Origin of the sequence: Segatella copri (assembly GCF_019249795.2) — a bacterium.
GTDB lineage: Bacteria > Bacteroidota > Bacteroidia > Bacteroidales > Bacteroidaceae > Prevotella > Prevotella copri_B.
Genome location: NZ_CP156891.1, coordinates 950,686 through 1,008,356, shown reverse-complemented (window position 1 = coordinate 1,008,356; position 57,671 = coordinate 950,686). Strand labels below are relative to the sequence as shown.

The 57,671-nt window shown below is 47.0% G+C and carries 42 protein-coding genes and 1 tRNA gene (2 of these 43 only partly in view); 25 read left to right on the top strand and 18 right to left on the bottom strand.

Annotation, left to right across the window (positions count from 1 at the left end; translation table 11 throughout):
* Positions 1 to 255, top strand: the final stretch of a protein-coding gene (locus tag KUA48_RS04645; RefSeq protein ID WP_215651530.1) for a DUF5715 family protein. 621 nt of this gene lie to the left of the window's left edge; the window shows 255 of its 876 coding nt (coding positions 622–876); its start codon lies beyond the left edge, outside the window; the stop codon is at positions 253 to 255.
* A gap of 139 nt (positions 256 to 394) precedes the next feature.
* On the opposite strand, the gene KUA48_RS04640 is transcribed toward KUA48_RS04645, so the two are convergent.
* The 3 genes from KUA48_RS04640 to KUA48_RS04630 form a co-directional block, all read right to left on the bottom strand.
* Positions 395 to 2,656: a cation:proton antiporter gene (locus tag KUA48_RS04640; protein WP_218433465.1), complete on the bottom strand. Its 2,262-nt coding sequence runs from the start codon at positions 2,654 to 2,656 to the stop codon at positions 395 to 397.
* 57 nt (positions 2,657 to 2,713) lie between these two features.
* Positions 2,714 to 3,937 (bottom strand): peptidase T, encoded by a 1,224-nt coding sequence (pepT, locus tag KUA48_RS04635; protein ID WP_153080823.1) that lies wholly within the window; start codon positions 3,935 to 3,937, stop codon positions 2,714 to 2,716.
* A gap of 34 nt (positions 3,938 to 3,971) precedes the next feature.
* Positions 3,972 to 4,045: transfer RNA gene (locus KUA48_RS04630), tRNA-Arg, on the bottom strand.
* A gap of 257 nt (positions 4,046 to 4,302) precedes the next feature.
* Between KUA48_RS04630 and asnA the strand changes: the two genes are divergently transcribed.
* Positions 4,303 to 5,340 (top strand): aspartate--ammonia ligase, encoded by a 1,038-nt coding sequence (gene asnA, locus KUA48_RS04625; RefSeq protein ID WP_218433464.1) that lies wholly within the window; start codon positions 4,303 to 4,305, stop codon positions 5,338 to 5,340.
* A 788-nt stretch (positions 5,341 to 6,128) separates the two neighbouring features.
* On the opposite strand, the gene KUA48_RS04620 is transcribed toward asnA, so the two are convergent.
* The gene (locus KUA48_RS04620) at positions 6,129 to 8,057 is read right to left on the bottom strand and encodes a DNA polymerase III subunit gamma/tau (RefSeq protein ID WP_153089250.1); all 1,929 of its coding nucleotides are present in this window, start codon (positions 8,055 to 8,057) and stop codon (positions 6,129 to 6,131) included.
* A gap of 68 nt (positions 8,058 to 8,125) precedes the next feature.
* On the opposite strand from KUA48_RS04620, the gene KUA48_RS04615 reads away from it, so the two are divergent.
* From KUA48_RS04615 to KUA48_RS04570, 10 genes are all read left to right on the top strand, one after another.
* Positions 8,126 to 8,473: a septum formation initiator family protein gene (locus KUA48_RS04615; protein WP_118253942.1), complete on the top strand. Its 348-nt coding sequence runs from the start codon at positions 8,126 to 8,128 to the stop codon at positions 8,471 to 8,473.
* Positions 8,457 to 8,882: a hypothetical protein gene (locus KUA48_RS04610; protein ID WP_006847247.1), complete on the top strand. Its 426-nt coding sequence runs from the start codon at positions 8,457 to 8,459 to the stop codon at positions 8,880 to 8,882. The genes KUA48_RS04615 and KUA48_RS04610 overlap by 17 nt, the downstream gene beginning before the upstream one ends.
* Before the next feature lie 149 nt (positions 8,883 to 9,031).
* Positions 9,032 to 9,856: a DUF4369 domain-containing protein gene (locus tag KUA48_RS04605; RefSeq protein ID WP_118253943.1), complete on the top strand. Its 825-nt coding sequence runs from the start codon at positions 9,032 to 9,034 to the stop codon at positions 9,854 to 9,856.
* 69 nt (positions 9,857 to 9,925) lie between these two features.
* A complete protein-coding gene (locus KUA48_RS04600; RefSeq protein WP_218433462.1) occupies positions 9,926 to 11,260 on the top strand; it encodes a dihydroorotase in 1,335 nt (444 codons plus the stop codon).
* A 45-nt stretch (positions 11,261 to 11,305) separates the two neighbouring features.
* Positions 11,306 to 12,127 carry a vitamin B12 dependent-methionine synthase activation domain-containing protein gene (locus tag KUA48_RS04595; RefSeq protein ID WP_153089252.1) on the top strand — a complete coding sequence of 274 codons (822 nt, stop codon included), beginning with the start codon at positions 11,306 to 11,308 and terminating at the stop codon, positions 12,125 to 12,127.
* Positions 12,124 to 13,341: a metallophosphoesterase gene (locus tag KUA48_RS04590; protein ID WP_218433461.1), complete on the top strand. Its 1,218-nt coding sequence runs from the start codon at positions 12,124 to 12,126 to the stop codon at positions 13,339 to 13,341. The genes KUA48_RS04595 and KUA48_RS04590 overlap by 4 nt, the downstream gene beginning before the upstream one ends.
* 53 nt (positions 13,342 to 13,394) lie before the next feature.
* Positions 13,395 to 14,153 (top strand): 1-acyl-sn-glycerol-3-phosphate acyltransferase, encoded by a 759-nt coding sequence (locus KUA48_RS04585; RefSeq protein ID WP_118085475.1) that lies wholly within the window; start codon positions 13,395 to 13,397, stop codon positions 14,151 to 14,153.
* Positions 14,154 to 14,247: 94 nt separating this feature from the next.
* Positions 14,248 to 14,988 (top strand): polyprenol monophosphomannose synthase, encoded by a 741-nt coding sequence (locus tag KUA48_RS04580; protein ID WP_118253950.1) that lies wholly within the window; start codon positions 14,248 to 14,250, stop codon positions 14,986 to 14,988.
* A gap of 28 nt (positions 14,989 to 15,016) precedes the next feature.
* The gene (gene mfd, locus KUA48_RS04575) at positions 15,017 to 18,430 is read left to right on the top strand and encodes a transcription-repair coupling factor (RefSeq protein ID WP_218433460.1); all 3,414 of its coding nucleotides are present in this window, start codon (positions 15,017 to 15,019) and stop codon (positions 18,428 to 18,430) included.
* Positions 18,431 to 18,936: 506 nt separating this feature from the next.
* Complete coding sequence (locus tag KUA48_RS04570; protein ID WP_118253953.1) at positions 18,937 to 20,298, top strand: TrpB-like pyridoxal phosphate-dependent enzyme; 1,362 nt, start codon at positions 18,937 to 18,939, stop codon at positions 20,296 to 20,298.
* Between the two features lie 176 nt (positions 20,299 to 20,474).
* Here KUA48_RS04570 and KUA48_RS04565 read toward each other — a convergent pair whose 3' ends face one another.
* The 3 genes from KUA48_RS04565 to KUA48_RS04555 form a co-directional block, all read right to left on the bottom strand.
* Positions 20,475 to 21,029: a glutathione peroxidase gene (locus KUA48_RS04565; protein ID WP_006847257.1), complete on the bottom strand. Its 555-nt coding sequence runs from the start codon at positions 21,027 to 21,029 to the stop codon at positions 20,475 to 20,477.
* Between the two features lie 725 nt (positions 21,030 to 21,754).
* A complete protein-coding gene (locus KUA48_RS04560) occupies positions 21,755 to 25,756 on the bottom strand; it encodes a response regulator (RefSeq protein WP_218433459.1) in 4,002 nt (1,333 codons plus the stop codon).
* 233 nt (positions 25,757 to 25,989) lie between these two features.
* Positions 25,990 to 27,198, bottom strand: a complete 1,209-nt coding sequence (locus KUA48_RS04555) for a hypothetical protein (RefSeq protein WP_218433469.1) — start codon at positions 27,196 to 27,198, stop codon at positions 25,990 to 25,992.
* A 368-nt stretch (positions 27,199 to 27,566) separates the two neighbouring features.
* Between KUA48_RS04555 and KUA48_RS04550 the strand changes: the two genes are divergently transcribed.
* The 4 genes from KUA48_RS04550 (at position 27,567) to KUA48_RS04535 (ending at position 30,102) form a co-directional block, all read left to right on the top strand.
* On the top strand, positions 27,567 to 28,178 hold the full coding sequence (locus KUA48_RS04550; protein ID WP_218433458.1) for a hepatitis A virus cellular receptor 1: 612 nt from the start codon (positions 27,567 to 27,569) through the stop codon (positions 28,176 to 28,178).
* Positions 28,179 to 28,216: 38 nt separating this feature from the next.
* A complete protein-coding gene (locus KUA48_RS04545) occupies positions 28,217 to 28,774 on the top strand; it encodes a hypothetical protein (RefSeq protein WP_218433457.1) in 558 nt (185 codons plus the stop codon).
* Positions 28,775 to 28,859: 85 nt separating this feature from the next.
* The gene (locus tag KUA48_RS04540) at positions 28,860 to 29,777 is read left to right on the top strand and encodes an IS982 family transposase (RefSeq protein WP_118142112.1); all 918 of its coding nucleotides are present in this window, start codon (positions 28,860 to 28,862) and stop codon (positions 29,775 to 29,777) included.
* Positions 29,778 to 29,922: 145 nt separating this feature from the next.
* Positions 29,923 to 30,102, top strand: coding sequence for a hypothetical protein (locus KUA48_RS04535; protein ID WP_218433799.1), 180 nt, complete (start codon positions 29,923 to 29,925; stop codon positions 30,100 to 30,102).
* A gap of 72 nt (positions 30,103 to 30,174) precedes the next feature.
* Here KUA48_RS04535 and KUA48_RS04530 read toward each other — a convergent pair whose 3' ends face one another.
* The 6 genes from KUA48_RS04530 to KUA48_RS04505 form a co-directional block, all read right to left on the bottom strand.
* Positions 30,175 to 31,227 carry a DNA/RNA non-specific endonuclease gene (locus KUA48_RS04530; protein WP_218433800.1) on the bottom strand — a complete coding sequence of 351 codons (1,053 nt, stop codon included), beginning with the start codon at positions 31,225 to 31,227 and terminating at the stop codon, positions 30,175 to 30,177.
* A 184-nt stretch (positions 31,228 to 31,411) separates the two neighbouring features.
* Positions 31,412 to 32,329, bottom strand: coding sequence for an IS982 family transposase (locus KUA48_RS04525; protein ID WP_118142112.1), 918 nt, complete (start codon positions 32,327 to 32,329; stop codon positions 31,412 to 31,414).
* A gap of 244 nt (positions 32,330 to 32,573) precedes the next feature.
* Positions 32,574 to 32,825, bottom strand: coding sequence for a type B 50S ribosomal protein L31 (locus KUA48_RS04520; RefSeq protein WP_006847266.1), 252 nt, complete (start codon positions 32,823 to 32,825; stop codon positions 32,574 to 32,576).
* Between the two features lie 322 nt (positions 32,826 to 33,147).
* The gene (locus tag KUA48_RS04515) at positions 33,148 to 34,602 is read right to left on the bottom strand and encodes a DUF6359 domain-containing protein (protein ID WP_218433471.1); all 1,455 of its coding nucleotides are present in this window, start codon (positions 34,600 to 34,602) and stop codon (positions 33,148 to 33,150) included.
* Positions 34,603 to 34,646: 44 nt separating this feature from the next.
* Positions 34,647 to 35,867: a DUF5689 domain-containing protein gene (locus KUA48_RS04510; protein ID WP_218433473.1), complete on the bottom strand. Its 1,221-nt coding sequence runs from the start codon at positions 35,865 to 35,867 to the stop codon at positions 34,647 to 34,649.
* A 71-nt stretch (positions 35,868 to 35,938) separates the two neighbouring features.
* Positions 35,939 to 38,539, bottom strand: a complete 2,601-nt coding sequence (locus KUA48_RS04505; RefSeq protein WP_153073990.1) for a TonB-dependent receptor — start codon at positions 38,537 to 38,539, stop codon at positions 35,939 to 35,941.
* Positions 38,540 to 38,870: 331 nt separating this feature from the next.
* Between KUA48_RS04505 and KUA48_RS04500 the strand changes: the two genes are divergently transcribed.
* Genes KUA48_RS04500 through udk form a run of 3 tightly spaced genes read left to right on the top strand, consistent with a single transcriptional unit; the run spans position 38,871 to position 41,145 of the window.
* Positions 38,871 to 39,941, top strand: coding sequence for an endonuclease/exonuclease/phosphatase family protein (locus KUA48_RS04500; RefSeq protein ID WP_153073989.1), 1,071 nt, complete (start codon positions 38,871 to 38,873; stop codon positions 39,939 to 39,941).
* A 3-nt stretch (positions 39,942 to 39,944) separates the two neighbouring features.
* Positions 39,945 to 40,514 (top strand): uracil-DNA glycosylase family protein, encoded by a 570-nt coding sequence (locus tag KUA48_RS04495; protein ID WP_119229566.1) that lies wholly within the window; start codon positions 39,945 to 39,947, stop codon positions 40,512 to 40,514.
* A gap of 7 nt (positions 40,515 to 40,521) precedes the next feature.
* Positions 40,522 to 41,145 carry a uridine kinase gene (udk, locus tag KUA48_RS04490; RefSeq protein ID WP_118253974.1) on the top strand — a complete coding sequence of 208 codons (624 nt, stop codon included), beginning with the start codon at positions 40,522 to 40,524 and terminating at the stop codon, positions 41,143 to 41,145.
* A 567-nt stretch (positions 41,146 to 41,712) separates the two neighbouring features.
* Here udk and KUA48_RS04485 read toward each other — a convergent pair.
* Positions 41,713 to 42,987, bottom strand: a complete 1,275-nt coding sequence (locus KUA48_RS04485) for a hypothetical protein (RefSeq protein ID WP_118253976.1) — start codon at positions 42,985 to 42,987, stop codon at positions 41,713 to 41,715.
* A gap of 224 nt (positions 42,988 to 43,211) precedes the next feature.
* On the opposite strand from KUA48_RS04485, the gene KUA48_RS04480 reads away from it, so the two are divergent.
* The 4 genes from KUA48_RS04480 to KUA48_RS04465 all read left to right on the top strand — a co-directional run bounded on the left by KUA48_RS04480 (position 43,212) and on the right by KUA48_RS04465 (position 49,378).
* Positions 43,212 to 44,060 (top strand): hypothetical protein, encoded by an 849-nt coding sequence (locus tag KUA48_RS04480; protein WP_215652339.1) that lies wholly within the window; start codon positions 43,212 to 43,214, stop codon positions 44,058 to 44,060.
* Between the two features lie 116 nt (positions 44,061 to 44,176).
* A complete protein-coding gene (locus KUA48_RS04475) occupies positions 44,177 to 45,952 on the top strand; it encodes a biotin/lipoyl-binding protein (RefSeq protein WP_118153152.1) in 1,776 nt (591 codons plus the stop codon).
* An 11-nt stretch (positions 45,953 to 45,963) separates the two neighbouring features.
* Positions 45,964 to 46,500 (top strand): HDIG domain-containing metalloprotein, encoded by a 537-nt coding sequence (locus tag KUA48_RS04470; RefSeq protein WP_006847274.1) that lies wholly within the window; start codon positions 45,964 to 45,966, stop codon positions 46,498 to 46,500.
* A 16-nt stretch (positions 46,501 to 46,516) separates the two neighbouring features.
* Complete coding sequence (locus KUA48_RS04465) at positions 46,517 to 49,378, top strand: putative LPS assembly protein LptD (protein WP_218433475.1); 2,862 nt, start codon at positions 46,517 to 46,519, stop codon at positions 49,376 to 49,378.
* A 112-nt stretch (positions 49,379 to 49,490) separates the two neighbouring features.
* Here the strand turns inward: KUA48_RS04465 and KUA48_RS04460 are convergent, their stop codons facing one another.
* The 3 genes from KUA48_RS04460 to KUA48_RS04450 form a co-directional block, all read right to left on the bottom strand.
* Positions 49,491 to 51,227 carry an AAA family ATPase gene (locus tag KUA48_RS04460; protein ID WP_153138597.1) on the bottom strand — a complete coding sequence of 579 codons (1,737 nt, stop codon included), beginning with the start codon at positions 51,225 to 51,227 and terminating at the stop codon, positions 49,491 to 49,493.
* A gap of 107 nt (positions 51,228 to 51,334) precedes the next feature.
* Positions 51,335 to 53,884 (bottom strand): transglycosylase domain-containing protein, encoded by a 2,550-nt coding sequence (locus KUA48_RS04455; RefSeq protein ID WP_218433476.1) that lies wholly within the window; start codon positions 53,882 to 53,884, stop codon positions 51,335 to 51,337.
* Between the two features lie 74 nt (positions 53,885 to 53,958).
* A complete protein-coding gene (locus KUA48_RS04450; protein ID WP_118201250.1) occupies positions 53,959 to 54,609 on the bottom strand; it encodes a DUF308 domain-containing protein in 651 nt (216 codons plus the stop codon).
* 282 nt (positions 54,610 to 54,891) lie between these two features.
* On the opposite strand from KUA48_RS04450, the gene KUA48_RS04445 reads away from it, so the two are divergent.
* Together KUA48_RS04445 and KUA48_RS04440 are read left to right on the top strand one after the other, a co-directional pair.
* Positions 54,892 to 55,398: a histidine phosphatase family protein gene (locus tag KUA48_RS04445; RefSeq protein WP_118064606.1), complete on the top strand. Its 507-nt coding sequence runs from the start codon at positions 54,892 to 54,894 to the stop codon at positions 55,396 to 55,398.
* An 87-nt stretch (positions 55,399 to 55,485) separates the two neighbouring features.
* Positions 55,486 to 56,241: an SDR family oxidoreductase gene (locus KUA48_RS04440; protein ID WP_153087088.1), complete on the top strand. Its 756-nt coding sequence runs from the start codon at positions 55,486 to 55,488 to the stop codon at positions 56,239 to 56,241.
* Positions 56,242 to 56,325: 84 nt separating this feature from the next.
* On the opposite strand, the gene KUA48_RS04435 is transcribed toward KUA48_RS04440, so the two are convergent.
* A protein-coding gene (locus KUA48_RS04435) for a DUF6377 domain-containing protein (protein WP_218433477.1) crosses the window boundary here: on the bottom strand, positions 56,326 to 57,671 show its 3' portion. Its footprint extends 301 nt past the window's final position; the window shows 1,346 of its 1,647 coding nt (coding positions 302–1,647); its start codon lies off the right edge, out of view; its stop codon occupies positions 56,326 to 56,328.

Genomic DNA, 57,671 nt, shown 5'->3' with positions numbered 1-57,671 from the left:
AAGGATGATGTGGCGAAACTGCGTACCCGAAACGGCAATGCTACCGAGAATTCGTGTCATCTCTATGGTACTACCTTCGATATCTGCTACAACCGCTACAAGCAGATTCAGACCCGTGAACAGCCTCGCCGACAGGTGCAGAATGATACCCTGAAATGGGTGTTCTCCGAGGTGCTCCGCGATTTCCGCAACAAGAACCGCTGCTATATCAAATATGAGGTGAAGCAGGGGTGCTTCCATATCACCGTGAGATAAATCCTTGGAAAATGTCCCCACACGCCCAGGGGTATAAATAAGGCATGGATTACACGGATTTTTTATGAGATGGTAAATCGCTTAATTTACATGAGCGCTATAAATCCGTGTAATCCGTGCCTAAAAAAACTCAAGTTTATTAGCTCTTTTCCTGAATCTTCTGAAGGTCAGCCTCTTCGCCTACCAGCCAGATGATATCGCCTTTTTCGAATACTCGGGTAGGCAGAACACGGGTCAGGTTCTCCCGGCCCTCTTCCAGTCCTACCACCATACAGTTGTATTTATCCCTTATTCCGCTTTCTATCAGTGTCTTTCCCAGGAATTCGCTGCCGCCGCTGATGATGAGCTGGCTAAGTTTCATCTCGCGCTTTTCTATTTCAGCCTCCTCAGGCAGCAGGTCGCTCTGCAGGGCGGTGTTGAATTTCTGCAGCTGGTCGTCGTTGCCGATTACCTGCAGTTTGTCGCCCGGGAAGATGATCATGTTGCCGTTCGGGATGTTCAGCCGGTGAGAGCCGCGGTGAATGCTGCTCAGGTCTACACCGAACCGCTGGCGCAGATGCAGTTCTCGCAGCGATTTGCCAGTCCAACTGCTATCTTCAGGCACTTCAAATTCGCTGATGTGGATATCCCGGTCTAGCAGTCTGCCCTCATAGAGCGGCCGCTTTTCGCCATTCACCTGAGCCGCAATATCGCGCGAGCGGAGGTTGTGAACGAAGACGCGCTCCATCACGATGCTACGCTTCTTGATGCGGCGGGAGGTTATCATCAGCATCACTACTGCTGCACCGATGCAGACAATCAGAGCATTGGTAAAGCGCGAGAGGAAATTGATGATGTAGAAGATGAAAGCCAGTGCTATCATAAAGCGCACGAACACCGTAAAGAGCAGCGGCACGCGGTTGATGCTGCTCTCCACCCAGAGGCGTTTCCACTCGGCACTGTGGTTCTTCTTCATCACGATGGCGCGCAGGAACGGCGAGATGAATAGGACGGTGAGCAGGCCGGTGATGGCGTTGGCATACCAGTGGAGATGCCAGCCTGGCAGCAGATTGCGCATCAGCGGCAGCACGAAGGTGAACATCAGGGCGATGACGGCTGCCGAAAGGATGGAGTAGGCGGTGGTGTTGACCAGCATCTGTCGGATCAGCGATTTCCACTTGCTCTGCTGCTGTGTCTGGGGATGACTCATCGCGAAATGGTTCAGAATATGGATGAGCTTGTCTGGCAGATGTTTCTCCATCACCTGATAGGTAGGTGTGGCAAGACGGATCATATAAGGTGTAAGGAAGGTGGTGATGACGCTCACTGCTACCACTACCGGATAGAGGAACTTGCTGATGACGCCGAGCGACAGACCCAGCGAGGCGATGATGAAAGAAAACTCACCAATCTGAGCCATCGAGAAACCGCAGCGCATCGCCGACTTCAGCGACTCGCCTCCGAGCATGAAGCCGAAGGTGCCGAATATCGCCTGACCTACCAGTATCGTACCGACCAGGGCGAGGATAGGAACGGCATATTCTACCAGAATCTTCGGGTCTACCAGCATACCTACCGATACGAAGAAGATGGCTCCGAAGAGATTCTTTACCGGTTCTACAAGCTTGATAATCTTCTCTGCCTCAATGGTTTCTGCCAGGATGCTGCCCATAACGAAGGCTCCGAAGGCGCTGCTGAACCCCACCTTGGTGCTCAGTACCGCCATGCCGCAGCACAGACCCAGCGAAACGATGAGCAGGGTTTCGGCATTGATAAGTTTCCTCACCGAACGCAGGAACCACGGAATGGCGAAGATGCCCACGATAAACCATACGCCCAGGAAGAAGCCTATCTTCACGATAGAGGCAAGCATCTGCCCGCCGTCAGGACTGCTTCCGCTCGCTATCGCCGACAGCATCACCATCATCACGATAGCCAGGATATCTTCCAGTATCAGCACGCTCATCACCATCGAGGCAAACTTCTGGGTGCGCAGCCGCATATCATCGAATGCCTTATATATAATAGTGGTGGAGCTCATGGCGAGCATACCGCCCAGGAAGATGCAGTCCATCTTGCCCCAGCCGAAGCCGTGGCCTACGCTGATGCCCAGCATCATCATGCAGAACACGATAACCACGGTGGCGATGATGGGAGAGGCACCCATCTTCACGATTTTCTTGAACGAGAAGTCGAGACCGAGCGAGAAGAGGGTGAAGATGACACCGATGTCGGCCCAGGTCTGGATATCCGTCTCGTCGACTACCGACATGGTGTAGGGCATATGTGGCGAAACCAGGAATCCCGCCATGATGTATCCCAGCACCAGCGGCTGCTTGAGCCTCTTGAAGATGAGGGTTACGATGCCTGCCACCATCAGGATGAGGGCAAGGTCTTTTATTAAGAATGGAATTTCAGCCATATTTTTCTGTTTATGAAAAAGGGGAATTTAGATGTGTCTAAATTCCCCATATCTGTATTAGTCGTTGTATTCTTCTGTGATTTCCGCTATCTTCACGATGGTCTTCACTACCTTCTCCATTACCTGGATGCTCACAAACTCGTGAGGGCCGTGGAAGTTGACACCGCCGGCGAAGATGTTAGGACAAGGCAGACCCTTGAAGCTCAGCTGGGCTCCGTCGGTACCGCCGCGGATAGGTTCTACGCGAGGTGGAACGCCGCTCTCCTGCATCGCTCTGAGCACGATGTCGATGACGTGCATGTTAGGATCAATCTTCTCCTTCATGTTATAGTACTGGTCGTAGATAACCGCCTTTACGGTTCCGTCGCCATACTTCTCGTTCATCTTGTTCACGCAGTCCTCGATGAAATCCTTGCGGTTTTCAAACCTGTTGCGGTCGTGATCGCGGATGATGTAGCTGAGCTTTGCCTCCTCGCAGCGGCTCTCGATGCCGATGAGGTGGTAGAAACCCTGGTAGCCTTCAGTCTGCTCAGGAGTCTCGTTCTCAGGAATCATGTTCTGGAATTCCACAGCCAGTCGGCTTGCATTCACCATCTTTCCCTTGGCATAGCCTGTATGAACGCTCACACCCTTGATGACGATCTTGGCTCCGGCAGCATTGAAGTTCTCGTATTCCAGGTCGCCCAGGTCGCCGCCATCTACGGTGTAAGCCCAGTCGCAGCCAAACTTCTCTACGTCGAAATGATGTGCGCCCATACCGATTTCCTCGTCAGGATTGAAACCTACTCGGATGTCGCCGTGCTTGATTTCGTCGTGGTCGCGCAGATAGCACATAGCCTGTACGATTTCAGCGATGCCCGCCTTGTCGTCGGCACCCAGCAGGGTAGTACCGTCTGTCACGATGATATCCTCTCCCTTGTGAGCCTTCAGCTCTGGGAAAGTCTCAACGCTTGAGATGATGCCCGGGCTCAGCTCGATGTCGTTGCCGTCATAGTTCTTGATGACGCGCGCCTTTACATCCTTTCCGCTGGCATCAGGTGATGTATCCATGTGTGAAATAAATCCGATGGTAGGAGTCTTTTTCTTGGTATTGCTCTTCAGAGTGGCATAGATATAGCCCATGTCATCCATTTCGACATCGCTCAGTCCTTCGTTCTCAAGTTCCTTCTTCAGGTACTTGGCAAATTCGAGCTGTTTTGCCGTACTAGGCACGCTGGTCGATTCTTCGCTCGACTGTGTGTCGAATTTCGTATAGTTTATAAATCGTTCTACTAAATCCATGTTTTCAATTATTAATCATTTCTGTTGTTTCGGGTGATCTCGGTGGGATTCAAACCCACGACCTTCAGAACCGGAATCTGACGCTCTATTCAGCTAAGCTACGAGACCCTCTTTTCTGCCGCCCGTTTCTCCGGTTGTATGACATCGAAACGGAAGTCGACTGCAAAATTACTGCTTTTATTTGAAATAACCAAATATTTGGGGCAGATTTTTTTATATATATAATGTGTATTTGCAAATTGTTCTACAAAATGCTACTAAAAAACTTAAAAATGCTATCATTTTGCGAAAAAATACGGAAAAATGCTTGCAGATTAATTATTATTTTGTACCTTTGCAGCGCAAATACTAAATATGAAATAAAAATGAGCAATTTGATAAAACCTGAAGGGTACAAGGCGCTGCTGGATATGCGCCAGACCGAAATGGGTATTAAAATGATAAAAGAATTCTTCCAGCAAAACCTGAGCACCGAGCTCCGTCTGCGTCGCGTTACCGCTCCGCTCTTCGTATTGAAGGGTCTTGGTATCAATGATGACCTGAACGGCGTAGAGCGCCCTGTAAGTTTCCCTATCAAGGATTTGGGCGAAGCCCAGGCTGAGGTGGTTCATTCTCTTGCCAAGTGGAAGCGACTGACGCTTGCCGAGTATGAGATTGAGCCTGCTTATGGCGTATATACAGATATGAACGCCATCCGTGCTGACGAGGAACTGGATAATCTTCATTCGCTCTATGTTGACCAGTGGGACTGGGAGGCTGTGATTACCAAGGAAGACCGTACCATCGCCTTCCTCGAGAATATCGTGCGCCGCATCTATGGTGCCATCTTGCGTACCGAGTTCCTGGCTTGCGAGCATTATCCTCAGCTGAAGCCTTTCCTGCCTAAGGAGATTCATTTTATTCATGCGCAGGATTTGCTCGATATGTATCCAGACCTTTCTCCTAAGGAGCGTGAGGATGCTATCTGCAAGAAGTATGGCGCTGTATTTGTAGAGGGCATCGGCGGCAAGTTGAGCGATGGCAAGAAGCATGATGGCCGAGCTCCTGACTATGATGACTGGAGCACCGTGGCAGAGAACGGCAAGATGGGACTGAATGGTGATATCCTCATCTGGTATCCTGTTCTGGGTCGCAGTTTCGAGCTCAGTTCTATGGGTATCCGTGTCGACAAGGAGAGTCTGCTGCGTCAGCTTAAGCTGGAGGGCAAGGAGGATAGAGAGAAGCTTTACTTTCATCAGCAGCTTCTGAACGACAAGTTGCCTCTGAGCATTGGTGGCGGTATCGGTCAGAGCCGTCTGTGTATGGTATTGCTTCATAAGGCTCACATTGGTGAGATCCAAGCTAGCATCTGGCCTGAGGAGATGCGCAAGGAGGCTGAGAAAGCGGGCATGAACCTCATCTAAGCCTTTCTGTCGGTGCGTCATGGTGTATACTGTGATGTGCTGCATATTCAATTGATCTTTTTTAAGATAATAATAATTTGCTTACGAAGGCTCCCGGTGCTTTTCTGCATCGGGGGCTTTTTTTTGTTTTATACCTTGAGGCTGTGTTTTACAGCGTCAACCCTTGCATTTCATTTGGTGTAAAACCTTGGTATCGCGTTTCGCGATATCAAGGTCTGCGCTTCATGGGAATCTTTTAACGATGGTGCAAAAGTACAACAAATCTTCTGAACCGCCAAATTTCACCATGCAGAGTTATGTTAAACCGATTTTAACATTCCGGCTTCCGTAGTTAAACAAAAAAAGTCGTAGAGTTGCTGGAGAGAAAACTATATTTTGTAAAATGTTTCTCTGTGTGTTTTGAGCAAGAAAACAATGAGATGCTATGAAAAAAGTCATTTCTTCTGACTACTTCCTTTTTGCCCAGAAAGCGTTACAGTGTGACAGTTGTGACAGTTTTCAGCGCCTACCCCTCCTTCCCTTTCTTTAGAGGTAAATTATTATATATAATTATATATAATTATATATAATAATTTAAATATATATACTTATAATTTGATAGCTGCAAACTCGCAATATACCCCCTCCGCTGAAAACTGTCACAACTGTCACGCTGTAACGCCCTTTGCTCTTTCACTCTTATGTATCTCTTATAGCACCAAGTTTCGATATTTGTAAAAACAATTTTCTCCACTCCGTATAGGTTGTCCTACATGGAGTGGAGAATTTCGTATCGTGTGGAGTATCTTCTATGTCATGACCAGATCCAGGTCCTTTGTGAGCTTTTTCATCGCAGGGTTCTTCTCCATAAGAAGTTCCAGAACTTCATTCTTGGTCAGAACCTTGCCTACCTCTTCCTGGTCGGCAAGGCGGTAGCTGATGCTCAGTTCGCTGTTGTGAAGACCTAAGACGAAAGTCTTGAGAATGCGGTTCTTGATGTTCAAAACGTCGTCTAGTAAGAGCTGGTTGTTGATGATAACCTCTATCTGCGGATAGTTGGTTATCTTCGGTACAATACTCTTCATGCGGTTGGCTAATCCTATGAAATCCAGCTTGTTCTGCATTCTCATGCACATACTGAACCATGTTGCTTCCACCTGCTCCTGGGTGAACTCGTTCTGGTCGCCCGTGATGGTCGCTTTTTCCTCATTGGTATCATCATACGGACTGTGCAGGCGGCGCTGGTTCTCCTCCCTCTTCTTCAGGTTAGAGAAAGTCATGCCTATGCCGCCCAGCTTGATATTCTTGAGTCGTGGCTTGTGAGGCGATGCTGCATCAGTAACAGCTCCGGCAGCGGCTGAGCCTTCTGGAGAGGCAGATGCGGCTGCGGTGGCAGATGCAGGATAATATGCAGAATAAGATGCAGCATTGGAGGCTGCAGAAGCGGCTGCCGGTGCCCCTGACGAAGGCACAGCAGTAGCTGTAGCAGCAGACGTTCCCGGCTGTGATGACCGGTTTTCGCTGCTGCCAGAAGGCTCAGAACCTGCACCCTGAGAGGCAAGCTTAGACTGAGCCAGGAGTTTCTGAAACAGGGATTTTAATCTATTGGGCGTACGCCCCGCACTAGGCACATCCTGATCCTCGGGCTGCGTAATCTGGCCTATCTGTATCAGGGTGAGCTCTACCAGTAATCGCTTGTTGCTGCTGGCGCGGTAATGGATATCGCACTGGTTCATCAGTTCCAGCGCCTTATATAAGAAAGGTGTAGGTGCCTTCTGGGCCTGAGCCTGGAACTTGGCTTTCTGGTCGTCGCTGGTCTCGAGCAGAGGCAGGGTCTGAGGGTCCTTCGCCATCATCACATTGCGCACATGCTGGGCAAGCCCCTGTATCATGTTGCCGCCATCGAAACCGCGGCTCAGAATGCCGTCGAGTGTTACCATCATCTCGGCCACCTTATTCTCCAAAGCCAGGTCTACCAGACGGAAATAGTTGTCGCTGTCAAGCACGTTCAGGTCCTCGATCACCTTCTGGTAAGTGATGTTGCCCATGCAGAAACTGGCAGCCTGGTCGAAGATAGAGAGGGCATCGCGCATACCTCCGTCAGCCTTTTCGGCTATCACGGCGAGCGCCTGCTCTTCATATTGTATGCCTTCCTTCTCAGCCACCATCTTCAGGTGGTTGATGGTGTTGGCTACCGTCATTCGCTCGAAGTCGTAAATCTGGCATCGGCTCAGAATGGTAGGCAGAATCTTATGCTTCTCGGTAGTGGCGAGGATGAAGATGACATGCTGAGGCGGCTCTTCCAGCGTCTTGAGAAAGGCGTTGAAGGCGGCTGTTGAGAGCATGTGGACCTCATCGATGATAAACACCTTATACTTGCCTACCTGAGGCGGAATGCGGGTCTGCTCCATCAGAACCTTAATCTGGTCAACACCGTTGTTGCTGGCGGCATCCAGCTCGAAGATGTTGTAGGAACGCTGCTCATTGAAGGCACGGCAGCTCTCACATTCGTTGCATGCCTCGCCGTCTTCACGAGGGTGCTCGCAGTTGATTGCCTTCGCAAAAATGCGGGCACAAGTGGTTTTTCCCACACCTCTCGGACCGCAGAAAAGATAGGCGTGCGCCAGCTTGCCGCTCTTCACTGCATTCTTCAAAGTGGTGGTCAATGCACTCTGTCCGACAACCGAATCGAAGGTCATCGGACGGTACTTTCTTGCAGAAACTATATACTCTTCCATTATTTTTTCTTAATTGATGATGCAAAGATAACAAAAAAATATTATCTTTGCAAACAAATTCGGAAGAAATGAGTAAAAAACTTGGTATTATATGGAATTATCTCGCTCATTATAAGTATCTTATAGTGATTGTAACGGGTGTTCTGGTAGTTGGTGTAGTTGACGACAACAGTGTAAGGCAGCACATTAAGTACCAGATAGAGATAGCTACGCTCCGTTCGGAGATAGAAAAGTATCGTGAGCAGTATGAAAACGACAAGCATACCTTGCGCGATATGCAGCATGGTGCGCGGGCATTTGAGAAGATAGCCCGCCAGCGTTATTTCATGAAGGCTGATGATGAAGACATCTTTGTATTGAGTTCGGATATTCCGGAAAAAACTAACGAACAAGACGAAAATGAAACAATTGAGTAAACTGGAAAGTGCTATTTTCTTGCTGGGCGGCGTGCTGATGGTTGTCGGTGCGGCTTGCTTCGCATTTGGTTTTTCACATCCGCAGCTGGTGCAGGTAACGAGCTGGGGGTTCCTGCTGGGCACCATACTGTTCAGTGTAATGCAGGCGATGCAGTTCTATGAGGGACCTTCGCTGGTTATCCACCGCCTGAAGCGCATGCAGTATGTAGCAGACATCTTCTTCGTGCTCTCAGGCATCTCGATGGTAGATACGGTGTATGCTTTCCTGCGCCGCTGGTTTGAGAATTATGAGACCTATATCACCTATTTCTATAATAAGTGGGTAGTCTTCCTCCTCATCGCAGCCCTGCTGGAACTGTATACCACGCATCGCATCTCTCATGAACTGAAGAAGGAAAACAATCAGTAATATAGAAGGACGAGAAAAAAGCTTTCGGTGGTCAATAGGAGTGCAAACAAAACATAAATCTTGTAAGAATGAATTAAATTGCAGCAATTTATTTCGTCAGTTCAAATTAAGATTGTATTTTTGTTCACCGAAAGTGATATAGATAGCTTATGAATAGAATATTTTACGCATTCATTGCCTTGATGGCACTTGCATCTTGTGCCAACAGTTACGATATCTCGGGTACTTCTAACGTAAGTACTCTGGACGGACGCATGCTGTACCTTAAGATACTGGAAAACAACGATTTCAAGAACGTGGATTCTTGCGATGTAGTGCATGGACAGTTCCATTTTCAGGGTTCTGTCGACTCTATGAAGATGGCGAATATCTTCATGGATGATGACCCTGTGCTGCCGCTGGTGCTGGAGAGTGGAAGCATTACGGTGAAGCTCGATGATACACAGCAGGTGGTAAGCGGTACTCCTATGAACGATAAACTCTTCGGATTCTTCAAGAAATACCAGCAGATTCAGAATCAGTTGCGCGAACTGGTACACAAGCACGACCAGGCTATCATGAACGGTAGCGATATGGTGGCTGTCAACAAGCAGCTGAACGAGGAATCCATCCGCCTTTCTGAGCAGGAAGACAAGCTCATCACTTCGTTTGTTACCGACAACTTCAACAATGTGCTGGGACCGGGCGTCTTCTTCCTCGTTACAATGGGCAACCAGTATCCGATGCTCTCTCCTTGGATTGAGGATATCATGAGCAAGGCTACCGACTATTTCAAGAATGATCCTTATGTAAAGGACTATTATAAGAAAGCTCAAGAGAATCAGGAGATTATGAACGGTACACGAGATGCGCAGAGCGGCATGCAGCCAGAGATGGAAGCGGCTCCACAGGTAAATCCTGATGCGGCTCCGGCACCTACAGCCAACGAACTGGCTGCGCCTACGATTCCTGAAAAACAGGAAGGTAAGGAGTAGAAACAGGGCTCTTTCAAGGTCTTGGGCATTAACATCTTGTAAAACTCTTCATTTTATAAGTTTAGTAATATGAAATTAATCAAGAATGGAACCATTATAAATGAGGGTCGCTCTTTTGTGGGCGACCTCTTGTTGGATGGTGAATTTATCAAGGAGATATATGAAGGCGAGGCACCCCGTGGCAATTACGATGAAGTCATCGATGCCTCGGGGTGTTTTGTTTTGCCGGGTGTGATTGATGATCATGTTCACTTCCGTGAGCCGGGACTTACGCAGAAGGCTGACATCGAGAGCGAAAGCCGCGCTGCTGCCTTTGGTGGTGTGACCAGTTTTTTTGATATGCCTAACACGATACCTCAGACTACCACTCTGGAGGCCTGGCAGGCAAAGCGGCAGCTGGGCGCTGAGAAGAGTCATGTGAACTACAGTTTCTTCTTTGGTGCTACCAATGATAATGTAAATGATTTTAAACAGCTCGATACGCATCGTGTTCCGGGAATCAAGCTCTTTATGGGCTCCAGTACGGGCAATATGCTGGTGGATAAATATGAGGCGCTGCAGGCTATCTTCAAGAAGGCGAAAGAGCTGGATTTGCCGGTGATGACCCACTGTGAGGATACCGAAATCATTAACCGCAACATGCAGCTGGCTAAGCAGAAATGGGGTGAAGACCCTGCCGTAGAACATCATCCGGAAATACGCAGCGAGGAAGCTTGCTATGAAAGCAGCCGTCTGGCGGTGCTGCTGGCTAAGGAAAGCGGGGCGCATCTCCATATCGCTCACGTTACTACGGCTAAGGAACTGGAGTTCTTTGGTAAGGATGAAAATATTACAGGCGAGGCTGTTGTGGCTCATCTCATGTTCTCGGATAAAGATTACGCTGTGAAGGGCGCACGCATTAAATGCAACCCTGCAGTAAAGACCGCTGCTGATCGAGAAGCTTTGCGTAAGGCGCTGAGTAATGGTAAGATAACTGTAGTAGGTACCGATCATGCTCCTCATCAGTTAAAGGATAAACAGGGCGGTTGTGCCAAGGCTGCATCAGGTATGCCAATGGTACAGTTCTCGCTGGTAAGCATGCTGAAACTTGTTGACGAAAAGGTAATCAGTATCGAGCGCCTGGTTGAACTGATGTGCCATAATCCAGCCCGTCTGTTCCATATCAGTCAGCGCGGCTTCCTGCGTCCGGGGTATAAGGCAGATGTCGTTGTGGTGCGCAAGGGAGAGCCTTGGAAGGTGACCGCAGAGGTGATTCAGAGCAAGTGTAAATGGAGCCCTGTAGCGGGTGATGAGTTTGCATGGAAAGTGGAACAGACTTTCTGTAACGGTAGTCTGATCTATAACAAAGGCGTGTTTGATGCCGCTTGCAGAGGAGAGGAACTGGAGTTCAGAAACAATTCCTGAAAAAGGAAAATTTTACGGGAATTGTAAAATAAAATATCGTATCGGATGCGAAGAATAGTATACAATGTAAGCGAAATTGAGCCATATATCAACTGGCTATACTTTTATCATGCCTGGGGATTGAGCGGCAAACCTCGAGAGGAAAAGGAAAAACTGAAGGCTGAGGCGCTCGATATGCTCCATTCATGGGAAGGCGAATATCATACCTATGCCGTCTTCGGACTCTTCGAGGCGAACAGCGAGGGGGATGATATCTGGCTGGAAGGGCAGAAAGTCCGCTTCCCGATGCTCCGTCAGCAGCATCCGGCGGCTCAGGGAGAACCCAATCTCTGTCTGGCTGATTTCATCCGTCCTCTGGACAGTGGAATAACAGACCGGCTGGGTATCTTCTGCACGACGGTAGATGGCGGTCTGGAGAAGAAATATCGCTCGGACGACTACCTCAATATGATGGCACAGACACTCTGCGACCGGTTGGCTGAAGCCACGGCAGAGAAGTTGCACGAAGAGGTGAGACGCAGCATCTGGGGCTATGCTCCCGGCGAGCAGCTGAGCATCGAAGACCAGCATCTGGAGCGCTATCAGGGCATCCGTCCGGCTATAGGATATCCTTCGTTGCCCGATACCAGTGCCAACTTCATCATCGACCAGCTCATCGATATGAGTCAGGTGGGCATCCGGCTCACCACAAGCGGAATGATGACGCCTCATGCCAGTGTCTCGGGGCTGATGTTTGCACATCCCAAGTCGCGGTATTTCGAACTGGGACGGATAGGAGACGACCAGCTTCGCGACTATGCACAGCGCAGAGGAGTGCCCGTGCAGGCAATGAAAACGTATCTTCAATCAAGTTTGATCAAAAAATGATAGCAAGAATATTGATACCCGTAGTGGTATTCACCCTGTTGCCGTATCTGTGGATATATAAAAGGTATGGCAAGTTATGGCTGAAAAGTCTCTGGCAGCGGGTGCTCTTCTGGTTGCCGGCTTTCGTGGTTATCGCCTACAGTGCATATATCACGATGCTGCCCAACTTCCTGCCACGCAATCCGGTGCTCATCGACATCTGGTTTGTGATAATGGCAGTATGTGCGGTGCCGCAGTTTGTCTTCAGCCTGTTCAGTGTCTTCGGTTGGTGCTGTATGCGGCTCCTTCACGGCCATCGCAACTGGGGCAAGCTCCTCGGACTGGTAGTGGGAGCGGTGGCGTTCTTCTGCTTTATCTACGGATTTACCGAAGGTTTTCCTAAGATGCAAGTCAAGCGTATCACCATCTATGTACCTAATCTGCCGAAGTCTTTCGAGGGCTATCGCATCGTTCAGTTCAGCGATATCCATCTCGGGTCATACTATGGCTGGCGTGGTCATCTGCCTCAGCGCGATATCGACAGCATTAATGCCGAAAAACCTGATCTGATTTGCTTTACGGGTGATTTACAGAATGTTACGCCCGATGAACTGCCTGAGTATCAGGCGCTGCTCAGCAGTCTGAAAGCCAGAGATGGCGTGATGAGTGTGCTGGGCAATCACGATTACACCTATTATATGGATGTAGATGATGAGCAGGAGATAGCTGCGCTCGAGAAGCGGATGCAGGACTTCCAGCGGAGTTGCGGATGGCGCCTGCTGATGAATGAGCATGTGGCGGTACATAGAGGCGCTGACAGCATCTATGTAGCTGGTACAGAGAACTATGACAATCCAAAGCGAACCAATGTAAGGAAGGCGCTGTATGGCATCAGACCGGGCTCTTTCGTGCTGATGCTGCAGCATATTCCGAAGCAGTGGCGTGAGACCTGGCCTTCTACTATTAATAAGGAGAAGGATGAGGATGGCGATGTGATAGGACCTGACAGGAAGGATTCGCTGGTCGTAGCACCGCAGCTTACGCTGAGCGGTCATACGCATGCGGGGCAGATCTGTATCCTGGGCTTGCGTCCGTCGATGTTTACTCCTTATGATTACGGCCTCTTCGAGGAGGAGGGTTGCCAGCTCTATACCACATCGGGTCTGGGCGGTACCGTTCCAATCCGCATAGGGGCTACGGCAGAAATCGTGGTCATCACACTCAAAAGAAAATGAGGAGTGTTGAATGTTAAATGTTGAGTGTTAAATTATTCATTCTTAAATAAAAAATGAAGTACTTATATCGTCTGTATCAGCTTGTAATATGCTTGCCTATCCTGTTGGTAGCTAGCGTTTTAACCAGTTTAACTACTGTTTTGGGATGCATGCTGGGTAATGGTCATTTCTGGGGCTATTATCCTGGTAAATATTGGTCCTGGCTTTGGGTCCGCATCCTCCTCCTGCCTGTAAAGGTGGAGGGACGTGAGCATCTCAAGAAGAACCAGAGTTATGTTTTCGTGGCCAATCATCAGGGCGCTTTCGATATCTTCCTGATATACGGTTTTCTGGGCAGAAACTTCAAGTGGATGATGAAGAAGGGCTTGCGCAAAGTGCCTCTCATCGGTATCGCCTGTGAGTATGCGCACCACATCTTTGTAGACAAGAGCGGACCTTCTAAGATCCGTGCTTCTTATGACCGTGCTCGCGAGGTGCTTAAAGAGGGCATGTCGCTGGTGGTATTCCCAGAGGGTGCCCGTTCGTTTACGGGGCACATGGGCGTGTTCCGCCGCGGTGCTTTCATGCTTGCCGATGAACTGCAGTTGCCGGTATGTCCGCTTACCATCAATGGCAGTTTTGATGTGAAGCCTCGCATGAAGGATATCTACTGGGCTTTCTGGCATCCTCTGAAGCTCACCATTCATGAGCCTATCGAGCCGATAGGCAAGGGAGCTGACAATATCAAGAACCAGATGAACAAGAGCTATGAGGCAATCATGAACGGACTTGACAAGAAATATCAGGGTTTTGTAGAGAATCCGGACCAATAATTTCGGTTTTTCGCTTGTTATTTCAAAAATAAGTTGTAATTTTGCATCTGTATTACATTATTTAGTATCAGAATCATTAAAATTAGAAGAAGTTATGAGTGATAGCATAGTAATCATTCCTACATATAATGAGAAGGAAAATATCGAGAAAATCATCCGTGCTGTCTTCGGTCTCGAAAAGCAGTTTGATATCCTCGTTATCGATGACGGAAGTCCTGATGGTACTGCTGCCATTGTTAAGGGCTTGATGGCTAATGAGTTTGCCGGTCGTCTGCATATCCTGGAGCGTTCGGGTAAACTCGGTTTGGGTACTGCCTATATCATGGGCTTCAAATGGTCATTGGAGCAGGGCTATGACTTCATCTTCGAGATGGATGCCGACTTCAGTCATGATCCTAATGATTTGCCTCGTCTCTATGCGGCAACTCACGATGAGGGGTATGATGTGGCTGTAGGCTCAAGATATATTTCGGGTGTGAACGTGGTCAACTGGCCTATCGGACGCGTATTGATGAGCTATTTCGCTTCTAAATACGTACGTATCGTAACCGGATTTAAGGTGAATGATACCACAGCTGGATTCGTCTGCTACCGACGTAAGGTGTTGGAAACCATAGATTTGGATGCTATCCGCTTCAAGGGCTATGCTTTCCAGATAGAGATGAAATATACGGCTCATCGAATAGGTTTCAAGATCAAGGAGGTGCCTGTCATCTTTGTTAACCGTCGTGAAGGTGTGAGCAAGATGAGTGGTGGCATCTTTGGTGAGGCTTTCTTTGGCGTGATGCGACTGCGCCTGGATGGCTGGTTCAAGAAATATCCGAAGAAGGATTAATACTCAGTAATTACTAATCAGTACTTGGATGGAAATCCAAAAGATAGAAAAAACATACGGGCGTTCGCCACAGGCGGATGCCCTCTTTGATTTGATGGGGAAGAAGTCGGTTCATTCCATTTTTCTCCAGGGTTTGCTGTGCTCTTCGGCTCCGATGTTCTTTGCTTCTCTGCAGGGGAAGATGAGGCGTTCGGTACTCTTCGTACTGGATGATGCCGATGAAGCAGGCTATTTTTATCACGATCTCACTCAGATGATGGGGCAGGAGAAGGTCTTCTTCTTTCCTTCCAGCTATCGGCGTGCCGTGAAATACGGGCAGCGTGATGCAGCGAACGAAATCCTACGTACAGAGGTGCTGGCGCGCCTCTCTTCGGGAGGACATTTCCCGGTAGTCACTTATCCCGATGCACTGGCAGAACTCGTTGTGGCTAAGCAGAATCTGGATGAACGGATTCTGAAACTGACTGTAGGCCAGCAGATTGCTCAGACCGATGTGGTTCATACCTTGCGCGATTTCGAACTCAAAGAAACCGATTATGTTTATGAACCGGGCCAGTTTGCCGTGCGTGGAAGCATCCTCGATGTCTATTCCTACAGCTGCGAATATCCGTTCCGTATCGACTTCTTCGGCGATGAGATTGACACCATCCGTACCTTTGATGTTGAGACCCAGCTCTCGCAGGCAAAGCGCACAGAGATAGAAATCGTGCCCGAACTCGCCCATATCGAGAGCAACAAGCAGTGTTTCCTCAATTTCCTCTCCGAAAGTACGCCAGTCGTTGCGAAAGACCTTTCTTTCGTTTGCGACCGCATCGGTCAGATCTATACCGAAGGCTTCTCATCGCAGAGCCTTACCGAGCAGCTGGAGGGAGCTACTGAGGTAGAGGCTGAGCGCATCAGACATGACATGAAGACCGAGCTCAACCTCGTTTCTCCGCTCGATTTCAAGAAGGCAGTAGCGGCTCATCTCCGTATCGAGTTCGGCAAGGTCGCTCCGTCAGAGAGTTCGGCTGTGATACCTTTCAATATCGCTCCACAGCCTCTTTTCCATAAGAATTTCAATTTGCTTTGTCAAACTCTGGAGGATTTCCTGCTCCAGGGTTACACCTTATATATATTGGCAGATAGCCAGAAGCAGCAACAGCGCCTGAAGGATATCTTTGAAAGCGAAGAGCTGAAGCGCTACGCCATCCGTTTTACACCGGTAGACAAGACGCTTCATGAAGGCTTTACTGACCATGACAAGAAGTGCTGTTTCTTTACCGATCATCAGATTTTTGACCGTTTTCATAAATATAACCTGCGCTCAGATAAAGCGAGAGCCGGCAAGATGGCACTCACCATGAAGGAACTGCAGGAGATGGAAGTGGGAGATTTTATCGTGCATGTAGACTTCGGTATCGGCAAGTTTGGCGGTCTGGTTAGGGTTCCTACGGGCAACAGCTATCAGGAAATGATCCGCATCGTCTATAAGAACAATGACAAGGTGGATGTTTCTATCCACTCGCTTTATAAAATCAGCAAATATCGCCGCAGCGATACCGGTACTCCGCCTCGCCTGTCTACACTGGGTACAGGTGCCTGGGATAAACTCAAGGACAAAGCTAAGAAGCGAATCAAGGACATTGCGCGCGACCTGATCAAACTCTATGCCCAGCGCCGACGGGAGAAGGGATTCGCCTTCAGTGCCGACAATTATCTGCAGCATACGCTGGAGGCTTCCTTCCTGTATGAAGATACGCCAGACCAGAATAAGGCTACTCAGGAGGTGAAGAAGGATATGGAGAGCGGCAGACCGATGGACCGTCTGGTTTGTGGCGATGTGGGCTTCGGCAAGACTGAGGTTGCCATTCGTGCAGCCTTCAAGGCAGCGTGCGACAGCAAGCAGGTTGCGGTGCTGGTGCCTACTACCGTTCTGGCTTTCCAGCACTATCAGACTTTCAAAAAGCGTCTGGAAGGCATGCCTGTAAGGGTAGACTATCTCAGTAGAGCCCGTACAACAAAGGAAACCAGAGAGGTGCTTGACGCCTTGAAAGAGGGTAAGATTGATATCCTCATAGGTACGCATAAGCTGATATCAAAGACCGTGAAATGGCATGACCTGGGACTGCTCGTCATCGATGAAGAGCAGAAGTTCGGTGTGTCTACCAAAGAGAAACTCCGTCAGCTCAAGGTAAATGTCGATACACTCACGATGAGTGCCACTCCGATTCCGCGAACCCTCCAGTTCTCTCTGATGGGCGCCCGGGATATGAGTATCATGCGCACTCCGCCACCTAACCGTTATCCGATTCATACCGAACTGGTAACGTTTAGTAGTGAAGTTATCTGCGATGCCATCAATTTCGAGATGAGCCGAAACGGACAGGTTTATTTCGTATGCGACAGAATATCCAAGCTTCCGGAGCTCAAGATGCTCATAGAGAAGCATATTCCAGACTGTAGGGTAGCAATCGGTCACGGACAGATGAAGCCTGAGGATTTGGAGAAAATCATCATGGGCTTTATCAATTACGATTATGATGTACTGCTTTCTACCACTATTGTAGAGAACGGTATCGACATTTCGAATGCCAATACGATTATCGTGAGCGATGCTCATCACTTCGGATTGAGTGACCTGCATCAGATGCGTGGACGCGTAGGAAGAAGCAACAAGAAGGCTTTCTGCTATCTGATGGCGCCACCTAAGAGTGCACTTACTCCTGAGGCGCGTCGCCGTCTGGAGGCTCTGGAGACGTTCAGCGAACTGGGTAGTGGCTTCAATCTCGCCATGCAGGACCTGGATATCCGCGGTGCGGGTAATCTGCTGGGCTCTGAGCAGAGCGGTTTTATGGAAGATCTGGGTTATGAAACCTACCAGAAGATTCTCTCTCAGGCTGTCACAGAGTTGAAGAACGAGGAGTTCTGTGATCTTTATCAGGAGAAGATGGATGAAGGTGCCCAGCTTACGGGTGATGATTTCGTTGACGATTGTGGCATAGAGAGCGATCTGGAGATGTATTTTCCTCAGACTTATGTGCCGGGTGACAGTGAGCGCATGCTCCTTTATCGTGAACTGGACCGTCTGGAGAGCGATGAGGAAGTAGAGGCTTACCGCAAGCGTATGATAGACCGTTTTGGTCCTGTGCCTCATGAAGCAGACGAACTGATGCATGTGGTAGGTCTGCGTAGGGTAGGCAAGAAGCTAGGTTGCGAGAAGATTATTCTCAAGCAGAGCTATATGCAGATGCAGTTTGTGAGCAATGTAAACAGTCCGTTCTACAGAAGTCAGATGTTTAACCGCATACTCGCTTACGTTACCAGTCATATTCAAGATTGTGTTCTGAAGGAAAAATTCAACAAGCGAATGCTTCGCATCAATGATGTGAAGACTGTAGGGCAGGCTGTAAATCTGTTGAATCAGATATCGCAGATTGATTTAGGTAATGAAAAGAAATAATCTGTGTCTACAGTCTATGGGTAAAATCCTCTATCAATTGTGGAAGTAGACAATAAAATAGACTATTGATTTATACTGAAAGGTTATAAATCAGACAACGTTACATGATGATATGTCAACTTTACATGATAATATGTTTCAGTTTAGTGTATAAAAAAACATTGGAATCTCAATATCTCTATTGAACTCCAATGTTTTATTTTTTTGTATAAGTAAAAGATGATGATAAGCGTTTCACAACGCATTTTGAATTTTCTGTTGCAAAGATACTATTTTCCATTATAATATAGGGTGTAATATTTGGTATTTTATGGGGTAATATTTGATTAAGTTTATAAAAATGACACTGAAAATACACTTATTCAACAAATAATACCTGTAGAATGAACTATTTTATTGCATAAAAATAAAAAAATAGTGGAAAAACACATAAAAAAGTTCTTTATTTCATTTTTTTATTTGTACCTTTGTTCAGGCATACAACAATTTTAAACATATATATAAATATGAGACAGAAAAAGTACATCTTAAGCGAGCAGGAACTTCCTACTCAGTGGTACAACATTCAGGCAGATATGCCTAACAAGCCATTGCCACCGTTGAACCCTCAGACACACCAGCCAATGAATGCTGATGATTTGTCACATGTATTTAATAAAGAGTGCTCAAAGCAGGAACTTGATACAGAGCACGCTTGGATTGATATTCCGGAAGATGTGCTGGAGAAGTACACCTTCTACCGTTCAACCCCTCTTGTACGTGCTTACGCCCTTGAGGAGGCACTCGGTACTCCGGCGCATATCTATTTCAAGAATGAGAGTATCAATCCGTTAGGCTCTCATAAAATCAATTCAGCCATTCCTCAGTGCTACTACTGTAAGCAGGAGGGTGATACCAATGTCACTACAGAGACAGGTGCAGGTCAGTGGGGGGCAGCCCTCTCTTATGCAGCAAAACTCTACGGCCTGGAGGCAGCAGTTTATCAGGTAAAGATTACCATGCAGCAGAAACCATACCGTTCCAGCATCATGCGTACGTTTGGAGCCACTGTAGAGGGTTCTCCTTCCATGAGTACACGCGCAGGTAAGAACATTATCACTCGTGAGCCTCATCATCCTGGTTCGCTCGGTACTGCCATCAGTGAGGCTGTTGAGCTGGCTACAACCACACCAGGCTGTAAGTATACGCTGGGTTCTGTGCTCAATCATGTGGCACTTCACCAGACCATTATCGGTCTAGAGGCAGAGAAGCAGATGGCGATGGCAGGTGAGTATCCTGATCAGGTGATTGCTTGTTTCGGTGGTGGTAGTAACTTTGGTGGTATTGCCTTCCCATTCCTCCGTCACAACTTCACAGGCGAGCGCCATACTGAGTTTATAGCAGCAGAGCCGGAGAGCTGTCCTAAGTTGACTCGCGGTAAGTTCGAGTATGATTTCGGTGATGAGGCAGGTTACACTCCATTGCTGCCAATGTTTACTCTGGGTCATGATTTCAAGCCTGCCAACATTCATGCAGGTGGTCTCCGTTATCATGGTGCTGGTATGATAATCTCCCAACTTCTGAAGGATGGTTATCTGCATGGTGTAGATATCCCTCAGCTGGAGTCATTCAAGTCAGGTATGCTCTTCGCTCAGACCGAGGGTATCATTCCTGCTCCAGAGAGCTGTCATGCGATTGCAGCCACTATACGTGAGGCTCTGAAGGCTAAGGAAGAGGGCAAGGAGAAGGTTATCCTGTTCTGTCTCTCAGGTCATGGTCTTATCGATATGCCGTCTTACGATAGCTTTATCAATGGCGATTTGCACGATTATTCTGTGAGTGATGAAGAAATCCAGCAGTTCCTCAAGGATGTGCCAAAGGTTGACTAAATTATAGTTAACAGTATATAGCAAACAGTTGACAATTATTCTTTGAGATATATTGAAATAACAATATCACATTATAAAAGAAGCCAGGCTGCGAAAAGCAACCTGGCTTTTTATTTAGAGATTCTATTTTCTTTTATTTAGAAATTCTATTCTCAGTGCGAGACTTCTATCTTTCATTAGAAGTTCAACCACTCTTCGATAGCCTTAGCGATGACATCGAAGCTTGTGGTAGGCTCGAAGCGGGCTACAACCTGACCCTTCTTGTTAACGAGGAACTTGGTGAAGTTCCACTTGATATCGGCACTCTCCTTGTAGTTAGGATCAGCCTCGCTCAACATCTTGTCGAGAACAGGGTAGAGAGGGTGGCTCTCGTCCCAACCAGCAAAGCCCTTACATTCTTTCAGAAATTTGAAGAGAGGGGCAGCATCGTCTCCGTTTACCTTGATCTTCTTGTAGCGCTGGAACTCTGTGCCGTATGTAAGCTTGCAGAACTGATGAATGCTTTCATCTGTACCAGGGGCTTGCTGACCAAACTGGTTGCAAGGAAAATCAAGTATTTCGAAACCTTGAGAATGATAGGTCTCATAAAGTTTCTCCAGTTCCTCATACTGAGGGGTGAAACCACACTTTGTAGCGGTGTTAACGATGAGCAGCACTTCGTTGGCATACTCCTTGAGGGAAACATCCTTTCCCTTTCTGTCTTTAACAGAAAATTCGTAAACAGTTCTCATTTTTTTTATCTTTATGTATGTGTTATCTATATTTCCGATCTCAACTTATATAATCTAGAGTGCAAAGATACTACTTTTCTCTTAGAATACTTCAAGAGTTTTTTTAAAAATTCTAAAAATCGAACAAAATCATAGATGAAGGAATAAGCGTAATATATATAATGTAGATAGATATTGTATATCTGGGTAAACAGATACCATATAGCTGAGTATATAGATATCGGTTAGACTATAGAATATAGAAGAATGAAATATGTAGACGATATAACTACACAATATCAGTATGAAACAGTATAAAAAATGCAGGATTTTCACAAACCCTGCATTCTTTTTTCTTTACCTCTTTTTCCTCAAAAAACAAAGAAAAAGAGGTTTACGATTAATCTATCATTTAACTTTTCTAAGAACTTGTTGCAAAGATACTACATTTTCTTGTAACACCAAACTTTTTCTCAGTTTTTTTTCAGTAAAAAGGGAAAATTAATCAAATACCCCCCCATTTTTATACTTTTTTGCAATATTCGGTCAAAAAACAAAGCAAAACGGCTCAATTTTATGACTATTCTGCTTTTTTCCTTGTTTGAACGTTTTGCTGTGTACGATAACGAAGAAGGCTGTGCCCGGCAACAACTGAAGATATGTCCTGTAATATGTGTTACTTTTTGTTAATACAGATAAAAGCAGCCATCAGTAATAATGACTGCTTTCATCTGTAATTATGCGGGCTATCCCTGCGTTCTGTTTCGGTATTCAGTAGGCACGATACCCGTTTCTTTCTTGAATACCTTCGAGAAATACTTAGGGTCGGTGAAACCTACTGCGAAGGCGATGCTGCTCAGTGTATCGTCTGTCTTGCGCAACATCTCGCATGCCTTCTTGATACGTATATGGCGAACGAAGTCTACCGGTGTCATTCCGGTCGTTGCTTTCACCTTATTATATAGTACGCTTCGGCTCATACCGATTTCGTTCGAGATGTCATCAATCTTGAGTTCCGGGTTGCCTGCATTTTCAACAACAAACCTGAAGATACGCATCATGGTTCTGTCTTGAATCTGTGCCGCCATAAATGCCAGCTCGCTGTTTGGGTCAACCGCTTCGTTCTCGGCACTAGTTTCAGCCTGGTTAAGAGCAGGCAGAGGAGCTGCTGCAGGCTGTATTCTCAGGGCTGCTATGGCATCTTTATCGCCAGTTTCCTTCAGTTTTCTGATGACATCCATCTGAATGTTGCGGCGCTGGGTGAGGATAGCCTCTATTCGGCCGAGCAGATAAGGGGTAGAGAATGGCTTGGTGATATAGGCATCAACACCTTCATCAAAGCCTCGCTGCTGGTCTTCTACGCTTGCCTTGGCCGAGAGAATCATCACTGGGATGTTGTTGAGGGTGGTATCCTGCTTAATCTCGTGAATCATCGACAAACCATCCATCACAGGCATGGTAACGTCTGTAAGGATAAAGTCGGGCGTCTCCTTGCGCGCCATTACCAAGCCAGCCTTTCCGTTCTCTGCGAGCAGCACGTTATAGGTAGGCGAGAGGATACTGTAGAGGAACTTGCGCAGGTCGGCATTGTCTTCAACTACCAGTACCGTCTGGTTTTTGTGTTCCGCTTCTTCTTGTGCTTCTTTCTGTTCCTTGCCCATTTCTTCCAGTCGTTCAGCCTCTTCATCCTTTTCTTCTTTCTGTTTGTTTACTTCTTCCAGATAGTCGGATGCATTGCGGTCGTCAATCTGTCCGTTCTCTTTCTCCCTTTCTGCCAGGTCGTAATCTTCCTCGCTCAGACCGCTGTTCGTATGGAAGTCTGCCTTGTTGCCATATCTCTGAACCTTGTCCAGCATTACCAGCATCTCGTTGGCATTGTCTGCCACCATTTTCAACAGTTCCTTGCCCTTTCGGGTGATACCCGGTTCGGTATCCAAAACGGTTTTTACCGGGGCTCCGATGAGCGTTAGAGGGGTTCTCAGACGGTTGGCTGCATCGTTGTAGAACTCGTTCTTCATCACGCTCATCTCGTGGGTTACGTTCTCGTGCTGGCGCTGGTTGTAGGTATAGAAGATTGCGCCTACGATACCGAAGAGCAGAAGCAGCATCAGAAATTTGCCCCAGATGCTCTCCCAGAAGGTAGGGCGCACTTCGATAGGCAGTTCTGCCACATACTTGCTCCATACACCGTGAGAGTTGGTGGCTCTCACCTTGAGTACGTAATCGCCATGACTGATACGGTTGAAGCCGATGGTATTGCTGCTTCCGTTTGATATCCACACGCCTGGAGCTGTAAAACCATCTATGCGATAGAGATATTTGGTCTGATACTTACGCTGATAGTCGAGCGATGCGAAGTTGATGGTCAGATTTCGCTTGTTGGCAGGAATCACCACTTTATCCTTGTGCAGGATAGGTTCCGACTCCTTCTCTCCGCTATAATGGAGGGAACAGAAGATGACTTTAGGCTGGTAGTTGCTCTTCTTCAGCGTAGCCGGATTGAAGGTAATCAGTCCCATCGGGGTACCTACCGAGATGTTGTTGCTTGCCGGATCGTGGTAAGGACGGCTTTGCGAGAACGACATGTTGAAGTCGAAGTCGTTAGGTCCGAACACATTGCACTGGCCCGTTTTCGGGTTTACGCAGTCGATACTCGATTCTCTGATTACCCAGATTCTTCCCTGGTTGTCTTCTACCATGCCCTGTACGATGCCTTCGTTAACATCGATGGCATGGAAGTATTTCATCTTCAGGTTGTCTTGCAGGAGCGATTTGCTCACAATCTCTTCCATCAAACCGCCCTGTTGCGAGATATACATCTTGCCGCTGGTGTGCTCCATGATATTGTTCATATCGTTTGCAGCCAGACTAGTTGTATCGTTCGGTATGTAGTAGGTCTTGTGGTAATTGATCTTTCTTGCGTTTGTAAAGGCATCACTGAAGGTGATGAGACCATCTGTAGTTCCTACGAGAATGGTTCCCGTAGTGGTGCAGCAGATGCGGCGTATGCGGTCGTAGTGCTGTTTCTCCCAAGGCAGTCCGTTTCGTTTACTGATGAAGCTGATACTGCCGTCTGCCGCCTCGTTAACAAGTGCCAGCCCACCTCCGTAGGTACCTATCCAGATGCGTCCGGTGCGGTCGGCTACAATGTCTTGTATCTTGTCGAACGGCAGCGATGACGGGTTGTTGGCATCATAAACAAAGTGTCTTACCTGCATTTTATCTATCAGATAGACACCATTTCCGTTGGTTCCTATCCATGCTCTTCCCTTGATATCGAAGTGGATAGACATGATGCCCTTCTCGGCGAAGTTTACTTGCTGTGGCACAATCTGTCCGCTTGGCGACAGGTATCCGATGCTTTGGTAGGATGCGTTGAGCACCTGGATTATACCATTGTAATAACCAGCCCAGATATGTCCGTCTGGCGATGCATTCACCGAGAACACTTCGTCTTCGCCCACATCCAGCTTGTTGATAATGTAAGGGTGATATTTGAAGACTACCTGTGTCAGGTCGTGAGAGCCTGTCAGCCAGAGGATTCCCTGGTCTGAGAGTACATATTTCGTAATCTTCGGTATGCGGTAGTTGCCCGATGAATTGCTTCTCAGCAGATAAGGCACCAGTTTTCCTGCCTTGCGGTCAAAATAACTGAAGGTTCCTCCTCTTGGCACTACCCAGAGGGTCTTGTGTTCATCTTGTGTGATGAAATTGCTTTCGCAGGTTGTGCGGTCCATCGGGTCGTCCTGGTCGGCAAAGAGCCACTGTGTCTGTCCGGTCTTCGGATTGACAAGGGTTACTCCTATACCGTCTGTAAATGCCCATATCATACCGAAATCATCGATATAAATCTTCTTTACCTCTGCCAGAGGCTGACTCGGGCTCTGTACGTTGATGATATCAAACTTGAAGGTGCGCGGGTTGTAGATTACTACACCCAGGTTGGTTGCCATCAGAAGCTGGTAACCTGTATTTTTCAGTCCGTTGATACGGGTTACGCCTTCTGGCATTGGTATCATGGTGAGTCGGTTCTGCAGGTCATATTTTGCCAGTTTACCGTCTTCAGTTGCCAGGAACTCATCTTCTCCCACCCCTCTGAGCCATTTGAAAGGCAGTTTGCTTGGAATTTTCGAATGATATATGTATGCGCCTTTGTCGGTAAGCACCCATTCTCTTCCGTGTATATCTTGATGGATGTACCATACATTTCCGCTTCTGAGTCCCTTTTCTCCTACTTTGATGAGTTCTATGTTCCGCTCATCAAAGGTTTTTCCTATTGATCGGATGATGTATTTTCCATCTTCTGAAGTAAACCATGTAGCTCCGTTTTTCAATGGGTATACCTGGCTCACGCGCAGGTCGATGTTGAACAGTTCGTTGAATTTCTGTCCTACGGCAAAGAACTGGCAGAAGTGGGTATCGTATACGTAGAGCTTGTGGTCGTATGTGATACACCACACGTTGTTGTTATAGGATGGTTCTATTTTCAGTATACGGTTGGTTGACAGAACGTCAATATCATCCGGGTTGTCTCTGAAAGTATGAAACTTGTAGCCGTCATAGAACGACAGTCCGTTCCATGTACTGAACCACATGAGGTTGTCTTTACCTTGTTTGAGGTCTGAGATGGTATTGGCAGCGAGTCCGTCTGTGATAGAGAATTTTCTCACATCGCAGTAGGGTACAGCTGCCATTATGATGGTAGAGAGCAGTCCTAATAGGGTGATATATAATTTTCTTTTCATCATTTTTTATTCGTATACGTTTATAAATCGCAACAAAGGTAGTGAAAATAAATGAGATATCGTAGTTTTAGGTGTATTTTTTTATGTTATTGCATTAAATTATTCCACTTTTCATGTTATAGGGGTAATATTTGGTTGATTTGCTTATGGTTCCTTCTTATGTTATGCCTAACAAAAAAACTCCCCCGATAAATGAATATCGGAGGAGCAGTAGGGATATGTTGTTTTGAATTTGATTACTTCTGAATCATCTTCTTTCCGTTCTTGATGACTACACCCTTGTAAGCCTTGGTTACTTTCTGGCCTGCGAGGTTGTAAACAGGAGCGTTCTTTGCAGCTTCATCTGTTGTTATGTTAGTGATGCCGGTAGGTTCAAACTTTTCTACAGCCTTGATAGGGAGAACTTCAGGGATGTTTTTGAATATTACACCGTAAATACCGGTTAAGGTATATTTCTCTCCTTCTGTTAATTTTGAAACACCACCAATACCGCTAAACTTATCGTAAATCATAATCTTGTTTTCACCATCATTAGCATAGTAGTTGAATTTACCTGTAGTATACTCTTCTTTGCTGAATGTGAACTCCTTAATCTTGATAAGGTCGTTGGTGTATTTGCCATCAAGGATGTCCTTTACAGTTGTAATAACAGGTTCAGCAGCTTCGTTGCTCTCTGTGATTTTGAGATTTTCGCCGTTTGTTTCTTTGCTTGCTGACAGATAAGGAATTCCTGCGTCATAAGCCAAATTTACCTTAACAGTACCGCTAATGATGCTGTTTACAGGCATATCGATTCCTAAAGTTCTCATTTCGATAGCTGTGTCACCTTCACGTACGTAAGTATTTACGGTTCCCTTGTAGCTGTTTACGTATAATACCTTTGCGTTTGTGAGTTTGAGGTTGATGTAATCCTTAGCTTCTTTATTGTTAGCCAAGAGTTCCTTTACACTTGCTGCATCGGTGTACTCTATCTTGGTACCAGCGAGCGTAACTTTGATAGACTTGATTTGGGTGTTGCCAGCAATTGTATATACAACTTTGTTAGCATCACCAGTCCAAGAACCTTTATTATTAGTACCTACGTCAGCATTGTTATTATCATTCCATTTTTTATTTATAATGTTGATAGAAGCAATCTTCTTGTCAGTAGGTGCTTGAATCGTAAGCGTTCCACTGTACATTCTGAGACGTGGTGAACTACTCCAGATTCGGTTTTCATTCGAACCAGAAGTTTTTGCAGAAACTGTTACAGAAATACCATTAGTTGTACATGTCATGGCTTTGGTGATATCTCCATCTTTAGAATCTGAAGAAGATGTACCTGTCAGTTCAGGGAAGAGTGTTTTGTAATCATTGTCAAAGTCAAAAGTTACTTCCTGTGCAAACGTAACGCTAGCTACGAACGCCAGAACCAATGATAATGAATAGCGTAAAAATTTGTTCATAACTTAATAATTTTAAAGGTTTAACGTATAATTAATAAACTGTTGAAACTCATTTTTTTGAGCGCATTCTTAGAATTTACTTTGTGCTAAAAGCATGTTCTTTGAATAATTACTTATTTATGATGCAAAGATACGAAAATTATCGATACGATGTGTTAAGAAAGTGTTAAAACTTTGATACAATATTATCAAAAAGGCGGTTGTTTTTGAAAGAATAGGGATTTCCCCCTCAGTTTGTATCCTTTTCCCCTTTGATGCAGACGAAAAATCCACTACCTTTGCATCGGGTTCAAGAAAGAATGCTGTTCTTCGAGAACTCAAAAGTATAGAAGATATAAGAATATAAATAACTTAACTGATAAATTGATATGAAAAAGTTTACTACTCTTCTCACAATGGCTTTCATAGCTTTGATGAGTATCTCATTCACCTCATGTGATGATGATTCTGATATTGCATACACCCTCGATGGTACATGGAAGGGTAATATGTTGGTAGAATATGGTAATCACAATGCCCTCTACTCGGTAATCCGATTCGACCAGAATGATGGCATCTATTCCGGTACAGGCTATTGGATCGATTACTTTGATAGAGATTATTGGCATGGTAACAATTATATAGCAAACCGTATTACCTGGACAGTACGCAACAGAAACATCTATATCACTCTTCTTGATGAGAATAGTGATGTTGTGATTTACGACTATGCTCTGGGCGACCGCAAGTTCTCTGGATATGTAGATGCTGATAACGGCAACCGTGCTTATTTCGAGCTTTATCGCGATTCTTACAGCTATAACTGGCGCGATTATGACTGGGGCTACGATTGGGACTACGATGACGGTTGGGGCTACAGCAAGCAGCATTCGGGCTTGGAGAACACCCAGATTGTTTCTCGCGGAGCTAAGGATTCTGTAGAGTATGTTAAGGTGGCAGATGATAATCAGAAGCCTGTTCGCCGCTTTGTAGTGAAGTAAGGCAATAAGGAATTTAGTTTGAAGAAAGGAAACAAGATATGAAAAAGTTTAATCGGATATGGATGTGGATGGCGATAGCTACAGCATCTTTCTCATTTACCTCATGTGATGATGATGATTATTGGCATGATGATTATTACTGGTATGATGACTATAATCATGGTGGCTGGGGATGGAATCAGGGCGACTGGAACAACGGTTCTAACGGCTCTCAGGATGATTACCTGCTGTCGGAGGCTCAGACTCTTACAGGCGACTGGAGAGGCTCTGTGATGCTCTCTGAACTTGCTGAGGACGGCCAGTCTCGCAATAATTACAGTTTCAATGCCGAGATGACGTTCTATCAGGCGGGTGATAATAAGGTTAACTCGCTCAGTGGTAATGGTGTAGAAGTGGATTATGCCGATGATGGAAGCAATGAAACCCAGACCCTGAAGTTTGCCTGGTACATCGATAAGAATGGTGATATTTATATCCGTTATAATGATTCTGGTGCTACCTATGTGATGGATGCAGGTGCTAAGCAGTATGGTTTCTATCTGGGTGATGAAAGGGGCCAGGATGTGTTCTATACCTCAGTTCGGGATAAGAAATAGTGCCTAAAAAAGTTGGTAATCTCCGATATTTTTTGTATCTTTGTAGTTGAAATCCAATTAGTTACAAACATAAAAAGATATCATTATGGAGATTACCAAGGACAAAGTTACAGAATTATTTTGTATTATTGATGAATTTTACAAAGTTTTTGATGCTGAAAATGCAGGAAAATTGCTTTTGGGTGAAGATGGAGTAAAGCGCAGACGACGTAAAGCCTCTTTATCTGATAGTGAAATCATGACGATTTTGCTGTATTTCCATTTCGGCTCGTTCCGAAACTTCAAGCATTATTACCTATTCTTTATTAGAGGAACTTTGAAGTCATATTTTCCAAATGCGGTGTCTTATAACCGTTTTGTAGAACTTGAAAGTCGCGTATTCTTCCCTCTCATGTTCTTCCTGAATCTCCGTGCTTTTGGCAGATGTACAGGTATAACCTTTGTTGATTCAACCATGATACCAATATGCCACAATCTCAGGCGTTATGCCAACAAAGTGTTCAAAGGCATTGCCACAAACGGAAAGGGAACAATGGGATGGTGTCATGGGTTCAAGCTACATCTGGCTTGTAATGATAGAGGTGAGATAATTGCTTTTGTTCTCACTGGTGCAAACGTTAGCGACAAAGATCCAACGGTATTCGATGTGTTGGCTAAACGTCTGTATGGTAAGCTGTTTGCAGATAAAGGATATATCTCGCAAAAACTCTTCGATTCGCTTTTTGAGGAAGGCATCCAGTTGGTAACAGGACTGAGAGTGAACATGAAGAACAAACTAATGCCGTTCTATGACAAGATGATGCTACGCAAAAGATACATCATTGAAACGATTAATGACCTGTTGAAAAATACGGCTCAGATAGTACATTCACGTCACAGGTCTGTTGCGAATTTCATCATAAATATTATTTCTGCATTAGGGGCATACTGTTTCTTTGACAACAAGCCCAAGGCACTTACTGGATACGTTATCGAAGATACGAAACAGCTTAGTCTTTTCTAACATTGCATATTTTACATGAGGATTTTGTCTCAGCAACCATCCAAGATATATAGATGGTTGCCAAGCCTCTGTGTCCCTTATATAAAAACATTATAAAGCCTTTAGATAGAGCTCGTTATCCCGAACTGAGGTGTTCTATGGTTATATGATAGGAACAGGTAAGGCTAAGGGTGATGTGATGCAAATCGATTTAGTGCGCTACGATCCGAGTGGAGCCCGTAAGAAGACCCGTTCTGCTGCTACCGATTCCGTAGCTCCTAGCTTCGGTAAGGCTACCGGCAGGGCATTCATGCCACATGCAATCAAGAAGTTGCCAAGAAGATGATGATATAAACAAAAGAAATCCGCTCACTCATTGCTTTGAGAGAGCGGATTCTTTGTTTGTATATAGCCTGATTTATTTGAAGCCCCAAAGTTTCTTGAGAGCTTCTGCATCTACGTTTTCCACTTCCTTCTCGATTTCATCAGGGAGATTACAGAAGAAGTCGATGCCGGTTTTGTCTTCCAGCGTCTTGATGTTTACGACATATTTGCCGAGCTTATCGCCCTTTTCAAATGCCTTGTTCTCGTGAAGGAACCAGTAGCCGAAGGCACTGTAGGTATACTGGTCTTTGCTCTTATTAAACTCCTTTTTCAAAACAGCTACAAAGAAATACTTTGGTATTGGGATATAGCCTGGCTTCTTTGTTTCGCTAGAAGCACCATTCTTCTTCCAGCCAAGGAGATTACTCTCGCTGCCAACTGGGTCGATGGTACCGCCCTTCACGATAAACAGGGTATCAGAATCAATCTTTGGAGCTTTATTACGAAGATCTTCCTCCATCTTATACCAGGTGCCACGCTGGTTGAAGTTGCTGTACTGTGGTTGCATGTTGGTCATGAAGAAAGTCTGCTTCTGCTGGGTAAGGTTCAGCTTACGGTCAGCAGAAGGGCAGATATGACCATGGTCAAAGCCTTGAGCTGTAGGAGTAGGGTCTTCTGTAAAATCTGTAATTCCCCATTGTTCTTTCAGATCCGTATCCCATGGATAGTTGCGCTCGCCTTGACCAGGTTTCCATCTGTCAACGTTAGATGCCGTGTTTCCTGTGTGGAAAGTATAGCAGCTCCATCTCTGGCTCTTCATGTTGTCATCCCATTCTGTAGAATAGTTCAACATACCTGTTGTATTATCCATGTGAACGATGGCATAGCTGGTACCATTATTCTTGAGCTTTGGGAACTCCAGACCGCCGATAGCGTTTCTTACCACTTGTGGCATGTTGGCAGTAGCCACATTCTTGTTTGTATTGTTCTTATCGGTTGATTCACCACCGGTATTGCCACCTGTATTACCACCACCTGTATTACCACCGTTTTCAGGATAATAGAACTGCAGGGTATCGTCAGTGCCGCAGGCAGAGAACGTCATCGCAGCAACGAGCGCGAAGATAAAAAACTTAGTATGCTTCATAATTCTCGATAATGTTTTGAAGTTAAAGATTAAGTACTTTCTATATAATAATACCTCAGTTCGGGATAACGAGCTCTATCTAAAGGCTTTATAATGTTTTTATATAAGGGACACAGAGGCTTGGCAACCATCTATATATCTTGGATGGTTGCTGAGACAAAATCCTCATGTAAAATATGCAATGTTAGAAAAGACTAAGCTGTTTCGTATCTTCGATAACGTATCCAGTAAGTGCCTTGGGCTTGTTGTCAAAGAAACAGTATGCCCCTAATGCAGAAATAATATTTATGATGAAATTCGCAACAGACCTGTGACGTGAATGTACTATCTGAGCCGTATTTTTCAACAGGTCATTAATCGTTTCAATGATGTATCTTTTGCGTAGCATCATCTTGTCATAGAACGGCATTAGTTTGTTCTTCATGTTCACTCTCAGTCCTGTTACCAACTGGATGCCTTCCTCAAAAAGCGAATCGAAGAGTTTTTGCGAGATATATCCTTTATCTGCAAACAGCTTACCATACAGACGTTTAGCCAACACATCGAATACCGTTGGATCTTTGTCGCTAACGTTTGCACCAGTGAGAACAAAAGCAATTATCTCACCTCTATCATTACAAGCCAGATGTAGCTTGAACCCATGACACCATCCCATTGTTCCCTTTCCGTTTGTGGCAATGCCTTTGAACACTTTGTTGGCATAACGCCTGAGATTGTGGCATATTGGTATCATGGTTGAATCAACAAAGGTTATACCTGTACATCTGCCAAAAGCACGGAGATTCAGGAAGAACATGAGAGGGAAGAATACGCGACTTTCAAGTTCTACAAAACGGTTATAAGACACCGCATTTGGAAAATATGACTTCAAAGTTCCTCTAATAAAGAATAGGTAATAATGCTTGAAGTTTCGGAACGAGCCGAAATGGAAATACAGCAAAATCGTCATGATTTCACTATCAGATAAAGAGGCTTTACGTCGTCTGCGCTTTACTCCATCTTCACCCAAAAGCAATTTTCCTGCATTTTCAGCATCAAAAACTTTGTAAAATTCATCAATAATACAAAATAATTCTGTAACTTTGTCCTTGGTAATCTCCATAATGATATCTTTTTATGTTTGTAACTAATTGGATTTCAACTACAAAGATACAAAAAATATCGGAGATTACCAACTTTTTTAGGCACTATTTCTTATCCCGAACTGAGGTAATAATGTATGTAGAAATCGATTGCATAAGGATAGAATAGAGAAAAAAAGTGCATTCCTACGTATATGCAACTACGCTGGAATGCACTCAGTATCTTTGCGATAATAAATATATCCTTATAAAAAAGGTATATTATTACTTCTTCAATTTGCCGTAACGGTTCATGAAGCGGTCTACGCGACCCGCTGTATCAACGAGCTTGCTCTTACCTGTGTAGAATGGGTGAGATGTGCTAGAGATTTCAATCTTAACAACTGGATAAGTCTCGCCTTCGAACTCAACAGTGTCGTTAGTCTTGCATGTAGACTGAGAGAGGAACATATCGCCGTTAGACATATCCTTGAATACTACAGGACGATAATTCTCTGGATGAATACCTTTTTTCATTTTTCTTTTTTATTTTTATTGGGTTATTAAAATTAGACGTCATGGGGATGCTTGTTGCATCATTTCGTGTCCCTTATCGGGGCATGCCCATTATAGCCTGTTATCAATTTCAGGCTGCAAAGTTACGCTTTTTTCCTGAAACCACCAAATATTTCCTCTTCTTTTTAAGAAATATTTGAGAAATGAGCATAATACGTAGGTTCGCGTTCCCTCCTGACACCTATGTTTTTAATGGATGAAAAGAAATCCCCATCGCCTCTGTTTGGGTAGAGGACGATGGGGATTGGTATTTTTCTCTAATATATAATATCTACTAGGGGAATTACTTGATAATCGCTGTGCTGCCAAATGTTACAGTGAAGTCATCGATGAGAACATCACCGCCTGGCTTCTTTGCATTCATTATGACGAAGCAGTATGTGCCGTCAGTAGAAATAGTGAGTGTTTGCTCTACTAGTTTCCACTCTGTATTCTTGAGTTCGTTAACGTACTCACCATATATATAATCGCCTGCTTTTCCATCTGTAACAGGAACTATACCTGGACGGACAGAAGCGCCTTTTTCTGTTACGGCTTTAGCATAGAACTTAACTTTGTATTCGCCAGCCTTGAGTGTTATTTCTTTATAGCCTAAGCGCTTGTTCGCACTAGCAGATCCGCCTACTTTTACTGAGTACTTGCCGCTATGAGCGTCTTCGCTCTGAGAAAGGGTAGCATTGCCTGCAGTAGAAGCTGTTTTCCAGTTGGTTGGTTTACCATCTGCCCAAGTCTCGAAGCCGCCATTCTCGCCTGTTGCTACCTCGCCTGGTGTTGGATCTGGCTTAGGGTCTGGGTCTGGCTTAACCTCACCACCGCCAGCGCTGGTCTTACCGTTTACAGAAATGAGTTTACCGCCCTGGTTGGTCTCTGGGGTGTTGCCCATGTAGTTGATGAGCTTAGCGCAAACCACAATCTCGTCGCCTTCCTTCAGTGTCATATCGCCTTCCTTCCACTTCTCGCCACCGAAGTAGTAGATGCGGAAGATGTAGAACTGGGTGCTGTTGGCATCATCGGCAATATAGAATGATCCGTTGCCGTAGGGTGTAGAGAACTGCTCCTTGATGCTCTGTACCTTACCCTTGATGTAGAACTCCTTGTCGGTAGCCTTACCAGCCTCCAAGGCTGCAGTATATTTCTGGGCAGCTACACTGTTGAATGGGTTTGCCTCAGAACCATCTCCCTTAGCTTCTCCCTTCAAATCTGTGCCTGGGGTAGTATCTCCTGGCTTCTTACCAATCTCCTTACCGTTAATCTTAGCGTATGTTGCAGATTTCAAACCGGTAGCTCCGAAATAGGTTTCGATATTACCGCAGATGATGAGTTCTTTCTTCAGATTACCTGGGTTATCCTTCAGGTTGAGAGCAGTGCGGAGATCGCCGGCTGGCAACTGGATAGGCATACAGTTGTTAACCTCTTTCTCGTCAGCCTTGGCAGCGAGCAGAATGTTTGTTGGAGCTGTCTCTGCACTTGATGCATCACCGAAGATAGCCTCATTGAGTGCCTTGTCTGGTACATAACCTACAATGTAACCCTTAATATATTTGCCGGTGCCTGTCTTAACTGTCTTAGCGTCAGTCACAGTATAAGGGCTGGCTTCTGTACCCTGTGTTGCCACCTCAGGAGTGGTTGGAGCACCAGGCTGAGTAGGCAGTGTATAAGGCTCTGGTACGTCCTCACAGCTAATGAATGTGAAGGCTGCCATAGCCGCCATCAAAACTGAAAATATATACTTTTTCATATTATTGTCTTTTTAAATATTGTTACTATTTTGATAATCAGTAATTACTTGATAGAGATGAGATTGCCACCCTTGATCTCTTTGGTGCCGTTATAATCAAGCAGGGTGCCTGATACAACCACCTTCTTGCCTGGTACAAGGATACCCTTGGTTTCCTCTGTCCACTTTGCACCATCGATGTTGAAGCAACGGAATACCTCGAGAGTCTTGCCTTCTGTATCCTTACCGTCGTCAGAGATAACGAATGTAGCGTTACCATACGTGCCAGTATCTACATCTTTCACCTTTACGATGATACCGGTAGCATAAACCTTAGCATCGCCTGCTGTACCGGCATTGATCTTCTCCAGTGCCTGAGCCACGGTATAAGGCTTCTCCAATGTACCGCCTGTTTCTGATGCCTTCAGATCATCCGTGTTGCGAAGTACAATCTGCCAGGTGTTGCCGAATCGGGTGAAGATACCGGTGATATCGAATACGCCCTGTGGAACCACCTCGTTGGCAAACTTAGAATAACCCGAGTTGCGCACTACCAGGTTGTTTTTGTTGATTCTCTTGCCCGTTTCGGCATCAATCAGTTCCAGACTCGTATTGGTATCATCTGGCGCCCATACGTTTGTACCGTTGGCAGAAGCAAACTTCACTTTCTTCAGGGTCATCAGCTTGCACACGTTAGCCTCCATATAGGCTGCATCAGTAAGCTTTGTCAGGTCAAACTCCTCTGGCACTACCGTGCTTGCATCCGCCTCGCCAGGGTTCAGAATCTTGAAGTGCTCGTTCCAGATGGCACGCTCTATCTTTCCCATACCCAGACTTCCATCTGAGAGCTTGGTATTCACACCGCCAATCTGAGGCAACTTCTTGTAACTTCCGATATAGAGACCCTTCAGGTTTACGAGAATCTCCTGACCAACAGGAAGATAACCTGACAGGCCACTTCCGTTGATGGCAATGATGATTGCGCCGGATGCATCCTGTACGCTCACCTGGTTGTAGATATTGCCACTGACATCATTGCCCGTCACTACCGCCTTGATCATCATGTCCTTCTCAATCAGCTTGTAGCCATTGTCGCTGTTGATAATCGTAGCAAACTGGGTCTTCAAATCTGCTATGCTGATCACATTCTTCTCCCTCAGGCTGTTGTTGCCCCATGGAGATGCAGGCACCTTCTCGGTCAGGTCTGGGTCAGCATAACCGTCGCCCATACACGACCCCAGAGTCAGTGCCAGGAATGCCAATGCTATGAATTTTATCTTTTTCATTGTTCTTTCTTTTTATTGTTATAGAGAAACGGGATTGCTCCCTGTTCTTTATGTTAAAGAGAAACTGCTCTTTAGAATCTGTAAGATACCTGGAACATGCCGTTGGTACCCCAGGTGTAATACTTCTTAGGATTCTTGGAGAACTGGTAGAGGCGTGGATTCTTCACGTTGCCGTTAGCATCCACTGTATAGCTTGAACGTGAGTTCTGCTCATATCCGCCTGTTACGATGGTCTGGTTGTTCAGCAGGTTGGTAATCATGAGGTTGAAGTTGAGGGAACCCTTCTTCAGTCTCACGCTCTTGCCTATGCTCAGGTCAACCATCCATCCTCCGTGACCCTTCTCCTGGGCTACAGCATCCTCAGTCCAGCTCATACCGTCGAGTGTAGTAGGAGCAAAGATTTCAGGGAATGCCTTGTGGGCAGCCTGGCGGTTGGTCAGCACCTTCTCATATCTGTAGCTTGGAGAATAAGAGAGGTAGATGCGGTCGTAATAGTTGGCATTGAGGTTGACGAACCATCCGTTTACGTGGGCATCGAGACCGATGCTTCCCACTGTGAGCGGTGTGCCACTCTCGCGCATATTCATCACGTAAGCCTTGTCCTGGTAAACCTCAGCACTCTTTGAGAGCATGTATACGGCGTTTACATTGTTGATGTTCTTCGCCTCGCTCATAGCGCCCAGGGTCTTCAGGTCGAGCCATGATGTGAGCTTGATCTTAGCGCCCACCTCTACACCATAGTATTCCTTCTTCAGTCCGGTCATGCTCACGTAGGTGAATGAGTTCTCATCATCGTTGTAGAAGTTCTGCCATTCCGTAACGTTCTCCAGTCGGCTGTAGTATCCGCTCACGTTGGCACTCAGCCATGCGTTGCGATACAGGTAACTGAATTCAGAGCTGAAGATGCGCTCGTTCTTGAGGTTAGTCACGAAATCGTTGCTGATTTCAGGCGAGATGAAGGCTGTGTTTGCCATCGGTGCACGCAGCTCGTATCCGGCTCCTATGCTGAAGGCATGACCTCTGCCCATATCCACGTTCAGGCTTCCCTTTACGCCACCGTCCAGGAAGTTGGCTGTGCCGCTCTTGCCCTGGCTGTTGTTCGGTGCCATACCGTTGCGCATGTAGCCTCGGCGGTTCATTCCGGTATATCCGATACGTCCGCTCAGCATCGCCTTCATGTTGTAGAATTCGGCTGTATAGGTGCTCCATGCGTTTGCCTTGTTAACGTCGATGCGATAGTCGTAACCGAACTTGTCGCCCTCGTAAACCAGCTTGCCTGTGTTGTTAGGACCGGCTGTGTTCAGATCGTACTGCACACGTGGGTCGGTCTTAGGGTAATCTCCCAGGGCGTATGTGTTGATGTTGTGGAAGATGGCACCGCCCAGCATGTCTTCCAGTGTCTGATAGTGCTGGTTGGTACTCTTTCCGAGCATGATACCCGTAGCCAGGTTCGATTTCTTGGTCAGCTTGGTGTTCAGAACGGATGACAGGCTCAGGGTCAGGTTGTCGTTGTGCTTAGCCTGAACATAGTATAGCAGATCCTGTCCGTTCTTGGCTGCCTGCTGGTTGGCATAGTACAGGCGGTTCCAGTTAATCTGTCGGTTCTGTTTGCTTGCCTGCCAGTAGTTTACGGCGTTGTTCCAGTTTTCCCAGGTATACATGTTGTTGCCGTTCTTGTAGTCGCCCCATACATAGTAGTTGGCTGATGGCATGTTCTTCCAGTAGTCTGGCTGTGGATTCTCTGCGTTGTTGTAGTTGAGCTTGGTGCTCTTGTACATAGAGTATTTTCCGAACACCGATGTAGTGAGCTTCATCTGGTCGTTGATTTCCCAGTCCCATGTAGCGATAGCCGAAGGGGCAAAGTCGTTCACTACGCGTGAGTTTCTCTTGTGTCCGTTCTGGTATCCCCAGTATGGGTTATACTGGTAGTCGTTTGCCAGCCAGTAAGCCTCGTCGGTAGATGCTCCCTGGGTACTTCTTTCTGTCGGGTTACCCCATGTGGAGAAGCTCAGCGAGTGGCCGTTCATCCACTTCTTCTGTACACCGAAGAAATAGGAGAGGGCGTTGTAGAAGGTTCCCTCTACGTATCCCTGGTTAGCCCAACGGTAGGTGAGACCGGCTGTTATTGCCCATCCCTTCTCGTTGAAGCCGCTGGAGTAGGAGTAGAGTCCGCGCAGGGTATAGTTGCGGTTGGCAACACCTACGCTGGCATACTGTCCTTCCTGCATGCTTCCGGCACGGAAATCATAGTTGTTGGAGCCTGCCATGCCGGTCATCGAATAGCCGTTGGCTTCGAAAGGCAGGGCAAAGTCTACGTTTCTGGAGAATCGGTTCAAACCGCCGATGTTGGAGAAACGGAACTGTCCGGTCTCCATATCGTTCATGGAAGCACCGTTGATATAGACATCGTTGTACTTCTGGTTGAAGGCACGATAGCGGAAACGTGCTGGCGAGAACAGGTAACCTGCCTGGCTCGCGTATACGTTGCTGGTAGAATTGAGGATGGTGACATTGGATGACATGTCATCGTCCTCGCCCAACTGTGCCTCGGAGAAGGTGAAAGCATTCTCGTCAAGTCCCTGTGCTATGTTCTGGTCAGTCTTTTCGTTCTGAGCCATAGCCAATGAACATGAGAAGAGTGCTAACATTGCTAAGTTTACTTTCTTCTGCATAGTTTATATGTATTAAGTATTAATAAACCGGCAACAGTAGTCTCTTTGAGCAGTGATGATATATGTCCCGCTAGGTCTTGTTTGGGCGATAAGGGGACTTACCGTGTCCCTGGTCTTGTGTCTTCTGTTCCGATTCAATGTGTTTAATGCTGCAAAGTAACAAAAAATTTTTTGAAAAATGAATTTATTTATGTTAAAAATGTATGAAAACTGAAAAAATATTCGTTTTTATGGAGATATTTCCGGTTTTTTAGGTATCTTTGCTGCCTGTTACCTCACCGCGTTAAGGTGAACATATATAATTAGGTATACATTAATATTTAATATTAGTATGAGAAAACATTTGCTCTTGCTGGCTGCCCTCCTCATGATTGGGTTGGGCGCTACGGCACAGAAAAAGAAGTCGCAGACTTCCGGTAACAAGCAGTATCAGGTGTATGCTGTGGGTTTCTATAACCAGGAGAATCTCTTCGATACCTGCCATGATGCCGGTAAGAATGATTATGAGTATCTCCCTGCTAAGGGATGGAATGGTATGAAATATACCAATAAACTCAAGAATATGTCGCGTGCACTTGCCGACATGGGTACCGATGTGCTGCCTAACGTGGGCTGTGCCTTCATCGGTCTGTCTGAGGTTGAGAATGCCAACGTGCTGAAAGATCTCACCGCACAGCCGCCTCTCAAGGCAAGAAACATGCAGTTCTGCCATATCGAGGGTCCCGATAAGCGAGGCATCGATTGTGCGCTGCTCTATAATCCGGCACTCTTCACGGTGAAGAACACCCGATTGGTGCCTTACGTACAGGAACTCGCCAAGGATTCTGCCTACAAGACCCGTGGTTTCTTCACCGTACGTGGTGAGCTGGCGGGCGAGGATGTGGCGGTTATCGTATGTCACTGGCCAAGCCGTTTCTCCGGTTCGTTCTATCGCGAGAGCGGAGCGCGCCAGACTAAGGTTGTGAAAGACAGTCTGCTCCGTCTGAACCCGGCTATGAAGGTGTTTGTGATGGGTGATATGAACGATGATCCTACCGACGCCAGCATGCACAAGGTGCTGAAGGCGAAGGCTGAAATCAGCGAGGTGGGTGCCGATGATATGTACAATCCATGGTACAACATTCTGGCTAAGGAGGGCAAGGGAACCCTGTTCTACAGCGGTTCATGGAATCTCTTCGACCAGATTGTCATCACGCCTAATCTCCTGAACAAGGATAGTAAGCACAAGGACTACAGCTCTCTGAAGTTCTGGAAGAACCACATCTTCCGCCGCGATTACCTCATCCAGCAGGAAGGTCAGTACAAGGGTGCTCCTTTGCGTACCAAGGCTGGCGGCAGATGGCTTAACGGCTACAGCGATCACTTGCCGGTAGTGATGTACCTTGTGAAGGAAAAGAAGTAGAAAATGGTTGAGAATCATCCTTTTGAGCCGTGGCTGCCCGATAATGCGCGGCTGCTAATGCTCGGCACGTTTCCGCCTGCAGAGAAGCGGTGGTGCATGCCCTGGTATTATCCCAACTTCCAGAATGATATGTGGAGGATATTCGGGATTATCTACTTCCAGGATAAGTTCCATTTCGTGGATGTAGAGAAGAAGACCTACCGCCTCGATGCTATCAAAGAGTTTCTCAGGGAGAAGGGCGTTGCCATCTATGATACTGCACAGCAGGTGATACGCACCAAGAATACGGCATCCGATAAGGATCTGCAGATCGTGCAACCCGCCGATCTCGACGGCATGCTCCGCCAGCTGCCCCATTGCAGGGCGGTGCTCACAGCCGGCCAGCTTGCCACGAAGGTATTTTCAGAACACTTCGGCATCAAGGAAAAGCCTGAGATGGGAGGCTATGCAGAATTCCAGTTCGAGGGCCGCAGACTCCGTCTGTACCGCATGCCATCCAGTTCCCGTGCCTATCCTATGGCAGTGGAGAAGAAGGCTGAATTCTACCGCAAGATGTTTGATGAAATCTTATAGAAAGAATATGAAAGATAAAGTGACCGTTATTGGCATTGCGGGAGGCACAGGCTCCGGCAAGACTACTGTGGTGAAGAAACTCGTAGAAGTGCTGCCGCCTCATTATGTGGCTGTGGTGCCCCTCGATTCATATTATAACGATACCTCGCAGATGACCGAGGAAGAACGTCATCGGATCAACTTCGACCACCCGTCGGCATTCGATTGGAAGCTTTTGCACCAGCAGCTCGCTGATCTGCGTGCTGGCAAGGCGATAGAGCAACCCACCTATAGTTATATCAAATGCAACCGTGAACCGGAAACGATTCACGTTGACCCCAAGCCGGTTGTGATTATCGAAGGCATCATGACGCTGGTGGACAAGAAGTTGAGAGACCTGATGGACCTGAAGGTGTTCGTGGATACCGATGCTGATGAGCGCCTGATACGCAACATTCAGCGTGATACCATCGACAGGGGTCGCACCGTATCGATGGTGGTAGACCGATACCTCAAGGTCCTGAAGCCGATGCACGAGCAGTTTATCGAACCGACCAAGCGCTATGCTGACATCATCATTCCTCAGGGTGGCGAAAACCTCAAGGGCATCGGTATCCTCTGCAAGTATGTAGAGGGACTGATAGAGAAATAAAAATATTTTTGCTCAAGCATTGCATTTCTTTAATGCAAAACAAAGTTTAATTAGGAAACAGGGCGGCCTTCTTCGTGAAAAGAGGTCCGCCCGCTTTGTTTTTATCCCAGTCTGGCTATTCAAGTAGTTCAGTTAGCTAATTCAAGTAGTTCTGTCAGCGAATTCAGCCGTCTCAATAAGCCTACGGATACGTCTGGGCTAGCCGACGCAGTAATATCCGTACCCCGACGCAGTAATATCTGTGCCCCGACGCAGTAATATCTGTACCCCGACGCAGTAATATCTGTATCCCGACGCAGTAATATCCGTGAGCCAGCGCAGCACAACGTGTGGTCCGTTTTCGCCAGGTCCCATAACCATATTCTGCAAAGATCTTCTTGCTTTTTGCAAGAAGATAAGCTGAAAAACGTGATAGATGAAGGCTATTAGTGATGGATAGCGTGATGGATATTGTAAACATTTTGTCCATCCATCACGCTTTCCTAAATAGATAATTCTCTTATTATCAGGTGATTAATATTTTGAAAAGAGAAAAAATGAGGGATGTGAGGGATAAAACTTAAAAGATTATTCCTCTTCCTCCTTCTCAAAAGCCTCTACGAAAGGCTGATGGAAACCCTGGAAGATGCGGAGATACTCGGCTCGCACCTCATCACTCTCCTCAAAAAGATTCAACTCACCACGCTTGTGAGCCTTCAGCATACTGCTGTAACGGCGAATCTTACGCTTGTAGTTCCTTGCCATCAACGCATCTGCCTGAACAGGATTCTGACTGACATACGAAAAGGCACAAAGTTGCTTCATGAACATGTCGAACACTGGATTGTCATGACTCCAGTCGTCCTCACTCAGCCAGAACCACTGGAAATGATACTTCTGTTCCAATGCCATCAGATGCTGCCCCAGCTCGTCAATCTCCATGCCCTTCTGCATCTGCTCCTCAGCAAATGCTACCAGAGATGCCGCATCTACATTCAACTCAACCTCGTGAGACAGCGTGGTGCCCTCAATCTGAATGCGCCAACGGTGATTCCTATTCTTGATGAGCGCAGAATTCGTGTTCATGAGCAACTCAGAAAGCTTGCCCTCGGTAGGAATCTGATCTACTACCGAAAGACGGTCGCGCTGGTTGCGAACCACCAGCTGATGGTCCTCATGGCGCAATACACACATGTAAACCAGCCTGTTGCTGTCGAGCTGAAGGGTGAAACGGTCGTTGTTGTCATCGCCCACAAATTCGTAGGTGTAGTCATCCACCTTATCCTGCGGAATGCTCAGCTCGCCATGCACCTTGTTGCCCTCGGCATCGTAGAGCGAGAAACCGATGTAAGGAATCTGAAGACGGAGGACAACCGGATTGCCGCCGTCCTCAGGAATCAGGGTAACAGCCAGTCCGTCATCGCCGAAATCATCCTTGCGGCATACGAATCCGTCATCCGTCTTCTCAGCCTTCTCCACCTTCACCTCGCCGTGGCGCCACCAGAAATCGAAGGTGATGGTCTGGTCGTCCTCAGCGGCTACACGGATGAAATCCTCGATGTCCTGACCCAGGTAAATCACCTTGGCAGGCTCAATCTCCTCATCGTCATCGCCCAGCGCTCGCACCCACATCTCGCCCGGAACAGGATCATCTTCCCATTCGGCATCAGCAGGGGCTGCAGTAGATTTGAAAACGAGGAAAACCATTCTTTCTTCTTCCCTCGTGCCATCTTCGCGGCACGTGAAGCACTTCGCCTCCTTAGGGATGAAGAATGGGGTTAACAGGTACGGGTTTTTGCATAATGCGGTATACTCTACCTCGGTCCATGCCGGGAGAGCGTGTGTATTTGTCTTGTCTGTCATATTCTCTTGTTGCATATAATTCTTGAGTTGGTCCTATTTCTTTTCATCATCCGGCGTGTGTGGCAGGACGAGGGGGATGTTGATCCCAAAAAACGGTTGCAAAGGTAATGCAAAATCGAGACACTACAAAATATATCACCTATTTTTTTAATTATTTTACGATTCAATATTTGGTGCTTCCAAAAAATAGTTGTAGTTTTGCATCTGAAATAATGAATAGAAAGATGAAAGTCAAGACAATACTCACACTGGCGCTAGCCGCCACAACCCTCGCAGCATGTCACAGGGGAAAGAAACCACCACGTATGGACAATTCGAAACTCGCCATCAGCCTCTCGAAACCGGCTAAGGGCGACAGGGCTATCTACGGACTTGCCTGCCTGGGCTGCTCGGATACCGCGCTGGTGCTGCTGCCCAACGGAGGCGGTGACCCCGTGAGATACAACATTCTGGATGCCACTCGCAACCATCAGGTGTTTGGAGATATAGAGGTGGGCGACTGGGTTTGCGTGATGCCATGCGAGGAGAAGGATGAGAAGAACCGTGCCGACATGGTGATAGACCTGGACCAGCTGAAGGCCACCTGGACCTATCCGGTGATGCCGAAGCTGCGCGATGTATCGCATCTGAGCAAGCGCCAGCAGGCGAGAATCCTTGCCAACATGCCTGACAGCATCGTAGAAACCTATATGGTGCCGCGCCAGTATGGCTTCACCCTGAAGCGCATGAGCGAGGCGATGGCCGTGGGCAGGGTGATGATAAACAAAGATGTGGATGACGACAGTCCGGTAGAATATCCTGATGTGCCTCAGTATACGGAATGGCATGCCTATAACGGCAAACTGATTCTGGTGCAGGGCCACCGCGAGCTGGATGGCGTGGTGCTCAATGAGAAGACGAAGCGCGATACCTTCACCTTTGTATATATGAAGGGCGACAGTCTGGCTCTCTCTGATCGTGAGGGCTGCATCCAGGGGTTCCACCGCTCGCTCAATGCGATGAAGGCCAACGCCAAGGCCCATGCTGCAGCCGAGAAGCTGAACAGCAAGATGAAGAAGGAAATATTGAAGTAAATAACATAATAAATATAAAAAAAGAGGCGAATAGGACGATTTCTCGATTTTTTTGTCTAATTTTGCACCTTGGAATTAAATTCATACATCGAATATAAAGAAAAAGAACAATAATAATGAAGAAGAAAATTCAGTTCAGTCTCGTTTATCGAGACATGTGGCAGAGCTCTGGTAAGTTCCAGCCACGCAAGGATCAGTTGGCTAAAATTGCCCCAGTTATCATCGAAATGGGATGCTTTAGCCGTGTAGAGACTAACGGCGGTGCCTTTGAACAGGTTAACCTCCTGGCAGGTGAAAACCCTAACGATGCCGTACGCGCATTCTGCAAACCTTTCAACGAGGTGGGTATCAAGACTCACATGCTCGACCGCGGATTGAACGCTCTTCGTATGTATCCTGTGCCTGACGACGTGCGCGCCCTTATGTATAAGGTAAAGGCTAAGCAGGGTACCAACATCACACGTATCTTCGACGGACTGAACGATGTGCGCAACATCATTCCTTCTATCAAGTGGGCTAAGGAGGGTGGCATGACTCCACAGTGTGCACTCTGTATCACCAACTCTCCTGTTCATACCCTGGAATATTACATGAACATCGCCGACCAGCTCATCGCTGCCGGTGCAGAGGAAATCTGTTTGAAGGATATGGCAGGTATCGGCCAGCCAGCATTCCTCGGCAAACTCACCAAGATGATTAAGGACAAGTATCCTGAGATCATCATCCAGTATCACGGCCACTCAGGTCCTGGTCTCTCTATGGCTTCTATCCTCGAGGTCTGCAACAATGGTGCCGACATCATCGATACAGCCATCGAGCCATTGTCATGGGGTAAGGTTCACCCAGACGTAATCTCAGTTATCAGCATGCTGAAGAACGAGGGCTTCGAGGTGCCTGAAATCAACATGAGCGCTTATATGAAGGCTCGTGCTATGACTCAGGAGTTCATCGACGAGTGGCTCGGCTACTTCATCAACCCAGGTAACAAGATCATGTCTTCATTGTTGCTCGGTTGCGGTCTCCCTGGCGGTATGATGGGTTCTATGATGGCAGACCTCGGCGGTATGCGTCAGACCATCAACAACATCCGCAAGAAGAAGGGTGAGGAAGAGTTGTCTATGGACGACTTGCTCATCAAGCTCTTCGACGAGGTAGAGTATGTATGGCCACGCGTAGGTTATCCTCCATTGGTAACCCCATTCAGCCAGTATGTAAAGAACATCTCACTGATGAATCTCCTCACCATGGAGCAGGGCAAGGGTCGCTTCGTAATGATGGACGACTCTATGTGGGGTATGATTCTCGGTAAGAGCGGTAAGATTCCTGGAACTATCGACCCAGAACTCGTAGAGCTCGCCAAGAAGCAGGGCCGCGAGTTTACAGATGTTGATGCACACACATTGCTCACCAACGCCCTCGACGACTTCAAGAAGGAGATGGACGAGAACGGTTGGGATTACGGTCAGGACGACGAGGAACTCTTCGAGCTCGCTATGCACCCAGAGCAGTATCGCAACTACAAGAGCGGACAGGCAAAGAAGAACTTCCTGGCCGACCTTCAGAAGGCAAAGGATGCTAAGCTCGGTACAACCCTTACTCCTGCACAGCTTGCAGAGTTCAAGCACGCCAAGGCAGATGCCATCGTGGCACCAGTAGCCGGCCAGCTCTTCTGGGAATTCCAGGGCGAGGGCGAGTGCCAACCAGCTGTAGAGCCATACATCGGCAAGGAATATAAAGAAGGTGATGCCTTCTGCTATATCCAGGCTCCTTGGGGCGAGTTTGAAACCATCCCAGCTGCATTGGGCGGCAAGCTCGTAGAAATCAATGCCAAGCAGGGCAGCAAGGTGCGCAAGGGCGATGTTATCGCTTACATCGAGCGCGATGCTGAGTAAATATAATAGAAATGAATTATCAAGCTATTATTGATAAGTATTATCCTGAGGATAATGAGCTTCGGCATATCCTCATTACACATAGCCAATCTGTAGCGCGAAAAGCGCTACAGATTGTTTCGTATCATCCCGAATTGCAACTCGATGCCCAGTTTATCGAAGAAGCAGCTATGCTCCACGACCTCGGCATCTTCATGACCGATGCCCCAGGCATACAGTGTTTCGGCTCGCAGCCCTACATCTGCCATGGACGACTGGGAGCAGAAATCCTGCGCAAGGAAGGATATGAGCGACATGCCCGCGTATGTGAGCGCCATACCGGTGCAGGCATCACAGAGGCACAGATCATAGCACAGAACCTCCCCCTGCCACATCAGGATTTCCTGCCGGAAACCATGGAGGAGAAGGTGATTTGCTACGCTGATAAATTCTTCAGCAAAACTCACCTCGACCGGGAAAAAACAATTGAGAAAGCAGAAAAAAGTCTCATGAAGTTCGGAGAGGAAGGAGTAAAACGCTTCCAGCAATGGGAACGCATGTTTGAATAGAATTCTAATTTATTGAATGAGAAAACAATCGACGATAGCTATGCTGCTGCTCGCTGCCATCTCGTGTATGATGGTGGCTAACCCAGGTACGCCCGATTCGAAAAAGAAAAAGAAGAAGGAGAAGACGGAAACCGTGGACAGCGTGGGGGACAGTGTGTTCGTAGACTCGCTGGGTAACGAAATAAAGCCCAAGCTGAAACAGGCTGACGACACCACGCAGATGGACTCGCTGCAGAAAGCTATATGGAAACATAATAAAGTGGTGGATGACAGTATTCGCCTTGACAGTATCGCCAGAAAGAAACAGGGTGGAGTAGACGCACCGGTTAACTATCAGGCGGACGACTCTCTCGTATATGATGCCAAGAACAAGGTGGCATATCTCTACGGAAACTCCAACGTGAAGTATACCAACATGGACCTCAGTTCCGACCGCATCTCCATGGATATGGACAAGAGCAACGTGAAGGCGATGGGTACACCCGACAGTACGGTGGAGGGAGGCATCAAGGGCAAACCTGTCTTCAAGATGGGTAGCGACACCTATGATACCGACACCATCAAATTCAACTTCAAGAGCAAGAAGGCCCTTATTAATAATGTATATACAGAACAGCAAGACGGATTCCTGACCGGTATGAAGTCGAAACGCGACTCATCGGGAGTCATCTATCTGCAGCACGGAAGGTATACCACCTGCGATGATCCGCATCCCGACTTCTACATCTCGCTCTCCCGAGCCAAGGTAAGGCCGGGCAAGGATGTGGTATTCGGACCAGCCTATCTCGTGGTGTGCGATGTGCCTATGCCGCTTGCCATCCCTTACGGCTTCTTCCCGTTCACCAAGAGCTACAGCAGCGGTTTCATCATGCCAACCTACGGCGATGAAACGGCACGAGGATTCTATCTCAGAGATGGCGGATATTATTTCGCCATGAACGATAAATGGGACCTAAAGCTGCTGGGCGAGATTTATACCAAGGGATCGTGGGGACTCTCGGCAGCCAGCAACTACCGAAAGAGATACAAATACTCGGGTTCCTTCTTCTTCAGTTACCAGGATACGAAGAACGGCGACAAGGGAATGCCAGACTTTACCGAGCAGGAGAGCTTCAAACTGCAATGGAGCCACCGCCAGGACAGCAAGGCAAACCCATACAGTTCGCTTTCGGCAAGTGTGAACTTCGCCACATCGAGCTACGAACGCAACAACCTCAATTCGCTCTACAATCCGCAGACGATGACGCAGAGTACGCGAACCTCATCTGTTAACTGGAGCACCTCGTTCTCAAGCATCGGTATGACGCTCAGTTCCACCGCCAACCTCTCGCAGAACATGCGCGATTCATCCATCGCCATGACGCTGCCCGACCTCAACATCAGCATCTCCCGCTTCTATCCGTTCAGAAGAAAGAAGATGGTGGGCGACGAGAAATGGTACGAGAAGATAGCCATGAGCTATACGGGACACATCTCTAACAGCATCAATACCAAAGAGGATAAGCTGATGCACAGTTCACTCATCAAGGACTGGCGCAACGGATGGCAGCATCAGATACCGGTGAGCGCTACATTCACGCTCTTCAAATATCTCAATGTGAACCCATCGTTCAAATTCACTGACCGTATGTATACCAACAAGGTGGAGAGATCATGGGATGAAGCCAGCCAAACGGAGAAATGTGATACCATCTACGGTTTCAACAACGTATATAACTGGAACATGAGCGTAGGTCTCTCTACCAAACTCTATGGTTTCTACATACCAAGCCGCAAGCTCTTCGGAGATAAAATACAGGCTGTGCGCCACGTGTTTACGCCTACGGTGAGCTTCAGTTATGCCCCAGACTTCGGAGCTTCACGCTACGGCTACTGGGACACCTACCAGAAGACCGATGCCGACGGAAACGTATCACTGGTGAGCTACTCGAAGTATGCCAATGCCCTTTACGGTGCGCCGGACAAGGGTAAGAGTGGTAATATCTCGTTTACCCTGGGCAACAACATCGAGATGAAGGTGAAGAGCGATAAGGACTCTACCGGATACAAGAAACTCAGTATCATCGATGCGTTCGACATCAACATGGGTTACAATACCGCAGCCAAGGTTCGCCCTTGGAGCGATATGAATATCAACCTCAGACTGAAGTGGTGGAAGAACTATACCTTCAACATGAACGCTGTGTTTGCCACCTATGCCTACGAGCTGGACGACCAGAACAATGTTTATGTGGGTACCCATACGGAGTGGGGCAAGGGCAGGTTCGGACGATTCCAGGGTATGTCGCAAAACTTCTCGTTCACATTGAACCCGGAGAAGCTGAAGAAACTCTTTGGCGGGGGCGATGATGAGGACGACAAGAAGGACAGCCAGCGCAATGATGATGACGATGAAGGTCTGGATACCGACATCGAGAGCAACGTAGACGACAGCATGGAGAAGGGTAAGACGGCAGCCAAGAAGGGCGGCAAGGCTGAAACGGATTCAGATGGTTATATGGCGTTTAAGATGCCATGGTCGCTGACCTTCGGTTATGGTGTAACAATGAGCGAGGATACGCGAAGAGAAAAGTTCAATGAGAAGACGATGCGCTATGCATATAAGTTTACCCAGACTCTAAACATGAGTGGTAACGTAAGAATCAGTGATGGCTGGAACATCAGTTTCTCATCCGGTTATGATTTTGACAACCACAAGATCAGTATGACCACCGCCAGTCTGACTCGTGATCTTCACTGTTTTAACATGAGCTGTTCTGTGGTTCTCGCTCCATATACGAGCTACAACTTCACCTTCCGTTGTAACGCAGCCACCCTGACAGATGCGCTGAAATACGACAAGCGCAGCGGTTATTCGAACGCTGTACAATGGTACTAGATGATAGCTTATAGTTGAAAGTTTCCAGTTGATAAAGCTTTTCAGCTTATAGATAAAACAAAAAAACAGGCAAGTGATTTTGCCTGTTTTTTTGTTTTATCTATATTGCTTTTTACCTTTTTACTTTTAAAAGCCTTTTTTTCGCCTCCGGGTGCTCAGGATAAAGGGTAAGGGCCTTGCGGTAATTCATGATGGCAGCCTCTTTCATTCCCTCTTTTTCGCACTCCTTCCCCATAATCACATACTCCGTGGCAAGGCGCTTGAGGAACTTCTGCTGCTTCTCCTTCTCTTCATCCTTCTTTCTTATTTCTTCGCGCAACCGCTCGTTCTCTGCCTGAAGCTCGTTCACCCTGTTCAGCTTTCTGCGGATGAAACGCTTGGCAAGCGGCTGCTCGATATCATAACGGCTGTGGATGGCAAGGAAGAAGTTGTCGAGAGCCGACTGCATATCGCCCCTGTCAAAGGCCTTGACGGCATCATGATACTGCTTGTCGGCCTTACTCTGGGTAAGCGCTGTGTTGATGGTGCTCTGGTCGTTATAATGACGGGCAAACTGCTTGACATCATTGCGCACGAAAACATCACTCTGACGCAACGGCTCCTGAAGACTGATGCCCTCGAGACTGGTGCAGCGGGACAAGGCAACATACGTCTGTCCGCCCGCAAAGACACCACCCGTGAAATCAATCTTCACCTGGTTGAAGGTGAGGCCCTGGCTCTTATGAACCGTTATCGCCCAAGCCAGACGGATGGGGTACTGCTCGTATCTGCCAATCTCTTCCTCCTCAATCTTTTTCTCAACCTCATTGAAATGGTATCTCATGTTGCTCCATGCCGCAGGCTCCACCATCACATCCTTGCCTTCCTCGGTGCGCACATAAATCTTGGCATCCTCATCCTCATCAAAACCGATGATGGTGCCCAGCGTGCCATTCACCCACTGATGCTCGATATCATTCTTGATGAAGATAACCTGAGCCCCCGTCTTGAGGTAAAGCTCGATAGGGGTAGGGAGACTGCTCTCCGGAAACTCGCCCTGTATGTGGCCACGGAAGAGGCAAGGCTCTCCCGGAAGACGCTGGAGTTGGCTGTCGTTGATGTAATCTACCGTATCGCGGCGTGTAGAGAGGGTGATGGCAAGTTTGGAATCGCTCTCATCGAGCTGGGCTCCCACGCGCTGGTTGAGGCGCTGGAGATCCTGCATAGGTACCTGAGACGTGCGGATATGGTCGAGGATGCTGATGAAAACAGGATCGCTCTGGCGGTATACCTTCTTGAGTTCGATGCTCACGAGCTTGAAGTATTCGAACACCTTGGCATCGAAGAAGAAACTGCTGCGGTAGAAGGGACTGAGCAGACGGCGGTCGTCCTCTCTTACCACAGGCTCCAGCTGGAAGATATCGCCCACCAGAAGCAGCTGCTTGCCCCCGAAAGGCTCTCGCATGTTGCGGCAATATACCCGCAATATCTTGTCCAGGAAATCGATGATATCGGCACGAACCATACTGATCTCATCGATGATGATGAGCTCTACCTCGCGGATAATCTTTATCTTCTCTGAATTATACTTCAGGGTGTTGCGGATGTTGCGGACGGAATACATGCTGTCGTTGGGCAGCAGCGGGTGGAAAGGAAGCTTGAAAAAGCTGTGGAGCGTGCTTCCTCCGGCGTTGATGGCCGCAATGCCTGTTGGGGCAAGAATGATATGTTTCTTCTTGGTATTGGCGGCTATATAACGTAAAAAAGTAGATTTACCCGTCCCCGCCTTTCCGGTAAGGAAAAGCGAACGACGGGTAAACTGTATGATTTGGAGTGCATTCTGCAACTCTGGGTTGTCGAGATCAATCATTGTATTTAATTTATAGTTTATAATTTATAGTTTATAGCATAAGCCACATTAAATCGCCTTCTTGCTAAACGGCGTAGCCGCTATAAACTATAAACTATAAACTAAATTTAAAGATCATCGAAGTTGATAGGCTGCTCGGTTGGCTTAGCCTTCTTCTTCTCTTTCTTTTCTTCTGTAGTGGCAGTACCGGTGGCAGATTCGTCTTCCGCCTTCTTGGCAGGAACCTCGCGGATGATAGGGTTGCCTTCGTCATCGAGAACGATCTCTTCCTGGAAGACGGTACTGTCTACCTTGGTGGTATCTACCTTTGGCTTTGGTGCATAACTTGCACAGATGTACATATCGCGGGTGATATCGTTGTCATGTGGCTTGTCAAACTTGCCGTGATACTGCTGGAAGGCTGGGTCGCCAAAGACACTCTGAAGGAAGTAACCGCACACAGGAAGAGCGGTTCTGGATCCCTGACCCAAGGCTCCGGTGCGGAAGTGGAGACAGCGGTATTCGCCTCCTACCCAGGCACCAACTACGAGCTTAGGGCTCACACACATGAACCAAGCATCGGAGTGGTTATTGGTGGTACCTGTCTTGCCACCGAACTCTGTATCACGGTAGTTGCCTACATAGCCCCAGAGACTCTGGGATGTACCTCCCGGCTCCTTCATACCGCCCTGTAAGAGCTGCTGCATGAGGAAGGCACTCTTGTAAGGTATCACCTGCTCGGAATCGGTAGGGCCCTTGTAAACCACCTTACCATCGTGGTCTACAATCTTGGTAACCAATACCGGGTCGTGGTGCTTGCCATTGTTGGCAATGGTGCTGTAGGCGCATGTCATCTCCAGGAGGTTGACATCGCTGGAACCGAGGGCGAGAGAAGGGGTGTCATCCAGCGGACTGTTGATACCCATCTTCTTGGCTGTCTCGATGATGCGCTTGATGCCCATCTCCTGTCCTAATCTTACAGCCACAGAGTTGATACTCTTGGCAAAGGCACTCTTCAATGGGATACTGTCGCCCGAGAACGAACCATTGGCATTGGATGGGCGCCAGGTGGTCATCTCGTGCTTCTTCTTATCGTATACCTCCATAGAGATATATTCGTCGCGACGCTTGTCACAAGGGGTTAAACCCTGATTCATCGCCTCGGTATAAACAAAGAGCTTGAAGGTAGAACCAGGCTGGCGCTCGGCTGTTACCTTGTCATACTTCCAGTGGTCGAAGTCGATATCGCCCACCCATGCCTTTACTGCTCCGGTCTGTGGCTCCATGGCTACAAAGGCGCAGTGCATGAAGGTGGTCATATACTTGATGGAGTCTTCTGATGTCATATTCATCGTGATGCTGCCCTTGTCATAATCGAATACCTTAACCGGGTGAACCCACTCCTTATAGTAATAGTTTACTGAGTCGGGATTGTTAGGGAAGCGGGCTATCAATGCCTTGTAGAATGGCTGGCGCTCGGCAATGCCCTGGATGAAGTTTGGTATCACGTTGTGGTTCTCATCCTGCCAAGGATCCTGACCCATCCAGTTGCCTTTGCCTGCCTGGGTACGGCGGATGCTCCAGTGGTTGTTGAAGTTCTGCTGTACCTGTTTCATCTGCTTGCGAGCTGCATCTTCTGCATACTTCTGCATGCGGGTATCGATGGTGGTATAAATCTTCAAACCGCTGGTATAGAGGTCGTAACCTTCGTCTTTACACCAGTCTTTCAGGTAGTTGGCTACTGCCTCACGGAAGTATTTAGCCTGTCCGTCGTAGTTTTCTTCTACCTTGAAATCGAGCTTGATAGGCTCATCTTTCAGTTCATTGTATCTGTCTTTTGAGAGATCGCCATGTGTCACCATATTATATAATACGGTGTTGCGGCGTGCAAGACTGTTCTCCGGGTTGGTGCGTGGGTTGTAGTAGGTGGTAGCTTTGAGCATGCCCACGAGCACGGCAGCCTGACCGGTGGTCAACTCCTTAGGGGTGGTGTTGAAGTAGGTCTTCGCAGCGGTTTTGATACCATAGGAATTGCTACCGAAATCTACTGTATTGGCATACATGGTGATGATTTCCTTCTTGCTGAACACCGTTTCGAGTTTAACCGCGATGATCCACTCCTTGCTCTTGATGATGAGCAGGCGGAGTACAGGAATCTTGCCCAGCAAACCGGTAGAATATTGCGAACGTACACGGAACATGTTCTTCGCCAGCTGCTGTGTGATGGTAGAAGCACCGCGCCCGTTATGATGGAGGAGTGCATCCTTGGCAGCAGCAAACACACCGATAGGATCGATACCGATGTGCTTGTAGAATCGTTCATCCTCGGTATCTACCAGTGCCTTGAAGAAATCAGGTGTTACCTCATCATATTCTACCGGAGTACGATTTTCGTTGAAATACTTGCCGATGAGCTTTCCATCAGCCGAATAGATTTCAGAGGCCTCTGAGGTCTGTGGGTCCAGGATGCCTGAGAAATAGCCAGGTGACTTGCCGAAGAGCCATAAGAAGTTGATATCTACTGCGCCCAGATACAAGATGAAGGCGACTATACAACTTGCCAAGGCAACGAGGGTCTTGGTATACCACGCTCTGCCCTGATACAATCCTTTGTACCAGGTACAGAATGCGCGAAACTTTTGCCATGACCAGGCAAAGAGAGACTTAATTTTATTCATATATGATGATATAATGATTTCGTTGTTTTACTCAGAACTTCTTCGATAGTAAATACTGTAGACTTCTTCGTGCTTTACTCTTCGTTCTTCACTTCCTCTACATCCACATAAATCTCCTTTGAATTCTGTTTCTGCTGCTGGTTCTTCAGCCAGATTCTCTTGTTGTTGGAGACTTTAAAGGCGTTGAGAAGCTCTACTACTCCATAGATGAGCATACCCCAACCGATGATGAAAAGAGGAGCAGAGGCGATGGCTGAAGGCTTAATGATGGCGAGCAGACCCAGCAGAAGAAGGGCTGAAGGGAAGAGCCAGAAGAGAATGCCTACGCGTCCCATCTTAGCTGCTGAAGCCAGGTTGGCAAACTGGGTCAGAGCACCCAGAATCAGGATGAATGCCAGGATGAACATCAGCCAGGCGATAAACACCTGAGGCATCAGGGCAAGCAGCAATCCCAGGATAAGACTGCCTACACTCACAAGCGGGAATTTAGGTATCATGCCCATGATAGGCTTACCATTGGAATCAGACAGAATCTGGCCCTGCATCTTCTCTGCATTGCGCTTGGCTGCCCAATAACTGGCAAGGGAGATGACACCTGAAAGGAAAAACAAAACACCGATGGCGATGGTTATCCAGGTGACGGTCTGCTCACGATATTGGATGAGCAGGACTCCTACGATGATGGCGCATACTGCGCGGAATATTGAACTGTGTATTACCTTCATACTAAAACTGATTTTGTTATTTCGGGGCAAAGTTACGAAAGAAATCCGAAACTAGCAAGAAGTTTTTTATATAAACTTAAATTATTGCTATATTTAACGCTAATTATTGCTATATTTAACGCAAATTATTTGTTGGTCTCGATAGAAAGCCGTAATTTTGTAAGCAAAATCAGAATCATGATGTCTTGGAAAGAGACTTAGTGAAAGTAAAAACTATGTCTGGAGTATAGACTTAGGAAAAGTAAAAACTCATTTTTGATATAGACGGAAAAAGTAAAGACAATGACAAAATTATATTTGGTGCGCCATGGTGAAACGGTGGATAACAAGGCGCAAATTATGCAGGGACAAACACCGGGAAAACTCAATATGAAAGGTATTGAGCAAGCTGAGGAAGTGGCCAGGAAAATGGCCGGTACACCTATCGATGTTTTCGTATCAAGCGATCTCTATCGCAGTATACAGACCTGTGAAATTATTGCCGGCTCGCATCCCGTTGTCACCACTCCCTTGCTCAGAGAGCGCGATTGGGGCGATTTTACGGGTAAATTCATCCCTGACCTGCCGAAGGACCCAAAGGATTGGCCGGACAACATAGAGACGCTGGAAAAGATGAAATCAAGAGCCCAGAATTTCCTTACCTGGCTCAAGGTTACTTATCCTGATCAGACCGTTCTTGCTGTGGGGCATGGCATCATCAACAAGGCTATCCAGAGTGTTTATTATAAACGTCCGATGAACCAGATAGAGAAAATGGCGAATGCTGAGGTCAGAGTCCTTATTCTTTAAGTGAAGAGTGAAGAATTCAATTGCTTCGCTAATCATAAAAGTTCAAAGTATCAAAAGTTCTAAGTATAATTCAAAGTATCAAAGAATATGAATAAAATTGCTCTTATTACAGGCGCAACAAGCGGTATTGGCGAAGGTTGTGCACGTCGTTTTGCCCGTGGCGGCTATAACCTGATTCTTACAGGTAGAAACACGGGAAAGTTGGAAATCCTGAAGAAAGAACTCGAGGCTGAGGGCGTTGAGGTGCTTGCCTTGGCTTTCGATGTGCGTAACCGTGAAGCTGCCAAGAAAGCGGTGGATTACATCCCTGAGGAGTGGCGCAATGTGGATGTGCTTATCAATAATGCAGGACTCGCACGTGGACTGGAACCTGAATATGAGGGCGATTTTGAAGATTGGGACCAGATGATTGATACCAATATCAAGGGTCTCTTAACCATGACTCGCCTGATAGTACCTGGTATGGTGGAGCGTAATCATGGTCATGTAATCAATATAGGTAGTGTGGCGGGTGATGCTGCTTATGCGGGAGGTAATGTATATTGTGCTACCAAAGCGGCTGTAAAGGCTATTACAGACGGCTTGCGTATTGATGTGGCACATACGAAAGTGCGTGTTACTAATGTGAAACCGGGTTTGGTTGAAACAAACTTCTCTAACATCCGTTTCCATGGTGACCAGAACCGCGCAGACAACGTTTACCGCGGCATAGAGCCTCTGAACGGGGATGACGTGGCAGATGTTGTCTTCTATGCTGCAAGTGCTCCAGAACACGTGCAAATAGCTGAGGTGCAGGTTCTTGCTACGCATCAGGCTAACGGAACCGTGATACACAGAAGCTAGTTAATAGTTTACAGTTAATAGTTTATAGAGGCTGCGCCGTTGAGTAAGATTGTCAAAGCGGTTTATGCTATAAACTATTAATTATTAACTATTAATGATGTGGCAAAGCTGATTGATATCTGATTCGAATGTATCTCGATTAATCGCCTTTGCTCGCATTCCTGACTTGTAGTTGTAGATGGTCTGGGTGGAGTAATGCAGCAGGGTGGCAATCTCCTGGCTGTCGGTTACACCCAGTCGCATCAGGGCAAAGATGCGAATCTCAGTGGTCAGGTCGTGCGTAGTAGGAACTTCCAGTTGACATTCTGGCAGCAGAAGCTTGTTCAATTCTGTAACGAAACCCGGATACAACTCCATGAATGCCTTATCGAACCGGTTGTAGAACATCTGTGATTCCTCTTCTTCCAATTTATGGGTGTGGAGATTCTTCAGCAAATCGGCGGTCTGGTTTGCCTTGATCTTACGGCTTACCAGTTTGCGGTAATCTGATAACTTGCTGATATAAGCCGCACTGATGTCCATAAAGAGGCGCATGTAGGTCTCTCGCTTGATATTGGTCTCTATCAGCTGCTGGTTCAGTTCGGTGAGCTGTGCATTCATTTCTTTCTGCTTCTCTTTCTGTTCTTCAATCTCAGCCTTGTTTTTCTTCAGTCTGTTCTTCTGTCGGTTATTGACGAATGAGAGGATGAGAATGATGACCAGCGCCATGCTTACACCAATGAACCCCCAAAGAAAGCGGGTACGAGAGCGCTCGGCAGCCTGCTGGTTGGCTGAAGCGATGACTGGAAGGATGTTGGAAATCTCCATCATGCGCAGTTGGTTGTTGAAGAACTGTGCATCTTCCATCGTGTGCTGGATATATTTGGCAGCTCTCTTACTGTTACTCGCATCCTTTTTAAAGATGTAGTAGGCTAGCTTTTGAAGCGCAATCGTTTCTTTGAGCTGGCACAATCCATCGCTCACGGATGCCTCTACAAGATATTTCTCGTAATGGTCGAATTTGCCTATATGTTTGTAATATCTGGCTATACCATAAGCCGACATGGCATGTATGCGGGATTTGGCTGGCGACATCTTCAGTGCCTTCAGATAATAGTTGAGCGATTCCTTGCTGGTAGGGTTGTGGAGATAGGCGTATTCGCCCATGAGATACTGATAGAAGACGTTATGCTTATTGTTTTCATTGAAACTCTGTATCAGAAGGGTCATATAATGTTTCTTCTGGGCACGGAATTCTTCGGCATAATCTGAGTTCTTGGCGTATGATTCCCAATAGTTGTAGAGCCAGGCGTATGTGAAGTAATAGTATTGCTTCAGCTGGTATGGCATCTCATCAGGATTGAGCGATTGGAGTAAGCTTTCTGCTTTGCCATAAAATCCCCTCACCGAGAGTATGGACGCCCGGTTTATCTGGTTACGTAATATATAAT

Coding starts and splice junctions, on each gene's coding strand:
- KUA48_RS04640 (WP_218433465.1), bottom strand. CDS start 2,656: ATGGCTGAAATTCCATTCTTAATAAAAGACCTTGCCCTCATCCTGATG.
- pepT (WP_153080823.1), bottom strand. CDS start 3,937: ATGGATTTAGTAGAACGATTTATAAACTATACGAAATTCGACACACAG.
- asnA (WP_218433464.1), top strand. CDS start 4,303: ATGAGCAATTTGATAAAACCTGAAGGGTACAAGGCGCTGCTGGATATG.
- KUA48_RS04620 (WP_153089250.1), bottom strand. CDS start 8,057: ATGGAAGAGTATATAGTTTCTGCAAGAAAGTACCGTCCGATGACCTTC.
- KUA48_RS04615 (WP_118253942.1), top strand. CDS start 8,126: ATGAGTAAAAAACTTGGTATTATATGGAATTATCTCGCTCATTATAAG.
- KUA48_RS04610 (WP_006847247.1), top strand. CDS start 8,457: ATGAAACAATTGAGTAAACTGGAAAGTGCTATTTTCTTGCTGGGCGGC.
- KUA48_RS04605 (WP_118253943.1), top strand. CDS start 9,032: ATGAATAGAATATTTTACGCATTCATTGCCTTGATGGCACTTGCATCT.
- KUA48_RS04600 (WP_218433462.1), top strand. CDS start 9,926: ATGAAATTAATCAAGAATGGAACCATTATAAATGAGGGTCGCTCTTTT.
- KUA48_RS04595 (WP_153089252.1), top strand. CDS start 11,306: ATGCGAAGAATAGTATACAATGTAAGCGAAATTGAGCCATATATCAAC.
- KUA48_RS04590 (WP_218433461.1), top strand. CDS start 12,124: ATGATAGCAAGAATATTGATACCCGTAGTGGTATTCACCCTGTTGCCG.
- KUA48_RS04585 (WP_118085475.1), top strand. CDS start 13,395: ATGAAGTACTTATATCGTCTGTATCAGCTTGTAATATGCTTGCCTATC.
- KUA48_RS04580 (WP_118253950.1), top strand. CDS start 14,248: ATGAGTGATAGCATAGTAATCATTCCTACATATAATGAGAAGGAAAAT.
- mfd (WP_218433460.1), top strand. CDS start 15,017: ATGGAAATCCAAAAGATAGAAAAAACATACGGGCGTTCGCCACAGGCG.
- KUA48_RS04570 (WP_118253953.1), top strand. CDS start 18,937: ATGAGACAGAAAAAGTACATCTTAAGCGAGCAGGAACTTCCTACTCAG.
- KUA48_RS04565 (WP_006847257.1), bottom strand. CDS start 21,029: ATGAGAACTGTTTACGAATTTTCTGTTAAAGACAGAAAGGGAAAGGAT.
- KUA48_RS04560 (WP_218433459.1), bottom strand. CDS start 25,756: ATGATGAAAAGAAAATTATATATCACCCTATTAGGACTGCTCTCTACC.
- KUA48_RS04555 (WP_218433469.1), bottom strand. CDS start 27,198: ATGAACAAATTTTTACGCTATTCATTATCATTGGTTCTGGCGTTCGTA.
- KUA48_RS04550 (WP_218433458.1), top strand. CDS start 27,567: ATGAAAAAGTTTACTACTCTTCTCACAATGGCTTTCATAGCTTTGATG.
- KUA48_RS04545 (WP_218433457.1), top strand. CDS start 28,217: ATGAAAAAGTTTAATCGGATATGGATGTGGATGGCGATAGCTACAGCA.
- KUA48_RS04540 (WP_118142112.1), top strand. CDS start 28,860: ATGGAGATTACCAAGGACAAAGTTACAGAATTATTTTGTATTATTGAT.
- KUA48_RS04535 (WP_218433799.1), top strand. CDS start 29,923: ATGATAGGAACAGGTAAGGCTAAGGGTGATGTGATGCAAATCGATTTA.
- KUA48_RS04530 (WP_218433800.1), bottom strand. CDS start 31,227: ATGAAGCATACTAAGTTTTTTATCTTCGCGCTCGTTGCTGCGATGACG.
- KUA48_RS04525 (WP_118142112.1), bottom strand. CDS start 32,329: ATGGAGATTACCAAGGACAAAGTTACAGAATTATTTTGTATTATTGAT.
- KUA48_RS04520 (WP_006847266.1), bottom strand. CDS start 32,825: ATGAAAAAAGGTATTCATCCAGAGAATTATCGTCCTGTAGTATTCAAG.
- KUA48_RS04515 (WP_218433471.1), bottom strand. CDS start 34,602: ATGAAAAAGTATATATTTTCAGTTTTGATGGCGGCTATGGCAGCCTTC.
- KUA48_RS04510 (WP_218433473.1), bottom strand. CDS start 35,867: ATGAAAAAGATAAAATTCATAGCATTGGCATTCCTGGCACTGACTCTG.
- KUA48_RS04505 (WP_153073990.1), bottom strand. CDS start 38,539: ATGCAGAAGAAAGTAAACTTAGCAATGTTAGCACTCTTCTCATGTTCA.
- KUA48_RS04500 (WP_153073989.1), top strand. CDS start 38,871: ATGAGAAAACATTTGCTCTTGCTGGCTGCCCTCCTCATGATTGGGTTG.
- KUA48_RS04495 (WP_119229566.1), top strand. CDS start 39,945: ATGGTTGAGAATCATCCTTTTGAGCCGTGGCTGCCCGATAATGCGCGG.
- udk (WP_118253974.1), top strand. CDS start 40,522: ATGAAAGATAAAGTGACCGTTATTGGCATTGCGGGAGGCACAGGCTCC.
- KUA48_RS04485 (WP_118253976.1), bottom strand. CDS start 42,987: ATGACAGACAAGACAAATACACACGCTCTCCCGGCATGGACCGAGGTA.
- KUA48_RS04480 (WP_215652339.1), top strand. CDS start 43,212: ATGAAAGTCAAGACAATACTCACACTGGCGCTAGCCGCCACAACCCTC.
- KUA48_RS04475 (WP_118153152.1), top strand. CDS start 44,177: ATGAAGAAGAAAATTCAGTTCAGTCTCGTTTATCGAGACATGTGGCAG.
- KUA48_RS04470 (WP_006847274.1), top strand. CDS start 45,964: ATGAATTATCAAGCTATTATTGATAAGTATTATCCTGAGGATAATGAG.
- KUA48_RS04465 (WP_218433475.1), top strand. CDS start 46,517: ATGAGAAAACAATCGACGATAGCTATGCTGCTGCTCGCTGCCATCTCG.
- KUA48_RS04460 (WP_153138597.1), bottom strand. CDS start 51,227: ATGATTGATCTCGACAACCCAGAGTTGCAGAATGCACTCCAAATCATA.
- KUA48_RS04455 (WP_218433476.1), bottom strand. CDS start 53,884: ATGAATAAAATTAAGTCTCTCTTTGCCTGGTCATGGCAAAAGTTTCGC.
- KUA48_RS04450 (WP_118201250.1), bottom strand. CDS start 54,609: ATGAAGGTAATACACAGTTCAATATTCCGCGCAGTATGCGCCATCATC.
- KUA48_RS04445 (WP_118064606.1), top strand. CDS start 54,892: ATGACAAAATTATATTTGGTGCGCCATGGTGAAACGGTGGATAACAAG.
- KUA48_RS04440 (WP_153087088.1), top strand. CDS start 55,486: ATGAATAAAATTGCTCTTATTACAGGCGCAACAAGCGGTATTGGCGAA.